At 40.7% G+C, this 57284-nt stretch carries 62 protein-coding genes and 1 pseudogene (1 of these 63 running past the window's edge); 13 read left to right on the forward strand and 50 right to left on the reverse strand.

Annotated features, from left to right (window positions below):
• The first annotated feature begins 111 nt into the window (after positions 1-111).
• Positions 112-357 carry a hypothetical protein gene (locus FT12353_RS03665; RefSeq protein WP_059393256.1) on the forward strand — a complete coding sequence of 82 codons (246 nt, stop codon included), beginning with the start codon at positions 112-114 and terminating at the stop codon, positions 355-357.
• A 75-nt stretch (positions 358-432) separates the two neighbouring features.
• On the opposite strand, the gene FT12353_RS03670 is transcribed toward FT12353_RS03665, so the two are convergent.
• Positions 433-879: an ASCH domain-containing protein gene (locus FT12353_RS03670; protein ID WP_203618482.1), complete on the reverse strand. Its 447-nt coding sequence runs from the start codon at positions 877-879 to the stop codon at positions 433-435.
• 167 nt (positions 880-1046) lie between these two features.
• Between FT12353_RS03670 and FT12353_RS03675 the strand changes: the two genes are divergently transcribed.
• Entirely contained in the window at positions 1047-1658 is a 612-nt protein-coding gene (locus FT12353_RS03675; protein WP_059393258.1) for an ImmA/IrrE family metallo-endopeptidase, read from the forward strand.
• Positions 1655-2062, forward strand: a complete 408-nt coding sequence (locus FT12353_RS03680) for a hypothetical protein (RefSeq protein ID WP_059393259.1) — start codon at positions 1655-1657, stop codon at positions 2060-2062. Before FT12353_RS03675 ends, FT12353_RS03680 begins: the two co-directional genes overlap by 4 nt.
• A gap of 602 nt (positions 2063-2664) precedes the next feature.
• Here FT12353_RS03680 and FT12353_RS03685 read toward each other — a convergent pair.
• The 14 genes from FT12353_RS03685 to pepV form a co-directional block, all read right to left on the reverse strand.
• Positions 2665-3036, reverse strand: coding sequence for a hypothetical protein (locus tag FT12353_RS03685; RefSeq protein ID WP_203618484.1), 372 nt, complete (start codon positions 3034-3036; stop codon positions 2665-2667).
• A gap of 216 nt (positions 3037-3252) precedes the next feature.
• Positions 3253-3429 (reverse strand): hypothetical protein, encoded by a 177-nt coding sequence (locus FT12353_RS03690; RefSeq protein WP_158531853.1) that lies wholly within the window; start codon positions 3427-3429, stop codon positions 3253-3255.
• A gap of 281 nt (positions 3430-3710) precedes the next feature.
• On the reverse strand, positions 3711-4502 hold the full coding sequence (locus FT12353_RS03695) for a PhzF family phenazine biosynthesis protein (protein ID WP_203618486.1): 792 nt from the start codon (positions 4500-4502) through the stop codon (positions 3711-3713).
• Positions 4503-4670: 168 nt separating this feature from the next.
• Positions 4671-5462 (reverse strand): PhzF family phenazine biosynthesis protein, encoded by a 792-nt coding sequence (locus FT12353_RS03700; protein WP_203618488.1) that lies wholly within the window; start codon positions 5460-5462, stop codon positions 4671-4673.
• Positions 5463-5695: 233 nt separating this feature from the next.
• Positions 5696-6106 (reverse strand): helix-turn-helix transcriptional regulator, encoded by a 411-nt coding sequence (locus tag FT12353_RS03705; RefSeq protein ID WP_059393262.1) that lies wholly within the window; start codon positions 6104-6106, stop codon positions 5696-5698.
• Positions 6107-6357: 251 nt separating this feature from the next.
• Positions 6358-7020, reverse strand: a complete 663-nt coding sequence (locus FT12353_RS03710; protein WP_059393263.1) for an ATP-binding cassette domain-containing protein — start codon at positions 7018-7020, stop codon at positions 6358-6360.
• Between the two features lie 10 nt (positions 7021-7030).
• Positions 7031-7777, reverse strand: a complete 747-nt coding sequence (locus FT12353_RS03715) for a hypothetical protein (protein ID WP_059393264.1) — start codon at positions 7775-7777, stop codon at positions 7031-7033.
• Positions 7778-7919: 142 nt separating this feature from the next.
• Complete coding sequence (gene msrB, locus FT12353_RS03720) at positions 7920-8357, reverse strand: peptide-methionine (R)-S-oxide reductase MsrB (protein ID WP_047975548.1); 438 nt, start codon at positions 8355-8357, stop codon at positions 7920-7922.
• Between the two features lie 2 nt (positions 8358-8359).
• The gene (gene msrA, locus FT12353_RS03725; RefSeq protein WP_059393265.1) at positions 8360-8881 is read right to left on the reverse strand and encodes a peptide-methionine (S)-S-oxide reductase MsrA; all 522 of its coding nucleotides are present in this window, start codon (positions 8879-8881) and stop codon (positions 8360-8362) included.
• Between the two features lie 73 nt (positions 8882-8954).
• Entirely contained in the window at positions 8955-9539 is a 585-nt protein-coding gene (yihA, locus tag FT12353_RS03730) for a ribosome biogenesis GTP-binding protein YihA/YsxC (protein WP_203618490.1), read from the reverse strand.
• 2 nt (positions 9540-9541) lie between these two features.
• Positions 9542-10795: an ATP-dependent Clp protease ATP-binding subunit ClpX gene (gene clpX / locus FT12353_RS03735; protein ID WP_059393267.1), complete on the reverse strand. Its 1254-nt coding sequence runs from the start codon at positions 10793-10795 to the stop codon at positions 9542-9544.
• Between the two features lie 125 nt (positions 10796-10920).
• Positions 10921-12213, reverse strand: a complete 1293-nt coding sequence (tig, locus tag FT12353_RS03740; RefSeq protein ID WP_059393268.1) for a trigger factor — start codon at positions 12211-12213, stop codon at positions 10921-10923.
• A 322-nt stretch (positions 12214-12535) separates the two neighbouring features.
• Positions 12536-13234: a hypothetical protein gene (locus FT12353_RS03745; protein WP_059393269.1), complete on the reverse strand. Its 699-nt coding sequence runs from the start codon at positions 13232-13234 to the stop codon at positions 12536-12538.
• Positions 13235-13445: 211 nt separating this feature from the next.
• Positions 13446-14864 carry a dipeptidase PepV gene (pepV, locus tag FT12353_RS03750; RefSeq protein ID WP_059393270.1) on the reverse strand — a complete coding sequence of 473 codons (1419 nt, stop codon included), beginning with the start codon at positions 14862-14864 and terminating at the stop codon, positions 13446-13448.
• 114 nt (positions 14865-14978) lie between these two features.
• On the opposite strand from pepV, the gene FT12353_RS03755 reads away from it, so the two are divergent.
• Positions 14979-15812 (forward strand): NAD(P)H-hydrate dehydratase, encoded by an 834-nt coding sequence (locus FT12353_RS03755; protein ID WP_059393271.1) that lies wholly within the window; start codon positions 14979-14981, stop codon positions 15810-15812.
• Between the two features lie 60 nt (positions 15813-15872).
• A complete protein-coding gene (locus FT12353_RS03760; protein ID WP_203618492.1) occupies positions 15873-16691 on the forward strand; it encodes an exodeoxyribonuclease III in 819 nt (272 codons plus the stop codon).
• Between the two features lie 169 nt (positions 16692-16860).
• On the opposite strand, the gene FT12353_RS03765 is transcribed toward FT12353_RS03760, so the two are convergent.
• The 3 genes from FT12353_RS03765 to FT12353_RS03775 form a co-directional block, all read right to left on the reverse strand.
• On the reverse strand, positions 16861-17610 hold the full coding sequence (locus FT12353_RS03765; RefSeq protein WP_203618494.1) for a helix-turn-helix transcriptional regulator: 750 nt from the start codon (positions 17608-17610) through the stop codon (positions 16861-16863).
• A gap of 669 nt (positions 17611-18279) precedes the next feature.
• Entirely contained in the window at positions 18280-18774 is a 495-nt protein-coding gene (locus FT12353_RS03770) for a GNAT family N-acetyltransferase (protein WP_203618496.1), read from the reverse strand.
• A 110-nt stretch (positions 18775-18884) separates the two neighbouring features.
• Positions 18885-20084 (reverse strand): MFS transporter, encoded by a 1200-nt coding sequence (locus FT12353_RS03775; RefSeq protein WP_203618498.1) that lies wholly within the window; start codon positions 20082-20084, stop codon positions 18885-18887.
• An 82-nt stretch (positions 20085-20166) separates the two neighbouring features.
• On the opposite strand from FT12353_RS03775, the gene FT12353_RS03780 reads away from it, so the two are divergent.
• Positions 20167-21081 carry a helix-turn-helix domain-containing protein gene (locus FT12353_RS03780; protein WP_059393327.1) on the forward strand — a complete coding sequence of 305 codons (915 nt, stop codon included), beginning with the start codon at positions 20167-20169 and terminating at the stop codon, positions 21079-21081.
• A 142-nt stretch (positions 21082-21223) separates the two neighbouring features.
• Here the strand turns inward: FT12353_RS03780 and FT12353_RS03785 are convergent, their stop codons facing one another.
• The 3 genes and pseudogenes from FT12353_RS03785 to FT12353_RS08640 form a co-directional block, all read right to left on the reverse strand.
• On the reverse strand, positions 21224-21835 hold the full coding sequence (locus FT12353_RS03785; RefSeq protein WP_203618500.1) for a hypothetical protein: 612 nt from the start codon (positions 21833-21835) through the stop codon (positions 21224-21226).
• A gap of 49 nt (positions 21836-21884) precedes the next feature.
• A complete protein-coding gene (locus tag FT12353_RS03790; RefSeq protein ID WP_059393277.1) occupies positions 21885-22499 on the reverse strand; it encodes a hypothetical protein in 615 nt (204 codons plus the stop codon).
• Positions 22500-22550: 51 nt separating this feature from the next.
• Positions 22551-22649 (reverse strand): annotated as a pseudogene (locus tag FT12353_RS08640) (DMT family transporter); the annotation flags it as partial.
• 296 nt (positions 22650-22945) lie between these two features.
• Here FT12353_RS08640 and FT12353_RS03795 point away from each other — a divergent pair.
• Both FT12353_RS03795 and FT12353_RS03800 read left to right on the forward strand, forming a co-directional pair.
• Positions 22946-23473, forward strand: a complete 528-nt coding sequence (locus tag FT12353_RS03795; protein ID WP_203618502.1) for a PadR family transcriptional regulator — start codon at positions 22946-22948, stop codon at positions 23471-23473.
• A 158-nt stretch (positions 23474-23631) separates the two neighbouring features.
• The gene (locus FT12353_RS03800) at positions 23632-25197 is read left to right on the forward strand and encodes a DHA2 family efflux MFS transporter permease subunit (RefSeq protein ID WP_203618511.1); all 1566 of its coding nucleotides are present in this window, start codon (positions 23632-23634) and stop codon (positions 25195-25197) included.
• 313 nt (positions 25198-25510) lie between these two features.
• Here FT12353_RS03800 and FT12353_RS03805 read toward each other — a convergent pair whose 3' ends face one another.
• The 8 genes from FT12353_RS03805 to tsaE all read right to left on the reverse strand — a co-directional run bounded on the left by FT12353_RS03805 (position 25511) and on the right by tsaE (position 32025).
• A complete protein-coding gene (locus FT12353_RS03805) occupies positions 25511-26116 on the reverse strand; it encodes a hypothetical protein (protein WP_059393279.1) in 606 nt (201 codons plus the stop codon).
• A 56-nt stretch (positions 26117-26172) separates the two neighbouring features.
• Entirely contained in the window at positions 26173-26760 is a 588-nt protein-coding gene (locus FT12353_RS03810; RefSeq protein ID WP_059393280.1) for a hypothetical protein, read from the reverse strand.
• A gap of 59 nt (positions 26761-26819) precedes the next feature.
• A complete protein-coding gene (locus FT12353_RS03815; protein WP_203618520.1) occupies positions 26820-27389 on the reverse strand; it encodes a hypothetical protein in 570 nt (189 codons plus the stop codon).
• A gap of 1323 nt (positions 27390-28712) precedes the next feature.
• Positions 28713-29261 carry a hypothetical protein gene (locus tag FT12353_RS03820; protein ID WP_059393284.1) on the reverse strand — a complete coding sequence of 183 codons (549 nt, stop codon included), beginning with the start codon at positions 29259-29261 and terminating at the stop codon, positions 28713-28715.
• Positions 29262-30164: 903 nt separating this feature from the next.
• Positions 30165-30269 (reverse strand): putative holin-like toxin, encoded by a 105-nt coding sequence (locus FT12353_RS08645; protein ID WP_083994338.1) that lies wholly within the window; start codon positions 30267-30269, stop codon positions 30165-30167.
• 231 nt (positions 30270-30500) lie between these two features.
• Positions 30501-31034, reverse strand: coding sequence for a 3'-5' exonuclease (locus tag FT12353_RS03830; RefSeq protein ID WP_059393285.1), 534 nt, complete (start codon positions 31032-31034; stop codon positions 30501-30503).
• The gene (locus FT12353_RS03835) at positions 31034-31570 is read right to left on the reverse strand and encodes a GNAT family N-acetyltransferase (RefSeq protein WP_203618522.1); all 537 of its coding nucleotides are present in this window, start codon (positions 31568-31570) and stop codon (positions 31034-31036) included. Before FT12353_RS03835 ends, FT12353_RS03830 begins: the two co-directional genes overlap by 1 nt.
• Positions 31567-32025, reverse strand: a complete 459-nt coding sequence (gene tsaE / locus FT12353_RS03840) for a tRNA (adenosine(37)-N6)-threonylcarbamoyltransferase complex ATPase subunit type 1 TsaE (RefSeq protein ID WP_059393287.1) — start codon at positions 32023-32025, stop codon at positions 31567-31569. The genes FT12353_RS03835 and tsaE overlap by 4 nt, the downstream gene beginning before the upstream one ends.
• Positions 32026-32168: 143 nt before the next feature.
• Between tsaE and budA the strand changes: the two genes are divergently transcribed.
• Positions 32169-32879, forward strand: a complete 711-nt coding sequence (budA, locus tag FT12353_RS03845; protein WP_059393288.1) for an acetolactate decarboxylase — start codon at positions 32169-32171, stop codon at positions 32877-32879.
• Between the two features lie 60 nt (positions 32880-32939).
• Here the strand turns inward: budA and queA are convergent, their stop codons facing one another.
• From queA to murI, 4 genes are all read right to left on the reverse strand, one after another.
• Positions 32940-34001 carry a tRNA preQ1(34) S-adenosylmethionine ribosyltransferase-isomerase QueA gene (gene queA, locus FT12353_RS03850; RefSeq protein WP_203618524.1) on the reverse strand — a complete coding sequence of 354 codons (1062 nt, stop codon included), beginning with the start codon at positions 33999-34001 and terminating at the stop codon, positions 32940-32942.
• A gap of 148 nt (positions 34002-34149) precedes the next feature.
• Positions 34150-35208 (reverse strand): Holliday junction branch migration DNA helicase RuvB, encoded by a 1059-nt coding sequence (gene ruvB, locus FT12353_RS03855; protein ID WP_203618577.1) that lies wholly within the window; start codon positions 35206-35208, stop codon positions 34150-34152.
• 96 nt (positions 35209-35304) lie between these two features.
• Positions 35305-35910, reverse strand: coding sequence for an XTP/dITP diphosphatase (locus FT12353_RS03860; RefSeq protein ID WP_059393290.1), 606 nt, complete (start codon positions 35908-35910; stop codon positions 35305-35307).
• Between the two features lie 82 nt (positions 35911-35992).
• Entirely contained in the window at positions 35993-36826 is an 834-nt protein-coding gene (murI, locus tag FT12353_RS03865; protein ID WP_059393291.1) for a glutamate racemase, read from the reverse strand.
• A 97-nt stretch (positions 36827-36923) separates the two neighbouring features.
• Between murI and FT12353_RS03870 the strand changes: the two genes are divergently transcribed.
• On the forward strand, positions 36924-38051 hold the full coding sequence (locus FT12353_RS03870) for a YslB family protein (RefSeq protein WP_203618526.1): 1128 nt from the start codon (positions 36924-36926) through the stop codon (positions 38049-38051).
• A gap of 86 nt (positions 38052-38137) precedes the next feature.
• On the opposite strand, the gene FT12353_RS03875 is transcribed toward FT12353_RS03870, so the two are convergent.
• The 6 genes from FT12353_RS03875 to FT12353_RS03900 form a co-directional block, all read right to left on the reverse strand.
• A complete protein-coding gene (locus FT12353_RS03875; RefSeq protein ID WP_047974887.1) occupies positions 38138-39496 on the reverse strand; it encodes a DEAD/DEAH box helicase in 1359 nt (452 codons plus the stop codon).
• A gap of 16 nt (positions 39497-39512) precedes the next feature.
• Positions 39513-40481 carry a DHH family phosphoesterase gene (locus tag FT12353_RS03880; protein ID WP_203618528.1) on the reverse strand — a complete coding sequence of 323 codons (969 nt, stop codon included), beginning with the start codon at positions 40479-40481 and terminating at the stop codon, positions 39513-39515.
• Between the two features lie 100 nt (positions 40482-40581).
• Positions 40582-41676 carry a DNA polymerase IV gene (dinB, locus tag FT12353_RS03885; protein WP_059393294.1) on the reverse strand — a complete coding sequence of 365 codons (1095 nt, stop codon included), beginning with the start codon at positions 41674-41676 and terminating at the stop codon, positions 40582-40584.
• Between the two features lie 78 nt (positions 41677-41754).
• Positions 41755-42117, reverse strand: coding sequence for a 50S ribosomal protein L19 (rplS, locus tag FT12353_RS03890; protein WP_047974884.1), 363 nt, complete (start codon positions 42115-42117; stop codon positions 41755-41757).
• A gap of 236 nt (positions 42118-42353) precedes the next feature.
• The gene (locus tag FT12353_RS03895) at positions 42354-44057 is read right to left on the reverse strand and encodes a phospho-sugar mutase (protein WP_203618529.1); all 1704 of its coding nucleotides are present in this window, start codon (positions 44055-44057) and stop codon (positions 42354-42356) included.
• A 4-nt stretch (positions 44058-44061) separates the two neighbouring features.
• Positions 44062-44742 (reverse strand): DedA family protein, encoded by a 681-nt coding sequence (locus tag FT12353_RS03900; protein ID WP_059393296.1) that lies wholly within the window; start codon positions 44740-44742, stop codon positions 44062-44064.
• A 579-nt stretch (positions 44743-45321) separates the two neighbouring features.
• Here FT12353_RS03900 and FT12353_RS03905 point away from each other — a divergent pair.
• From FT12353_RS03905 to FT12353_RS03915, 3 genes are read left to right on the forward strand one after another with little or no spacing between them, the layout of a single operon-like run.
• Positions 45322-46338, forward strand: a complete 1017-nt coding sequence (locus FT12353_RS03905; protein WP_059393297.1) for a zinc-dependent alcohol dehydrogenase family protein — start codon at positions 45322-45324, stop codon at positions 46336-46338.
• 5 nt (positions 46339-46343) lie between these two features.
• Positions 46344-47054 carry a DUF6198 family protein gene (locus tag FT12353_RS03910; RefSeq protein ID WP_059393298.1) on the forward strand — a complete coding sequence of 237 codons (711 nt, stop codon included), beginning with the start codon at positions 46344-46346 and terminating at the stop codon, positions 47052-47054.
• Between the two features lie 35 nt (positions 47055-47089).
• Positions 47090-47479: a VOC family protein gene (locus FT12353_RS03915; protein WP_059393299.1), complete on the forward strand. Its 390-nt coding sequence runs from the start codon at positions 47090-47092 to the stop codon at positions 47477-47479.
• 290 nt (positions 47480-47769) lie between these two features.
• Here the strand turns inward: FT12353_RS03915 and trxB are convergent, their stop codons facing one another.
• From trxB to FT12353_RS03970, 11 genes are all read right to left on the reverse strand, one after another.
• The gene (trxB, locus tag FT12353_RS03920; protein ID WP_059393300.1) at positions 47770-48711 is read right to left on the reverse strand and encodes a thioredoxin-disulfide reductase; all 942 of its coding nucleotides are present in this window, start codon (positions 48709-48711) and stop codon (positions 47770-47772) included.
• A 114-nt stretch (positions 48712-48825) separates the two neighbouring features.
• Positions 48826-49701: a UTP--glucose-1-phosphate uridylyltransferase GalU gene (gene galU / locus FT12353_RS03925; RefSeq protein WP_059393301.1), complete on the reverse strand. Its 876-nt coding sequence runs from the start codon at positions 49699-49701 to the stop codon at positions 48826-48828.
• 69 nt (positions 49702-49770) lie between these two features.
• On the reverse strand, positions 49771-50781 hold the full coding sequence (locus FT12353_RS03930) for an NAD(P)H-dependent glycerol-3-phosphate dehydrogenase (RefSeq protein ID WP_203618531.1): 1011 nt from the start codon (positions 50779-50781) through the stop codon (positions 49771-49773).
• Positions 50774-51739 (reverse strand): HPr(Ser) kinase/phosphatase, encoded by a 966-nt coding sequence (hprK, locus tag FT12353_RS03935; protein WP_047974875.1) that lies wholly within the window; start codon positions 51737-51739, stop codon positions 50774-50776. The genes FT12353_RS03930 and hprK overlap by 8 nt, the downstream gene beginning before the upstream one ends.
• Before the next feature lie 3 nt (positions 51740-51742).
• Positions 51743-52096, reverse strand: coding sequence for a phage holin family protein (locus tag FT12353_RS03940; protein ID WP_059393303.1), 354 nt, complete (start codon positions 52094-52096; stop codon positions 51743-51745).
• 96 nt (positions 52097-52192) lie between these two features.
• Positions 52193-52867: a phosphate signaling complex protein PhoU gene (phoU, locus tag FT12353_RS03945; RefSeq protein ID WP_047974873.1), complete on the reverse strand. Its 675-nt coding sequence runs from the start codon at positions 52865-52867 to the stop codon at positions 52193-52195.
• 118 nt (positions 52868-52985) lie between these two features.
• Complete coding sequence (gene pstB / locus FT12353_RS03950) at positions 52986-53753, reverse strand: phosphate ABC transporter ATP-binding protein PstB (protein ID WP_203618533.1); 768 nt, start codon at positions 53751-53753, stop codon at positions 52986-52988.
• On the reverse strand, positions 53750-54514 hold the full coding sequence (gene pstB / locus FT12353_RS03955) for a phosphate ABC transporter ATP-binding protein PstB (RefSeq protein ID WP_373299326.1): 765 nt from the start codon (positions 54512-54514) through the stop codon (positions 53750-53752). Before pstB (FT12353_RS03955) ends, pstB (FT12353_RS03950) begins: the two co-directional genes overlap by 4 nt.
• Positions 54515-54599: 85 nt before the next feature.
• Positions 54600-55484, reverse strand: a complete 885-nt coding sequence (gene pstA, locus FT12353_RS03960; RefSeq protein WP_168778569.1) for a phosphate ABC transporter permease PstA — start codon at positions 55482-55484, stop codon at positions 54600-54602.
• Positions 55484-56407: a phosphate ABC transporter permease subunit PstC gene (gene pstC / locus FT12353_RS03965; RefSeq protein ID WP_059393307.1), complete on the reverse strand. Its 924-nt coding sequence runs from the start codon at positions 56405-56407 to the stop codon at positions 55484-55486. Before pstC ends, pstA begins: the two co-directional genes overlap by 1 nt.
• A gap of 8 nt (positions 56408-56415) precedes the next feature.
• Positions 56416-57284 carry the 3' portion of a phosphate ABC transporter substrate-binding protein PstS family protein gene (locus FT12353_RS03970; protein ID WP_203618538.1) on the reverse strand. Its footprint extends 22 nt past the window's final position, so the window shows 869 of its 891 coding nt (coding positions 23-891); its start codon lies off the right edge, out of view — the gene reads right to left on this strand; the stop codon is at positions 56416-56418.

Here is a 57284-nt window from a genome sequence, read left to right on the forward strand (position 1 = left end):
TAAACAAATGCCTTTTAATTGCTTTTTATTAGAAAAATATGAAATTAAATGATACAATTACCTCTAGAGAAGTATAGAATAGTGTCTTATGACAATTAGGAGAGGATTAAAATGGCAAGTGAAAAGTCCGCATTTATCTTTGTTTCAATGCTCGTAATTTTAGCACAGGCGATTATCGTCAAATTTAGTTTGAATACCTGGGTGCAATTTGTCATCCCCTTTGCCTACTCCATAATTTTTGTAATCTGCTTTTTCTTTGTCTTCAAAAGCGATAACTTAATTGCATTTGTCACACTTTTGTTAGCAGGCAACATTACTCTTATGGCGACTGCCAACCACACAACATCAATTTATTAAATATTCCAAATCAGAATAATCTTAATTCTGCCAAATAGCAGACAAAAAGGTCGAAACAATCTTGTTTCGGCCTTTTTATTGTGGATAAACTAAGTGAAATTTTTCCAGGACAATTTGCGCCTGATTTTCTCGAAACACCTTGCCCTCTTCGTGGTAGGCGGCAGTAAAAAACTCATGGTGCACCTGGCGCCAATAGGCTAATGAGCGGTCCCCTTCGCCCTCTTCATAGGCATGTTGGGCATTAATATTTAGGTACTGTTCAATTGTGACAGCATCGTTTTTAATAATGCCAACAGGTTGATTTTGCCCATCCAAAATAACATCGTAGGCACCAAAAGCAGGTAATGGCTCCTCTGTTTCGTACAAATCATAAGCGCTCGCAGTGGCAGTCTTAACGCCTTTAAGGACTAACTGGGCAAGTTCGTCAGCCGCCACACCAAATTGAAAACTGGATTGCAATTGAGCCCCCAATGGAATCACACCCTCGTCTTTAGCCTGTTGAAAAAATGCTGCTGGCATCATTTGCTGTCCCTCTTCTAATCTTAAAATTTAAACACTCTTGTCCTCATTGTACCAGTAAAATACCTGCCAGTTGTCCCCAAAAGATTGATGCTGAAGTCCGTGACTAGCGCAAAAGTATCCCTTCCCTCAATGCTACAATAATGACGAAAAATTAGCGGAGGATACCAATGATCAGTAACAAGCGCCAAATCGAAATCAAAAAACGTGCCGATAAAGCCCATCAAGCAATCATGGGCCAAAACATCGACAACGAAAATCTTGCCACTTACTTTAAATCAGTCGGCTTGGCTGTGGTCAATGCTGATTTATCGGATTTAGCGGCCACTGCTTACACCCTGTATAACATGGACAAAGATCAGCCACAGATTGTCGTTGAAAATGCCTTGAACCATCGCGACTGGATTTACATGCTTGCAAAGAAACTCGGCCAACTCATTTTAGGATGGGATTATCAGGTTAGCCAAAACAATCCCCAGGTGGTCGAACGTCTCTGTCAAGAGGTCAATCAGGTCGACGACATTGCTATTTTAGATTATCCCTTTTCGGATGGTTCCGGCCAATGCCCGACAAACAATCCAATCGAAGCGGAAGCTAATTTATTCGCAGAACAATTTTTAGTTCCCGATGCCACGGCCCGACCAATCTTGCAGGGCCTTGATTGGCAAACTTTATCCACGGCCCAATTAATCCAAAAATTCTCATTAATCTACTTTATCGATGACCAAATTGCTCGCAATCGTCTAACAACTTTAATCCAGGAGGTTTCCCAAAGCAAATGACCCAAAGTAAAAAAAATAAATTGAAGGAACAAATTATTACCCCAGTAGTCGTCCCTTTTGACAACCAGACTCTGCTTGCACAAGATCAAGCGGAATCTTTGCGCAGCCACATTATTAACAATGACACCGCTTCGGCCATCCAGGGCCAGTTAGTGAAGGAACTTAAATCAAAAGCCGCCATTCGTCGTTGGCTAATCATTTCCATTAGTCTTTACTTCGCACTAGTGACGGTCGCCATTTTAGGCATTACCATCTTTTTAGCGGACATCGTCGCCATTAAGGTGCAAAGTTACCTTATTACTGGCCTCTTTACCAACCTCATCGGCCTCCTGGTCATTATTTACCGCTATGCTTTCGCCGATACTTCAAAACTCATTCATGACCTGTGGACATTAACCAGGTAAGCCAATGATAGATCAGAAGCTTTAACGTGGTTAAAAATTGTTGAAACGCTACTTTTACATCTAAATAAAAGACAAGTTCCTTAAAGAATTCCTTACTTCCTATGGGGTGTTGTCGAGTCAAAAAATCAATACTGCATTATTTTCGTCAATTTTTCAAAAGGAAATCAATTAATTGTTTTAAAAGTTAACAAACAAGAACTTACTCAATATCCTGAAATGAATACAGTTAAAAAAATTATTTTAAAAAGTAAAGTAAAGGCAAAAAGATTAGAATTTCCTATTCAAAAACAGCTATATTCATCATTTGGTTTTTACATCAAGTATTAATAGTACCTTTATATTTTTCTAAAATCTAAACCAACAAAAATCCCTCCTGATTTCATCAGTGAGGGATTTTTATTAACTCACATTTTACGTTAGCTATTTTTTATTTTTAAACACATACTGAATAATTAATACCTCAATCGGGATTAATATCAAAACTAAGATGTCATAAACCAATTCTTGCACATCTAAATGATTTAGTATGATGACAGTGAATGCCACCAAGACCGCATATGAAATAACTTGTTTAAATCGAGTACTCATCTTCTCTCCGTTATTTATACTATATTTTTTGAAATGGCATAAGCAATTGGGGAAACATTCAAACCGATCCAAGTTAAAATGTAAATTATCATATTTTTACTAGTCTTTGATTCTAAAAATAAATCAGATATTTGTGAATATTCTTTACTAAAATCTTGTTCAGTTAACTCAAGAGGATTATCTGATTCTATAATCAGTTTAAACGTTGACTGAATAATTTTATCTTTAGCCAGAGGATCTTGAATCCCCATTTTCCAAAGATATAGAGATAAAGATACCGGATTATCTTGATCATCCTTCAAGTGGTTAGTAATTTCCTCAATGGCATTGAAAAGGATAATTTCGTTATCAGTTAGTTGAGCATACTGTTTGCTATTGATATCCATTTTTATTATTTTCTCCTTTCTTGGCAGCAGACCATCCGACGGCTAAAAAGTTAATAGCAAATAGAAAAATTTTGGCATTATAAATCCAAGAAAGAGCAAACATGGCTATTTCTAAAACAATGAATAGCAATACAATTATCATTTTTCCATAAGTATATTTTTGAGAAATATTAATATTAACAGATAAACAACGAATAAATTTTTGCTAAAGTGTAATTAATTTTTTTTAATATCTTTAATAAAATAATAAACAATAAAGCCGCCTATCAGTGCAGAAATAAGGTTGATAATATGCCAATATTTTGGAAGAAACATTTCTGCTATGATAGAAATTCCGACAACTACACCACCATTTATTGCACCAATGATGCCCGCTTTTGTTGATTTTTTCATAATTACTACCAATTCTCCCTTTCCCGTATTAAATAATCAAACTAGAAAAAAACTTACTCCTTCTACATTAACAAAGACTTAGGCGATTTTTGAATAGAACGGTCATAACAAAATATTAACTATTGCTTTTTCTTCGGTAACAAATATTTAATTGCATATAAAGCTGTTTGTGAGCCAATAGTTCCTGATATCATACTTTCGACTTAATCATATCCACTAAAAAAGGTGCACAGAATATTTTTCCCGTACACCTAATAAAATTGGCTTCAATGAGCTATTTTTCAAATCGCCAAATTAACTTCATTTTCAGAATAAAGCACAGCTTCACCACTCAATTTGGTACGGCCACCTTCACTATCACAATAAAGAACACCAGTTCGCGGTGAGGCCTGGTAAGCAGTTATTTGCTGCTTGCCTAGACGTTTTGACCAGTATGGTGCAATATGACAGTGACCGCTGCCACAGACAGGATCTTCTGCAATTCCTAGCTTAGGGGCAAATGACCGTGAAATGCAATCATATTGACCGTCGCCAATGGCCGTAGCATGTTGCAGCGTCCCGTCTAATTTCTTCAGCTCTTCCATATCAGGGGCCATTTCAGCAATTGCCGTGCCCTCTGGAAAGACACAAAGCAAATCACGGCCTAGATAGGCAGCTTCTGGCTGAACGCCATACGCTTTTACCATGGCATCTGTTACGGGAACCTCCTTCAAATCGTAGGCTGGGAAGTCCATTTCATAAAGGTTCCCTTTCTTTGTCACCGTCAAATCACCACTCATCGTATGAAATACAACGGTTTGTCCATTTTTCGGCGTTGCCTTTTGAAAGACCAAGAAACCGGTGGCCAAAGTAGCGTGGCCACAAAGATCAATTTCGCCTGCTGGTGTAAACCACCGCAAATCATAATGATTGTCATCTTTTTCAATGGCAAAGGCCGTTTCAGACAGTTTATTTTCCATGGCAATATTTTGCATCATTTCATCACTGGGAAAGTCGTCAACAAAGAGAACGGCCGCAGGATTCCCCCTAAAAATTTCGTTTGTAAACGCATCAACAACATAACTTTTGACCATGGTCATTTCCTTCCTAAACACAACTATTATCCCTTTTGATTTGAACCATTCTACCATGATTTAAATTGTTTTACTATATATTAAATTAGTGATTCCCAACATTCGAAGCGTTATGCCATACAAAAGGCCATCCAGAAACTGATTTCCGGGTGGCCTTTTTCACTGCTTTTAAATTGCTAAGTTCACTTCATTTTCAGAATAAAGAACTGCCTCGCCGCTTAGCTTAGTCCGCTTACCCTCATAATCACAGTGAAGGACACCTGACCGTGGTGACGCCTGGTAAGCAGTCAATTGGTGCTTACCTAGTCGTTCTGACCAGTATGGGGCGATATGACAGTGACCGCTACCACAGACAGGATCTTCGTTAATCCCTAACTTAGGCGCAAATGACCGTGATACACAATCATATTCATCATCCACGATGGCTGTAACATGTTGGGCCATCCCATCTAATTTTTTCAGCTTTTCCATATCAGGATCCATCTCAGCAATCGCTGTTCCTTGTGGGAAGACACAGACCAAATCACGGCCAAGATAGGCAGCATCTGGTCGGGCACCGTAGGCTTCCGTCATGGCTTCCGTTACAGGGATTGCCTTCAAATCGTAAGTTGGGAAGTCCATTTCATACAAGTCACCCTTCTTTGTGACCGTCAAATCACCACTCATGGTGTTGAAAACCACTGACTGCCCATCTTTTGGAGCCGCCTTTTGAAAGACTAAGAAACCGGTAGCCAAGGTAGCGTGACCACAAAGGTCAATCTCACCGGCTGGTGAGAACCACCGTAAGTCATAGTGGTTGTCATCTTTTTTGACAGCAAAAGCTGTTTCAGAAAGCTTATTTTCCATTGCAATATTTTGCATCATTTCATCACTTGGGAAATGATCAACGAAGAGGACTGCCGCCGGATTACCCTTAAAAATCTCACTTGCAAACGCGTCGACAACATAACTTTTTACCATGGTTGCTTCCTTTCCAAACACAATTCGAATTTCTTTAATTTGCACCATTCTACCACGGCCAAACTGATTTAACAGACATCACCTCAGCTTTCCTGACATCAATTAATTGTGTGTTCGAACTCCTGACATCCAAGCCTTTCTGTCACTTAACCTAAAAAGTGGACCGCATATTTGATATGCGGTCCACCTTTATTTTGAAAATCATTTTACCTAAAAACAGATATCCATATCTCTTATTTTTTGCTTACAAACCAGCCAATCATCCCAATTAGGGCAAATAAAATCCAATAATAGCGTGCCAAAAACTCCCAACCATTATTAATCGGTCGATATTGCCACTCGCGCCAGCGGTGATTTTCGTGCCAGTCTTTGTCAGCCTCATCTTCCTCAAAAAACTTTTTGGCACGGTCTTTCACTACACCAGTTAACGTTGATGATTGTTGCTGGCCAAATAGAACCTCTTCAACCGGAACCTGAAAGTAATCAGCAACTGATTGAATCTTAGCCAAATCAGGTGTGACCTCGCCAGTTTCCCACTTTGAAATTGTTTGTCTGGTGACATACAATTCGTTTGCTAAGCTTTCTTGAGATAAATTATGTTCTTTTCTTAAAGATAGTAAGTTCTCGTTAAAGGTAAATTCCATTGCGCCTCTCTCTTTCATTTCCATTAACTTCAGTATACTAATTTACCAAGAAAGCACTAGCAAAAGCGATTAGGATTTGCGCAATTTTAACGGGCATTTCGTCAATTACCAAGCGCAACCCTTCATATGAAAGGCTTTTGCCGTTAATTGAGCACAAAAGGTTCTCCATGTTCATCAAAAAAACGCCGCCCCTCAGGGCAGCGTTTTTCTGTCAAACGAGTAAGAACGTTGTGATCAACTTTGATTAATTTTTATGATGCAATTTCTTTCAAAACATTCTGTAGATCGTCTCCATGATGCATCATAAAGTCTGTCATTGTGCCATCAAAGTCAACTTTTTGATGGGCAATATGCGTTATGTGCGTTCGATCCGGAATTAACTCTTCAAATTGATGAGTTGTTAATAAAATCGTTTTCCCAGTTGCTAATTCTGAATAAAATAATTTCATTAATTGAGATACGTGATAGGGGTCTAAATTAGCGAATGGTTCATCAAACAAATAGAGTTTTCGTGGTACCTGTAACGAAGCCCAAATGATAATAAATCGCCGTTCGCCTCCCGACAAATTGCCAAATCGTGCTTCCATATTTTTAGAAATGATTTCAGGTAAATTCAAATGATTTACCAGGTCAACGCCAGCCATTTCTCCAAATAATTTTAACGTTGTTAAAACAGTCACTTCATCAATAAAGCTTGCACCTTGAGTTTGATAGATAATATCTTTTGCATCCGGAAAGCCAATAAATTCCGCCGGTCGATTTCTATCCAAATTAGATATTTTGTCCAGAATAACTGTTTTGCCAACGCCATTATTACCTATTAATAAATTTAACCGATTCGAATCAACTACAAAGGATCCCTGCCTAATTAATAATCGTTCACCCGCATAAATATCACATTTTTCTACTTTCATTATCTCCCCCTTAACCTCGCACATGAATTGAGGATACTGGAACTTTTTTAACCAAAATCAGACCCACAATAGCGATAACAATTATTGGTAACAAAACAGGCATCACAGTAGCCATGGATACATTGCCTTGATGATAAATTAGACTACCAACATCAATTGTTAGTGTGTACATACTAACCATGTTTAATAAGATATGAAGGAGAAAATTGTTGGTCTGCAGGCCTGATAAAGCCAAACCAACAATAATATAAGTTGTTAAAATCATTGGAATACTAGAAAGCTTCATCCGACTAATTAAAATAATTGTTGAAGCTAAAGAAACAATGATATCCATTACGACAGCAGTGGTCAGTAAAATCAGAATAACCAAACTATTAATTGAATGAGTGATTCCTTGATAAATAGCCACAATAGCTAAAACTTGCAAGAGGTTAGAAAATAAATTGACTACAAAATTAGCAGCAAAAATATATAATTTATTACCAACAATTGAAGTAAAAGTTTTTAAGAAATTTCGCTCTCTACTGATGAGCGTATTCATTACCCAACCATTAAGTACTCCGGTAACAACCATATAACCGACAAACGGTAATAAATCAGATAACTGATTTGCCGAACTAATTTGTCGATGGCTGTTCGACATAGTGTTTACTAATAAATACGCCAGTGGCATAAAAAATGAATAAACTAAGTCCATCTTGTTATCAAGCGCAACTTTAATTTGAAAGAAAATCAAAGCCTTTATTTTCTTTATCATCCCTTTTCTCCCAATAATTATAATGATAATCATCTAATATTAATATCATTATATTATCATATAATATTTGAAAGGGAAATTATTAATATTCATTCTAAAAAAAACGCCGCCCCTAAGGGCAGCGTTTTTCTGTCAAACTGATTTAATTAAACAGGTAAGAATACTTACCATAGCCTTCTTTTTCCAAGTCTTCCTTGGGAACAAAGCGCAAGGCTGCGGAGTTGATGCAGTAACGCAATCCGCCTTGTTCAGCTGGTCCGTCATTAAAGACGTGGCCAAGGTGTGAGTCGGCTTCCCCTGAGCGAACTTCCGTCCGCGTCATGCCCAAGGAATTATCAGTTGATTCTTTCAAATCAACATCATCAATTCCCTTGGTAAAGGATGGCCAACCACAACCAGAATCATACTTGTCAGTTGATGAAAAAAGCGGTTCACCGGAAACGACATCAACAAAGATGCCGTCGTTCCACCATTGGTCATACTTACCAGTAAAAGCACGTTCAGTAGCCGCATTTTGCGTCACATCGTACTGTTCAGGTGTTAAGCGTTGCTTTAATTCTTCTTGATCATACTTTGCCATGACTACTTGTCCCCCCAATACTTTGCTTGATAATCGTGTCGAGGGGCCATCATTGCTGCTTCACGCAATGGGTCCTTCTTATAGAAGTCTTGGTGGTATTCCTCGGCCTCATAAAATGGCTTGGCATCCTCGATTGACGTCAAGATTGGCTTGTCGAATCGACCTGATTCGTTCAATTCCTTCTTTGACTCCTCGGCAATTTGGCGCTGCTCAGGTGAGTTAACAAAAATTACTGGGCGGTATGAATCACCACGATCAGCAAATTGTCCAGTTGCATCGGTTGGGTCAGCTACTTGCCAATAAAGTTCAACCAAATCCTTGTAAGAGAACTTGTCAGGGTCAAACCAAATCTTTACTGCTTCGGTATGTCCGGTAGTATGGGAGCAAACTTCCTCGTAGGTTGGGTTTGCCACGTGGCCACCGGTGTAGCCGGAACGAACCTTTTCGATTCCTGGCAACGAGTCAAATGGCTCGACCATGCACCAAAAACATCCTCCAGCAAAAATTGCTGTATCTTGTGACATTGCAATTACCTCCTACATAACATTGTAAACAGTAACGAAAAATAGTCAATGGTATAGTTGTATTTTTATAAGTTTAAAGCCGGTCTTCAATCCATTGCCAAACTTCATCTTTTCCTGATTTAGTAACGGAAGAGAAAAATTGGAAATCAGAATTTTCAGCATCAAAATCAACTGCCTTTTTGATAATTGATTCAGATTGGTTTAATTTTCCGCGGGCAATCTTATCAGACTTAGTTGCGACCAAGAGGACCGGAATATTGTAATATGCCAGCCAATTGTACATCATGATGTCCTCTTCGCTTGGCTTATGGCGCGCATCAACCAAAGAAATCACACCACGAAGCTGCTTCCGAGAACTAATGTAGGTCTCAATCATCTGACCAAAGGCTTCACGCTTCTTTTTGGAAACCTTCGCATAACCATAACCAGGAACATCAACGAAGTAGAGCTTTCCCTCCACATCATAAAAGTTCAATGTTTGAGTTTTTCCAGGCTGACCGGAAGTCCGGGCAAAATTTTTACGATTAATCAGGGTATTCGTCAATGATGACTTGCCAACATTTGACCGACCGACCAAGGCAAATTCCGCCCGACCGTCCGTAGGATATTGGCTTGGTGAGACCGCTGACATCACCATTTCAACGTTATGAACGTCCATACTTAGTCCTTTTTATCTTTCTTCAAAACCAGCTCGGGTTCCTTACCAGACGTTACAGACGCCTTAGTGATTACAACCTTTTCAACATCATCACGACTTGGGATATCAAACATCGTATCCTTCATGACGTTTTCAATGATTGAGCGCAAACCACGGGCACCAGTGCCTCGTTCAATAGCCAAATCAGCCATAGCAGACAAGGCAGCAGGCTGGAATTCCAACTCAACGCCATCCAAGCCAAGCAATGCCTGGTACTGCTTAACCAAGGCGTTCTTTGGTTGCGTCAAAATGTGGGTCAAATCCTCCACGGTTAACTCATCCAAAACCGTGATAATTGGCAAACGCCCAATAAATTCTGGAATCAAACCAAACTTCGTCAAATCTTCCGGTTCAACATTCTTCAAAACATTTGGCTTATCCAAGGCCTTGGCCTGGTCTGATGTGCTTGAACCAAAACCGATTACTCGACTTCCCAAACGTTCCTTAATCAACGTATCGAGGCCAGCAAAGGCACCACCAACGATAAAGAGGATGTTGGTGGTATCAACTTGGATTAACTCCTGTTGTGGGTGCTTACGACCACCTTGTGGTGGCACGGAAGCAATCGTTCCTTCCAACATCTTCAGCAAAGCCTGTTGGACTCCTTCACCCGAAACATCACGGGTAATCGAAACGTTTTCTGATTTTTTAGCAATCTTGTCAATTTCATCGACATAGATAATACCACGTTGAGCAGATTCCACATCAAAATCAGCGGCCTGCAAAAGCTTGAGCAAGATGTTTTCAACGTCTTCACCGACATAGCCAGCTTCTGTCAACGTTGTTGCATCCGCAATGGCGAATGGAACTTGCAAAATCTTTGCTAATGATTGGGCCAAGTAAGTCTTTCCTGATCCAGTTGGCCCTAGCAAAGCGATGTTTGACTTTTGCAATTCAACATCCGTCGTCTTCAAAGCATTTTCATTCACGCGCTTGTAGTGGTTATAGACCGCCACCGCCAAGGTCTTCTTGGCATCTTCTTGGCCAATCACGTAATCGTTCAGATTCTCAACGATTTCCTTTGGCGTTGGCAAAGTCAACTGCTCAGACTGCTGGTCAACTCGCATCTCTTCTTGGATGATTTGATCAGCCAATGCGATACACTCGTTACAAATATATAATCCATCAGGACCAGCGACTAGCTTCTTGACTTCATCAGCATCCTTACCACAAAAAGAGCAGTGGACTGGAGTGGTTTCATTCGGTGTTTGGACCATAATATCCCCCTCTATATCGTCTTTCTCCGGCATTAGCACTCGCCTGCCGGCTTGTTCAACAAGAACAGCTGCCTAAATCAGTAGGCTATGTAAGAAAAAAAGCCCGACCGGGCTTTTTCACTGGCTTACTTCGCCTTGGCAGATGAAACAATCTTGTCAACGACTGCCTTCATAGCAATGTCGTGCTTCAACAAATCATCTGACAATGATTGCTTAACTTGTTCTTCTGAAATATTGTATTGATCAGCCAATGACTTAACTTCGGCAGCAACTTCATCAGCGCTTGGATCAATCTTTTCGGCCTTAACAATCGCTTCCAAAACCAAGTTTGTCTTAACGCGGTTGTCAGCACCTTCTTCAAATTGCTTGTGGAATGATTCCTGAGTTTGACCAGAAATCTGGAAGAACATTTCTGGTGAAATGCCTTGTTGTTGCAATTGAGCCAAGTATTGTTGCATTTGACGATCAACGTCTTCGTGGATCATCTCTTCTGGCAAGTTGCCACCAACAACTTCAGCATTGTCAACTGCGGCTTGCACAGCAGCATCTTCGAAAGCATCCTTAGCTGCTTCGTCACGTGCTTCTTGCAAGTTCTTCTTTGTCTTTTCCTTCAATTCAGCCAAAGTTTCAACGTCTTCATCAACGTCCTTGGCAAATTCATCATCCAAATCAGGCAATGACTTACGCTTGATTTCGTGAAGCTTTACTTCAAACAAAGCTTCCTTACCAGCCAAGTCCTTAGCTTGATATTCTTCAGGGAAAGTAACCTTAACGTCAACATCGTCACCGGCTACATGACCAACCAATTGGTCTTCAAATCCTGGGATAAATGAGCCTGAGCCCAATTCCAAAGAATAATCCTTAGCTTGTCCACCATCGAAGTGGTCGCCGTCAACAGAACCATCAAAGTCAATGACAACCGTGTCGCCATTTTCAGCCTTTGTGCCGTCTTCTTGCAAAACCAATTCAGCTTGGTTTTCTTGTTGGCGCTTGATTTCAGCATCAACTTCTTCGTCTGATACAGTGGCGTCTTGCTTTTCAACAGACAAACCAGTGTAATCACCCAACTTGATTTCAGGGGCAACGGCTACTTCGGCCTTCATTTGCCAGTCAGCACCCTTGTCCATTGAAACTGGAACGATGTCAGGGCGACCAACAACTGTGATGCCTTGTTCAGCAACAGCTGCGTCATAAGCGGCTGGCAAAACGATATCCATGACGTCTTGGTACAATGCTTCTTCACCAAACTTTTGCATGAACAATGACATTGGTACCTTACCCTTACGGAAACCTGGTACGGCAATTTGGTTCTTGTTCTTGTCAAATGCTGGCTTCAAGGCCTTTTGTACATCAGCTTGAGCAATTGAAAATTCTAGTGTACCGCGGTTTGCGTCCGCAGCAGCTGTCCATTTAGACATGTTAAATCCTCCAAAAATAAGTTCTATATAATTTTAGACCAAATGACTGATTTTATCAAGGCCAGCGACCAATATGCTCATGGCGATTAGCAAGTAATAGCAATGATTGATTGCCCTTCAACCAACTTTTGCTCAAAAACTAGACCAAAAAGACTATCCATCCATATTTTTTCATCCCCGTTGAACTAGCAAGCACCTACCCTCTGGCAGATTCTTCTAAATTGTTTCACATAAAAACCGCTATGTCCCTCTCACAAAGTCTAGCATAGCGGTCCTTTCCCATTCTTTACACCTTTCTAACTAGCCATTGATCTTCTGGCCATCATAATTCGACAAATTCACCTTCATCGTCCACACCCGCATCGTCAAATACGTTCAAATCAAAGACACGATTGAATTCTTCCATGTTGTCTGGATAATCGTTGCTACCCTCGATGGTCAAGACCTCCAATCCGTGATTGAAATAAATGCGCACACTCCACTGAGTCGCATCCATGACACTTTCATCCACGTACTTTCTCTCCCAGCTACCAACTCGAAGATCTTTCAAGGCCCGGAAGAAATCAGTCTTAGCCATCAATCGCTCACTTTTAAAGTTTAAATCATCCGTTTCTTCCGTCCCCATTTTGACAAAATAACTAGAAGCGATGAGGTCATCCCCAACTACAGTAAAGGTATTATTCTGCTGTCCCCACATGTAGTCACCAGTTATAACCTCCATCTTGTCGATCGTCTCAATTTTATGATTAAAGCCGGCTTCACGCAGGTCAGTTTCCATTAAAGGATAGGATCCGCCATGAGAAATCAGTTCCGCCTTTTTCTCAATCAATTGTTCATAAACCTGGTCTGATTCCATTATTTGCCCGTCAGTCCGTAATAGCTCCTCTGGTGCAAAGCCCACAAGACTCCGGCGTGATTGGCGCATTTTTTGCCAGTAATCTTGAATTTCTTCAATTTCACCGACCAGGTCATCGTTTTCATGGCGATGGTTATATTCATGAAAAAAGTCTTCTATTCTCATCTCTCTAACTCCCCTAACTCTCGCTAACTCGAATTAGGTTCATTATATGAGAATCAAAAAACGACTCTTTTATTTTTTACATGCAAAGCGGTTACATTTTAAAGACAATTATTATTGGCCAAAATAAAAAGCCAGACAAAAGTCTGACTTTGATGAGTGCACTCCCTAAAAGATGTTTTAGCTTTCAGAGTGTGCATCGCTTTACTGATTTTTATTCGGGCAAATTAGCTAAGTCCACAATGGCTTGACCGTAGATTCCCATTGAACGAACAAGGTCATCAACCAAGGCAAATTCGCCAACCTGGTGCATCGTATCTGGTGAGTCAGGGAATAAAGCCCCAAAGGCAACCCCGCGGTCCATCAAGCGGCCGTAAGTCCCACCACCAATCACTTGGTCATGTGCTTCTAGGCCAGTTTGGTCGTGGTAAATGTTCAACAAAGTCTTAACAACTGGATCCTCAGGTGAAACGTAGTGTGGCACCTGAGCATGGCCACCAATCTTGGCTGAGTAATCCCAGGCTGGCATTGCCTTTGCTAACTTTTCCTCGATAAATGCTGGTTCGATACCCTTTGGATAACGGAAGTTAAAGTTGATGTAAACGCCCTTTTCCAAATCGAACTTTTGGATTCCAACGTTCATTGACAAGGCACCCATCACGTCGTCAACATGGTTGACACCTAATTTTTGACCAGTTGGATCATCGTGTGACAAATCACCCAAGTAAGCTAGGAAGTGAGTAGCTGTGCCACCAAAGTCATATTGCTTCAAGAACTTTGCCAAGTAAGTTCCGGCGTTTTCACCCGTTTCAGGCAAAGAACCGTGGACCTGCTTACCAAAGACTTCAAAGGACAATTGGTCCCCATCTGTTGTCACCGTTCCAGACACCTGAGGGTTATCAGTCAAGAAGGCTGCAAAATCAGCTTCCACCTGGTCAGCGGCAAGGCCCGATACCGCAGCGCGGGCAACACCCGGCACCATGTTCGTCCGAATTCCTGATTCAAATGAAAGCAACTGGGCATCATCCCCGTTCGTTGCTGGTGAAGTGATGTTCACCTGCAAGTTTCCCTTTTCACCGTTAATAATTGGATATTCGGCATCAGGGGAGAAACCAAAGGCTGGTGCTGGTTCAACTTCGAAGTAGCGCGTCATGCCAGTCCAATCGTTTTCTTCATCAGTACCGAAAATCAAGCGGACACGACGCTTCAATGGCAAGTCCAAATCACGAATCATCTTAAAGCCGTAATAGGCAGCCAAACCAGGTCCCTTATCATCAGATGCCCCACGGGCAATCACCTTACCGTCTTCAATGACGGGATCAAACGGATCTGTTTCCCAACCTTCACCAGCGGGCATAACGTCCACGTGAGAAAGCAAGGCGACATATTCATCAGCATCCTTGGGACCAATTTCAATGTAACCAACCAAGTTATCAATGTTCTTAGTTGTAAAGCCATCTCGGTCGGCCAAGGCCAAAATATGAACCAACGCATCCTTAGGACCAGGTCCCAACGGTGCATCCGCCGTCTTCTTGCTATCGTCACGAACAGAAGGGATTTTCAAAAACTCCTTCAAATCAGCCAAGTAAGCCTGTTCTTCTTCCTTAGCTTTTGCCTGCCAATCAATCATCAAAGACCTCCTTGTGGGAAGTGACCAAAGTCGCTCTCACCTTTTTCATTATTTTCTCATTAAGTTATTTTCATTATACACATCTTAGGCGTAAAATGCTTAGCAGAGAGGTGAAAAATGATTAAATTAACTGAGAAAATCGTGCAAGAAGTCATTCAAGTTCGACCACGCCAATCGCATAAGGGCACTTTCGGCAAAATTTTAATCGTCGCGGGTAACCAAAACCTAGGCGGGGCAGCCATCATGAATGCCCAAGCCGCCATTTACGGTGGTGCTGGTTTAGTCACGGTGGCCACCGACCCCGTTAATAAAACCGCCCTCCACGCCCGCTTACCAGAGGCCATGGTCGTTGACTATCATCAAGACCTATCGGATTTAATTGCCGGCGTGGACGTCGTCCTCATTGGTTCTGGTTTAGGAAATGAATTAACCATTTTAAAGCAAGCCCTAAAAGAACTCACCGACAAGCATAAGGTGATTTTGGATGGATCAGCCTTGACCATGATGGCACAGGAAAATCTGCCCCTACCAAAGGGCCAAATTATCTTAACGCCCCATCAAATGGAGTGGCAACGTTTTGGTCAAGTCGCCATCGCTGACCAAGCAAAAGAAGACAATAATTGGGAGGCCCTTGTTGCCATGAATCCTGAACCAATTTTGGTTTTGAAGTCTGACCAGACTCAGGTATACTTGGAAAATGAGCTTTACCAACTGACGGTTGGTGGCCCCTACCAGGCAACTGGCGGCATGGGCGATACGCTAGCTGGCGTCATTGCGGCCTTTGTAGCTCAATTTCAAGACACAAATAGAGCCGTTTTGGCAGCCGTCTACAGTCATTCAGCAATTGCAGAGCGTTTAGCGGACACGGCCTACGTCACCTTACCAACCGAAATTGCTAAGGCCCTCCCGGCCTTCATGAAGGAAATGGCGGACCAAACCCCAACGCTCTAACCAACATTTACCAAAGTGGGTTCACTCTCAACTAAAATCAGCAAAGGATACTGAGACATAATGAAATTTATTTCGTGGAATATTGACTCCATTAACGCCGCTGTCGAACACAGTTCAGATCGTGGCAAGATGACCTGGGGCGTTTTATCTGATTTGGCTGCGCAAAAGCCAGACGTCCTCGCCATCCAGGAAACGAAACTCAAGGACTCTGGCTTAACTAAAAAGCACCTCGCCGCCTTGACTGAACTCTTCCCGGATTATCACTTTTACACCAACTCATCAACAGCCAGAAAGTCTTACGCTGGTACCATGATGATTGCTAAAGAAGAACCAGTTGCCGTTGACTACCCAACGATTGGCGCCCCTGGTGAAATGGATCAAGAAGGACGGATTGTCACCCTTGAATACAAAGATTTCTTTGTTTCCACGGTCTACACCCCCAATGCCGGTTCAAAATTAGACCGGCTTGAGGACCGTCAGGCATGGGATGATGCCTACCGGGCCTATATTGATGGTTTGAATGAAAAAAAGCCCGTCATCTTTTCCGGTGACTTTAACGTTGCCCACGAAGAAATTGACCTGAAGCATCCAAGCACCAACCACCATTCCGCTGGCTTTACAGATGAGGAACGCGAAAAGTTTACCTTGTTGCTGGATGACGGTTACACCGATACCCTGCGCGCCAAGAACCCTGGACAAGCAGATATCTATACATGGTGGGCACAGCGAGTTAAAACTTCTAAGATTAATAACTCTGGTTGGCGGATTGACTATTACTTAGTTTCAAACCGGATTGCCGATCAGGTTCAAGATATCAAGGTTGTTGATACCGGTGCCAGACAGGACCATGCTCCAATTGAATTGACTATCGACCTATAACAAATAAAGCCCTCATCGGTGATTGCTCACTGGTGAGGGCTTTTATCAAAAAATAAGTTATTCTTTTAAAAATGGACAAGATGCACTTTGATGAAGAACAACTGTATCGCTTAGAAAAATTTAAAAGGGGCCGCTACTGTGTATTCGAATAACGGCCCCTTTTGTAATGCTAATTGTTATTTATTGTTCGAATTGTATCGGTGAGATGCACTTTCTTTTTCAAATCCTTTTGAAAATTAGAATCATCGCTCGCACCTATTTTGGATGTTTCTTGTTGATATTTTTCAAAAGTCTCCAGGTCTCCTCGAACAAGCGTGCTAACTTCGCTTGCAGGAACAATTCGGCTTGTTTTGACATAACTGCCCTTATGATAAGCCATCACATAGGGTTCTACAACGCCAGGATTTTCACCAGTTGATAGCGTTAACTTTGTCCAAGAGGTGCCCATTTCATTATCAGAATACCAAGCTGTCCATTCACGTTGGCTATCTTTCTTTGTTAAAGCTGGCATTTTTGTATAAGAAACTTGATACGTCAAAAACGGGTTCCAACGATCAATTGTCGCAACACCTTTTGAATAACCAAAAACCAGCACGCTAATCCAAGCACCAAAGAAGACAAAAATCGTTGCCAATATAATCGTTAATTTTTTATAGCGTGTTTTTAATTTCACCTCCCGATCAATTGCCGTCGCCATATCTTGCTTATTTTTCATTGTGTTTTCTTCTCCAAACATAATTTGTTCGAAAGACACATCAAACAAAACACAAATGCTTCTCAAAATTTCCAAACTAGGATAATTCTTCCCATTTTCCCAGGTCGACACAGTTTGACGACTGACGTGTAGAATATCAGCTAATTCTTGCTGGGTCATTTTCTTACTTTGACGAAGCCTTTTAATGTCTTGCTCAAAACTCATGTCTTTCACCTTTAATTTAGAGAATTTACTCTTATAAGACTAGCAAGAAAGACTATCATTCGTAAAGCAAGTTATACTTGCACCATGGCTATTAGTGTCCTTCTGTTATATTCGTCAGCAAATATAGTGACCTCTTTTTTGATATAATTAAAAAAAGAAAATAAGGGAGAAAAGTATTGACTCAACATAAATTCGCTAAAATTATCATGATACTTATACTAATTGCTGAACTCTATTGGCTATTTTTTGATTTCGTATCAGAAGGTTTTTGGGGTGCTGTTATTCCATTTTCAGCAGTCATTTCGAACTGTTTTTTACTTCCAGCGGTCTTTGGAAAAAAATCTAATGATAATTCTCAAAGATAATTTTTATTCAGAGAGTGTAAACTGGAGAGAATTTTGAAACAATATTTGAAGAAAAACTTTTTATTTTATTTGATGAGTACAACTGTGTACTATGTGCTTACTTTTTTTGTGCTTAAGATAATTAATTTTGGATTGATCAAGAGTATTTTAGCGATAGTAGTGTATTTTTTTGTTTCATTATTAATGGGTTATTATTTAGATAAACGCGTTCATAAAGATTCTCATCAAAGATAATTTCACAAAAAGCCCACAATCCTGATATTCACCAGGTTGTGGGCTTTTACTTTTTATAAGACGTGTTATATCAACTAGTTATATTGATTAGGTAACGTTCTTTTACCTGGTCCTCAATAGTGTATCTAGCGTCCAAAACACCATGGTTTTTTAAAATGATTTTTTTAGAATTTTCATTAGAACTATTACAAGTCAATACAGCTTGACGAATACCTTTTTCCCTTAATTTTTCAAGGCCTAATCCCAGTAACTGATTACCATACCCTAACCCTCTAAAATCAGGACTAACTCCGTAGCCAATATGACCACCTTCAATCATTAAATTTTTAGTCAAATCGTATCTAATTTGAACACCACCAACAATTACATCATTAGCAAATAAAAAAAGAGTTTCTGCTGGAACAAACTTACCGTCCTTATTCAACTTGTCTTTTTTTAGTTTTTGAACAAAGTCGGGGAAAGTTTGATTAGTAAATGAAGATGTTGGCACCATCTTTTCCTTCCAAGAGTTTTTATAATTTTTGTAGGCAATTTCATCACGCATTGTTAATTTTCTCAGCTGCATAAGTCTCCCCTAATTCATGTTTAGCTTATTCTATCAAACAGTCACTGTAAATAAACTAATCTATAACCACTATAAAAAAACATATTATCTATTTATTTAAAGAAAATAAATTATTTTTCATGAGCCAACGGCGATACCGCTGCTCCTACCCCAGCACTTGCCCTTAATACTCCTGCTATTAAGATGACCCAAGCCATCGAAACACCTTGATTTAACAGTAAACCACCAAACCAAGATCCAACCGGAATGGAAGCATAAGAAACCATTCTAGTAACAGAAACAACTCGACCTAGTTGGTCACTCGGAACGGTACGTTGTCGCAGTGTGAAATAAGTGATAACGTTGATTGTGCCAAAGAAACTAACCAATCCTAAAATAACGCCAATATAAATGTAATTGGTATTGATCAACAATAAAAGTGTACTTAATCCCGCTAACACTGTGCTGATGGATAGTAGCACCCCAGATCGAAATCGCTCAACAATTAATGAACTGACTGGTCCAGCTATTAATGCGCCGACGCCACCTATAGATAAGGCAATTGTTGCATCTATCAGCGGGTATCCTAATGCCTTCGTCATATAAAAAATATAGTTGGCCTCAAACATATTAAGAGCAAAATTTGTCATAAAGAACATCAAAGATCCGCTAAAAATAACCTTTTGTTGAAAACTATATTTAACACCATCTAAAATGTCCTTTTTAATAGTGTTAAGCGTCATTTTTTTCGTGTGCCCTTTTTCAGTCTTTGGTAAAGCATATAAAATGCAAGCCGAAAGGATAAAAGAAAAAGTATCAAACCAAAGCGCATTGATACCCCCTATTAGCATGATAACACTGCCACCTGCTAATGGGCCTACAATGGTTAATGTATTATCAATTGTTTGAATCAATGCATTCGCTTTTACATAATCGTCTCGTTTTATAATTTCTGGAATAATACTTTGAAAGCTTGGGTGAATTAACGGATCAACAGAAGCTAACAAAAATACAACTAGGTATAAAAAGGTAAAATTAATGTTCTTTATACTTAAAGTAAATAAAAGAAAGCAACTAAAAATTGATGCAAAGATATTACCAACAACTAATATTTTTCTTTTAGAATAGCTATCTGCCAATACACCCCCTATCAATGAGAATAAAACCCAGGGTATAAATGATATGCCAAATGCAGTCGCCGCGTGGTAAGCCGAACCAGTTTTTGACAAAACAATGATTGGTAAGGCAAGGCGATACATCCAATCCCCTAAAGTAGAAACTAAGAAGCTCAACCACAACAGGTGAAAACTTTTTTTCTGAAAACTAAGCATTCATCAACCTCTTTCTAAAAGTATGCCCTAATGATAGAATACGCATATCAGAAAGAGACAAAATGTGCATATAGGTAAAATTATGGCTGAAATCGGTGAAGTTTTTAAGACATTTCGAAAAGGAAAAAATATCACTTTAAAAGAAGCAAGCAGTGGCATTGTTTCATATACTTTTTTGTCTAAATTTGAAAGAGGATTGACCGATATTTCCTTCATGCACTTACTAGAATTGTTGGATAGGATTAATGTTCAACTTTCAGAATTTGAATTCTCTTATCAAAAATCAAATAACTATCTAAATGATTTTCTACCCTCCCTACAAAAAGCCTACCAATCATCCGATATTGATTCCTTAAATGATCACCTACGACGATGGCAAAATAAGTCTGATAAATTCTCCAAGCTACAAGCAATCCAGATCAAAATGATGTTAACGACTCTTGGTAAAGCTACCATTACTGGAGATGAAATTAATACTCTACAAAATTATTTTCAAAGTATCACCAACTGGACATTCTTTGAACTTTATCTTTTTGGGCATGCAATCCCTTTTCTCGAAGAAAGATTCATGTTAAATTTATTTTTAGAACTGCAAAAAAAGGCCATATTATATGACCTTTTCAGATATGACAGTTTCTCAATGCTCTTTTATATTTACAATAATATGATTTTACATATGCTTGAACAGAAAAATGCGGTTGTTGCCCAACAGCTCTTGGATAATCTAATTTCTTACTTTCAAAATCAGGAGAGAGACTATTACCATCGGGCACGGTTATTGAATTTAAAAGGACTGACTCTATACACTGGTGACAATAAAGAAAGCGGATTAATGCTTATTAAAAAGTCCAATGTCATTACTTTTTTAATACATGATGATGCTCAATTTGTGCTGAATGAAAAAAATTATTTATCGAAATTTTTAAGTAAAGATGAATTAGAGGATGTTTTCAAATTTAAAAATGTAGACTTAACTCATTTAAATAGTTTTGATTGAATTAACGTAGAAAAATTAGTTAGATAACTACTTTTGATAATTTGGACATAATAAAACTCCGAAATCTGTCTAAATTTCGAGGTTAATATCAATTCTGGAGACAATTTCTTACTTTTTTGAAATACTTTCTGTGAGCTAATTATTAAAAAAAACGAGAAGAGGTATAGAATTGTTTTCGTATTGGCTTCTGTAATTCCCTAGCCTTTTTTTGAATTGTATCAATTAGGTTTTCAATGGTGTTTTCTTCGTCGTATTGATGGACTTCTGATTTTTGAATAGTCAATATGACCAAGGTATTCTTCTTTGAAAGGTCAATAAAAACAATCTGATAATAGTCGTCTTGATTGATGACACCCCAAGAATAGTAGGAATTTTTTTTAATAAATAAAGTCGACGATAAAATAGAATTAGCGATTAATTTTTTATTTTGAGACAGCCATTCATCTACCTGAGTTTTAGTTGCTATGTCAATGATTTCATTTTCTGTCTTTGTTATCCGATCAATGCGGTGAAAAAAAAGAAATATAAAGAAAAAGAAAGCATCTTCCATTAAAATCGCAATCAAAAGTAAATCTACAATCAAAAACAGGTTCGGATTGATAACATCATTTAATTGGAGAGAATTGACTAAATAAATCGAATGAATGAGCCAAATGCTCCCACAAATAAGAGGAATGTATAGTGCAAAACGCCATTTTTTACTATGACGTTGTTTTTTTCGAAGATCTGATTTAATTGCTAAAAAGCTCTGCATTGCTTGTCTCCTTTATAGTCACCATTCTAATTGTTTATGATTATTGTTATTAGTTTTTGATGTAAAAAATGAACGATACATGCGAATAACTAAATAATGGTTTGTTATACTTTTTTGCTCTGATTTTAGCTTTTGTAATGGTTTTTTCTATTTTATCTTTTTCTGGGCATTGATTTAGTTGTTCTTTATCAATCTCGCAAACAATTAACTGATTATTCTTATAAAAGTCGATAAAGACCATATAGTATGTGGTTTTTAATTCAAGAACACCCCAAAAAAAGTAAGGTTTTTGTGAGGAAGGATAAAAAATGTGCTTCATTATGCGAAGTGCTTTATTTTTAGTCCAGTCATTGATTTGGCTAATCTTGTTAATTTCATTAATATCATGGAGATGAACTATGTTCCTCTGGAATGATAATTTAATGGTTTTTCGAATCCTAAAAATGTTCTTAGTTGAAAATATCAGCAGAATGTATAAAAAGCTAATTAAAACGAGATCCCTAAATATTTCAATGTTCATTTTATTCTGAATAACTAATGATAGATCCAAATATAGAAGTGGCATACACCAAATAATTGCAACCAGAGCAACTAATATTTGCCATTTTAAATTTTTCTTTGCTCTTATCTTGAGTATCTTATTAACTTCTATTAATTCATCCATGAGTAGTTATCCTTCTGTTAATTTTTTAGAGACTTGCCAAAGATCCAACTGAATAAGTAATAATGGCTGAAAAAGAGCGTTTAAAAAACTCGCCTGCAAAGGAGTCAAAGTAGACATAGAAAACTTATTCAGGATAGGAGTTAATGACATAACTGCAACGGAACTTAAATTAAGCCATATCTCATTATTAATAGTTGCTGTCTTGACCACCTTCTCATTTTATACCCCAATAATTTAACTTTTCAAAAGTATCCGAATATATCTATCTTACCAAAAAAGCATTTTTCAAGAAAAGATTATCTTTCATGAGCTAACGGTGAGATTCCAGCTCCCACCCTAACCCCGCTCTGAACATTCTTGCTATTAAAATTGCTCGAATATAAATATAAAAGAATATAATATATACTATGATAATATGATTCAAAATAATATAAGGAGTTCTATGCATGAAGGGACAAGATGTTATTCTAGGTTTGCTGATGAAAAAAAGCTTATCTGGATATGAAATTAGGGATTTTATTGAAAATAGATTAAGCCATTTTTTTGATAGCAGTTTTGGCATGATTTATCCAACATTGACAAAACTCGAACAAAATAACTTAGTGACAAAGAAAACCATATTGCAAAATGACCGACCTAATAAAAATATTTTTTCAATCACACAAAAAGGAAAAGATAGCTTTTTAGCTTCTCTTCAAAATGAGCCTAAACCCGATCAACTAAAATCAGATTATTTAATTCACTTTTATTTTGGGGAATACCTTGATAAAGAAGCACTATATGTACTTACGCAAAAGCAAATTAAACAAGTGAAGGAAAAGCTGAGTTCGCTAAACTATAATCTAAAGCATTGGCAAGAAAGTGGTATGACTGAAGAACAAAAAATGACATACGACTACGGTATAAAGTTTTACACCGGTTCTTTAGAAATCCTAGAAAATGAGGCAGAAAAATTAGAAAAAAACTTGTCTTGATTTATACAAAAAACAAACAATACAGTGTCGGATTCCATTAAAGTAATGGAATCCGACTTTTTGTTATGAACTTGTAAATCATTTTAGACTAATGGCCACTTCCAATTTATATTAATAATGTTAATATAAACATTATTAATATAAATGGAGAAGTTACTATGTTTAAAAAATATTCCCTTTCACTAGTATTTATCCTAGGTATTTTTATTTGTATGTTAGATACCACAGTGATGAATGTTGCACTCCCTCAAATTAGTAAAACAATTCATACGGATTTAGACACTTTATCTTGGGCGCTAAATGCTTATACAATAATTTTTGCATCTTTCACAATTCCTTTAACGAGAGTTGCTGAGTTTTTTAATAAAAAATATTTTTTCTTTTTTGGAGCTTTATTATTTGGAATTGGATCGTTAGTTTCCGGGTTCTCGACAACTTTTGTGATTTTGTTATTTGGTAGAATCTTGCAAAGTTTTGGTGCCGCAATACTCTTCCCACTATCGATGTCCATGGGAATTGAATTAATACCTGGTAAAAATCGTACGAATGTTATCGCTATTTTAGGTGTGACACAAGGATTAGCATCCGCAATGGGTCCAACTTTTGGAGGCGTAATTACAGAATACTTGAATTGGCATTGGATTTTTTTCATTAATGTTCCGTTGGCTTTGCTAATTATCTTGTTGGGCGCCCTCACTTTGAACGATGATGACATTATTCAAGAAGATCTACAAAGCATCGATTTTCTTGGTTCATTGTTAGGTATTATCATGTTGTCTTCTTTTACCTCAGTACTAATTGAAGGTAGAACTTGGGGGTGGTCATCAATCACGACACTTGCTGTTATCGGTTTATCAATCGTATCCTTCATCATTTTTATGATTACGGAATCTAAGTCGCGTAACCCAATTGTTCCATTATCGCTATTCAAAGACCGCAATTTTTCAGGAGCATCCTTAGTTATTATTTTAAGCAATCTATTTTTAGTTGCAGTAACGGTTCTTTTGCCCAATTATTTTGTTAATGTGGAAAATCTAAGCACATTAAATGCTTCGTACATGATTACCCCTATCACCTTCAGTATCTTTATTGCCTCCCCTTTTGCTGGTTTCTTGTTAAAAAAGGTCGGTACAAGATGGTTAATTTTTAGTGGATTTATGTTTATGGCAATCGGTTATATTTTTTATGCCGACTTCAATGCTTTAAAGAGTGTTTTATTCTCTTGCATTAGTGGTGCCTTTGTAGGTATTGGCTATGGTCTAATTACTGGTCCAATAACTGTTATAGCCGCCTCTGACTTTAAGGGGGCACAATTAAGTAATGCACAAAGTGTAGTCAGTGTCTTACGACAAGTTGGAATTTCAATGTCAGTAGCTATTTTTGTCAGTGGACTTTATGTCAATTTATCATCAGCAGAAAAGAACACTATTAAATACTCCGATAATGCTATTCTAGCAATGAATTTACCAAGTAACATTACTCAGAAAATTCAAGAACAAACGACTCGATCAATTGCTTCTCAAAACCTAAATTCTAAAAGTACTCCTAATCTTCCTGCTAATAGTATGATTAGTACTCAAATAAGCGAAAACAAGAAAAAAATAGAAAAGTATGCGAAAAATGCATATACATTTGCCTTTAGCAACTTATATCAAAAAGCAGTTCCCTTCATCTTCTTAGGAACTACTACCATCCTTTTCTTTTCAAGAAGAAAAAAGTATTGAAATAACATTCAACAAAAAGCTTATGATAGGAGCTCCGCAATTTGGACAAAAAATTCGGGAGTTCTTATCGATTTTAATAGAAGATATAGACTCTATAAAGGTAAAATTGATAGATTATCAATAAACAGACTCTTAACTTGTTTTTTTGCATAAAGAGAAAATATTATGCTAGAAAGTAATTTTAACTAAAACGCTTTATTTTCATCAAACGAATCCATTCTCAAGTCTAAAAAATAAAATTTCGATAAAGACAAAACCGTCTCCAATTTCTGGAGACGGCTTTTTACTCTTATTGAAAGATTTTGTGAGCTAACTATTTAAAAAAACGGACAGATCCATATAGATGCTTAGATATTGGTCTTTCCATTCTCTTAGCCCTTTTTTGAACTGTATAAATTAACTTTTTAATGGTTTCTGCTTCGTCGTATTGATTTATTTCGGATTTTTGAATAGTCAAGATGACTAAGGTATTCTTTTTTGAAAAATCAATAAAAATAATCTGATAATAATCGTCTTGATTGATGACACCCCAAGGATAGTTCGGCCTTTTTTTAGGGGGGAATGGTGGCGATAAAATAAAATTAGCGATTAATTTTTTATTTCTAGAAAGCCACTCATCTACCAGTATGTTAGTTGTTATGTCTATGATTTCATTTTTTGTTTTTGTAATCCAATCAATGCGGTGGAAAAAACTAACTATAAAGAAATTTTGAACATCGAGCATTAAAATTAAAATCAAAAGTAAATCCACAGGAAAAGTCAAATTTTTATCAATAGTAGGCGACGCCTGGAGAGTTCTTACTAAATAAATGGCCCTAATAGTTAAATAAATAGAAGCAGCGTATAGTACGAAACGCCATTTTTTACTATTACGTTGTTTTTTTCGAAGATCAGATTTAATTGCTAAAAAGCTTTGCATTACCTGTTTCCTTCCTGGAGATGGTTTCTTATTTTTGTTGAGATATTTTCTGTGAGCTAATTGTTGAAAAAACGATCAGCTGCCATTAATTGCTTCGCTATTGGCATCTGCGTTATCTTAGCCCATTTTTTAATTTTGTAAATTAGCTTTTCAATGGTGTCTGCTTCATCGTATTGTTTAATTTCTAATTTTTGAACAGTCAATATGACTAAGGCATTCTTTTTGGAAAAATCAATAAAAATAATTTGATAATGATCGTCTTTGTTAATTACGCCCCAAGGATACTTAGTTATTTTTTTAGATACTAGAGTCACCAACAAACTAAAATTAATTAACTTTTTATTTTTAGAAAACCATTCATCCACTTGATTTTTAGTTGCCACTTCTATTATTTCATTTTCTTCTCTTATTATTCGATCAATACGATAAGCAAAAATAAAAACAGAGAGCACTACTAAAACATCTACAATCAAAACCTCACTAATACCAAGAATATCAACTAACTGAATACCCTTAGGTGAATAAAGAATAGGGATAAATGTACTATTCCAAAAAATCATAAATATATATAGTACGATACGCCATTTTTTACTCTTGCGTTGTTTTTTTTGAATATCCTTTTTTATCGCTAAAAAGCTTTGCACGACCTGTTTCCTTCCTGGAGACGGTTTTTATTTTTGTTGAGATATTTTCTGTGAGCTAATTATTTAAGAAAAGAAGTAGATGCATAGAATTGTTTCCGTACTGGTTGTTGTAACCTTTGAACCTTTTTTTGGATTGTATAAATTAAATTTTCAATGGTATTTGCTTCGTCATATTGAGTGATTTCTGATTTTTGAATAGTCAATATTAATAAGACGTTTTTCTTTGAAAAATTGATAAAAATAATATGATAGCAATCATCTTTATTGATGATACCCCAAGGATAGTAGGCCTTTCTTTTGGGAAATAGGATTGGCGATAAAATATAATTAGCGATTAATTTTTTATTTTGAGAAAACCATTCATCTACCTGGATTTTATTTGGTATGTCTATAATTTCATTTTCTTTTTTTATTATCTGATCAATGCGATGAAAAAAAAGAAACATAAAGAAAGCTAAAACATCTTCTACTAAAAGTACAGGGAAAATCCAGTTAATATTGATAATACCATATGAAGGAATGGACAAAATACTCAGAAAAAGAAGAGGAATGTATAGTGAAAAAAACCATTTTTTACTATTCCGTTGTTTTTTTTGAATATCAGATTTAACTTCTAAAAAGCTTTGCATTATCTATTTCCTTTATAATCGCCATTTGACTATTTATTTTCATTCGTATAATAACAATGACGCTGCTTTCATTGCGGCTAAGACTACAGCTACATTTTTATTAGTAGCGTCATCATTTTTTTCAATTCTTTATCGAAAATCCCGAAGGGATAACATTTCATAAAAGAGGAATTTTTTCTGCTCGACGTCTATTGTAGCATAACCAGACTTAAGCTCCGTAAAGTTCACAGTAGTCGATTTCACAAAAAAAACACACCCCGTGTCTCTCAATCCATAGGTGTTTGCTTGGCATAATCGAACATTGTGTTAACTTGCTGTTTATCTCTTCTTGTGATAATTATTATCAAAAAAGGTAGTGAAAAGGTTGAAAGCTAACATAGTGCCTCCAGTAAATCTTATGATAGTAGCAGTATCATTATTATATTGCGTTAAAAGATAAAGTGCTAATAGCGTAAATAATAGACGTATTAAGATATCTATTATTAAAAACATAGTTTTCATTATTGGAACCCTACTTTCCTTTTTGCGAATATTGAATAACATACATAAATTCAACACTTCATAGCGTAACAAGCGAATATTGGCCTTTTAATTAATAGTTCCATATATTAGTTGTTTTTTAGTAGATAAATTCCTACTGGTAATATTGTAAAAATCGGATAAAAATCAAAAAAATTATATCTGTTACTAATTATGTTATTACCTACAACTAGAACAACAATAATGAGTAGCAACGTGCCATATAAATGATTCATTTTGGCAGAAGGGTTTTCACTATTTTTATATAAAACTTTCTTACCAATTAGATTGATTACTAATGTCAGTAAAACAAAAATAATGAAACTGTATATAATCATGTCTCATCCTTTTCCATCTCAAATATTTATTTTAAACTCCTCCTACGGTAACAAACAAATATTGACTTTGTGAATAACAACGTAATAACAAAATATTAGTTTTCATTTGTCATTTAGTAACAAATATTCGATAATAAGATTTTTTATATTTTTTTCATTATTTTAAAAGGGCTATAATTCTCTAGGCATCACTACTATTATTTTTATAGCTTTTAAATAGTAAAATTAATTGAACTTATTTTTAACAAAAAAGCTTACGATTTTAGATTGTAAGCTTTTTCTGTTGCGTATTAATAATTCTCAGCTCCGTTTTTCACTTTACGTTACAAAAAATGGAGGATATCCCACTATCACCAGTTTTTATCGAAGTCTTACTTATTTATCATCACTATACAAACGGGGTATTCTTTTATTATTAAATAAAAGAAACATGTGAAACCAGGGATACATTTTTATACATGGAATACTAATTAACCAGAGTATAGTGTCCCGAAGGTTCCACACTGTAAGTATCTGCTGTCCCCGAACCTCCATCTGACCGATAAGATTTAACAATCGACTGTACAATAAAATTATTTGGGTGACTATTATCATTAAATACTTCAAATCCAAAAGTATTTAAATCTACTCCAGCAGACTTATAAGCATCTTTAATAACATCAATAGCTTCCTGTCCATTATGAACTGTGTGCCCCTGACCCTCTGTTGGTGTGGTTGGTTCATTGGAGGAATTGGATTTACTAATACTCGTTGTTTGTTCAAAAGCGTTTGAATTAACAGCAGAGGATGTTGAAGATTCACCACTATTGTGTCCCAGATTACTTGTGTTAGTAGTAGAGAATGTTGAATCTGAACTAACACTCATATGCCCAGTATTACTTGAATTAACAGCAGAAGAGACAACTGACTTCTGTTGAGACCCATGATAGTCTTGTGAAGAACTAGCTTTAAAAACTAGGAAGGTTCCTGAAACAAGAACCAAAAAAATGACAACAACTGTAATTAACTTTTTCATCAAATCTCCATCTATCTTAAAATGATACTTATTCTACAAAACATCAATGATAGTCTATCTGATTGAGAATAGATATGCAAAAAAATCAATATCATTGCCTTCCAATCCGAGGTAAAGTCGTCTATCTTTTTCGTAATCATCGCAAATGGGTAATGTTGACTTCTATATTGATCACCATAGTTGATGAAATACATTGAATTAGCATCATATGACTTAACATAAAAAAGCAGATTCCTTTTCGAGAAATTTGCTTTTTTATCTTTTCATAAAGCATGTTATATCAACTAGCTATATTGATTAGATAACGTTCTTTTACTTTATCTTCACCGGTGTATCTAGCATCTAAAATACCATTGTTTTTTAAATTGAATTAGCATTAGCATATTAACTAATCAACCTATTAAAATACGATAAAATTTTTTTATTGTATAGTCTCTACTTATCAGTATGCTAATTCTTTCATGCTGTTTCAGAATAACTTAAAAACTGCTATATCGTAATTTATATCATTTTTTCTATATATCACCGAATGTACTAATAGTTCATTAGCCTTTTTTCTACAAGTGATATAATAGAGGCATAAGAAAAGCGGTGCTGTTTGAGCAACACCGCTTTACTAGCAAACCCGTTAAACGGTGGCTAGCCTTTATGATCATTAAATAACCGTCGGCTCGCGAAAGATTAGATGGTTATTTTTTTGACCTAATTTAATGAGATCAATATTTTTTCTAATTATTCAAACTGCGTTAGTAATTCATTAGTGTTTTTTTATATAAGTGATATAATAAAGACATAAGAAAAGCGGTGTTGTTCGAGCAACACCGCTTCACTAGCAAACCCGTTAAACGGTGGCTAGCCTTTATGATTATTAAATAACCATCAGCCGGTCAAAGCTTAAGATGGTTATTTTTTTTGACCTAATTTAACGAGATCAATAACAATGCCGATGAGCGTTAGAACAAACATTCCAAACGCCCACAACAATGTTAAGACATCCACTACGGACATCAGGCTTCTCCTTTCCTAGGATGCTGGGGGTTATGATTTTAAAACCATAGGCACCACCACCTTTCCAGGATAGCCACCATCTTCACTTGTTTGCATACCGATATTATAGCATAAACACCTCAACCATGCGGTTTACAGCAGTACCGACTAGTTAAACGATTCATTGAAAAATGTATTTAAAGAACAATATTGCGCCGTTAATAATCCCTTAAAAAGCACAATCAACACACTTTATTTATTACGAACATACTCTTTTAAGACCTGATTTCCAAAAAGTTCACTTTGATAAATCAGAATCTCCGCACAGGCCAAAGAATCCTCCAGCGCATTATGGTGGTGATCCAAACGAATGTTCAAAGCGGCAGAAACCGTGTTGAGCTTATGGTTTTGCAAATCAGGCAAGAGCCGGCGCGAGGTTTGCACAGTATCCAACAGTTGGTAATGAGCTTCCGGCAGACCATAATAGTCTAAGCAAGCCCGTAAAACTGAAGCATCAAAATTAGCGTTATGCGCCACCACGAGTTTTTCCTCGGTAAATAATGGCGCAATCGTTGGCCAAATTTCTGCAAATGTGGGCGCATTGACAACGTCCTTTGGATAAATGCCATGAATTTGCGAATTCCGCGCTGAAAACGGTGTTGGTGGCTTAATCAAGGAATAAAATTGATCCACCACCTGGCTGGCACGCACGACAACCAAGGCAAGTGAAACAGCCGAATGACGCTGGTTATTGGCTGTTTCAAAATCAAAAGCGACAAAATTCATTAGAACAGTAACTCCATTTTTACGAGGTTTGCTTGGCGGCCGGACCGTAGTTCAATTGGCTCCGGTTCTTCACCGACTTCCGTGAAACCAAGCTTTTTGTATAGATGACGAGCAACCTGATTTTCCAGGTCAACATCGAGCCAAAGACGATCATAACCGGCTTCTTCGGCCCAAACAACCATTGCTGCCAGCGTTGATTGACCCAGTCCATGGCCCTGAAAGGCGGCCAAAATCGCCAAGCCGACTTCGCCATCGGCAATCGAGGCAATGCCAACAGCAACCGCGTCACTGTCTTCTTCATGCCCCAATGGCTTGGCCCAAATCAACCAAGTCTTGTTGGGCAGGTCATCGTTTTTCAAATCAGCTTCTACAACTGACGATTGGTTAGACGCTGCCAGTGAATCACGGACTTCCACTAATTCAAAAGTATCCGATTCCTGTTTAAGCTGCGTCAGCAAATCTTGGGCAGCCTGAGCCTGCTGGAGGTCCAAGCCAAGCATTGAGTACTCATAGTGGTCAAATTGTGCTGCAATCATCCGTGTAAGTCCTCCTCAATTTGAGCGGCTTGGCCCAACCCCCGAACCACAATTTCACGGTCAGAGTCTGCGCCCGCCATGCGGGTAAAGGTCATTTCTAAGCGATCATTTGGCAAAAGATCCGCCATGTACTGAGGCCACTCAATCAAAGTGACGCCATCAGTGCCCAGATAGTCTTCGAACCCTTGGTCGGCTGCACCCATATTTTCAAGACGATAAGCGTCGAAATGGTAAAGTGGAATTCGCCCTTCCTCATAAGTGTTCAGGATATTAAAAGTCGGGCTTTTAACCCGGCTCGTAATTCCCAAGGCTTTCGCCAATCCCTGAGTAAAGGTCGTCTTACCGGCGCCCAAGTCTCCTTGGAGGGTCACCACCAGGCCGGGGTAAACGAGCTTGGCTAATTGCTCAGCCAACGCCTGGGTTTCTTTTGGATTGTTCGTCTGATAGCTTTTCATATTCCATATTATAACACTGTCATTTGACTGAGCACTGGGCACTTTGGTGGTTTTTTTGTCCTGATTTTAAAAATTTCTTGTCAGTCCCCCAGTCGATAGGAGTACAATAAAAATAATCAAAAGAATTGAGAGGATTTTTACGAATGTCAAAAACAACTTTATTCCAAGTTGGCACGATGCAGCTACTCGCTAACAGCCTCTTAGACGGGACAATGTCCATCCACGACCTCCTGCAACACGGCGATTTTGGAATCGGCACAGGCCAAGGTCTAGATGGCGAACTGATTATCTTAGATGGTAAAGCCTACCATACCTTGGTTTCTGGCGAATCTGAAGTACCGGACGAAAACTTCAGTTCCCCATTTGCCGCTGCTCACCATGGTGATTTTAAAGATTTTGGAACAGCGGAAAATGCTGATTTGGAAGTCGTTTTACAAGACACCATCGACAAGTTACAGGCGCAAAATCAGTTTGCAGCTTTCTTGGTTGAAGGCGAATTCGAAACCATGACTACTCGCTCAGCTGCTGGTAGCCAAAAACCTTATCCTTCCTTAACCGAAGCCGCCGAAAAGCAACAGGTCTTTCACGGTTCAAAAGTTAAGGGCCGTCTCCTTTCCTATTACGCACCAGCTATTTACCAGGGCGTCACCGTAGCCGGCTTCCATTCTCACTTCCTTTCCGATGATCATGACCTTTCTGGTCACGTTTTGACCGGAAAAGTTTTGTCAGCTACTGTTAAGGTGCAAAAGTTCGATACCATCGAACAGGTCTTGCCAACCGAAAACCCTGATTTTAAGGCTGCTGATTTAACTGACTTATCGATGGTCCACAAAGCCATTGAAGCGGCTGAATAAACCTCTCAAAGCAATTAAATCAACAAGAAAAGCAGTTGCCGTGGCAACTGCTTTTTTGTTTTACTTATGAATAAACATTGCATCCCCAAAGGAGAAGAACCGGTACTTGGCTTCAACCGCATGGTGATAAGCATTCAAAATGTTTTCGCGACCGGTAAAGGCTGCGACTAACATGACCAAAGTTGACTTTGGTAAATGGAAGTTAGTGATAAAGGCATCAACAACCTGCCACTTGTAACCGGGCTTAATAAAGATATCCGTCCAACCAGAATCGGCCTGAAGTTGACCATCAAATTTCGAACCAATTGTCTCCAACGTTCGAATGGACGTCGTTCCGGTAGCAACGATTCGACCACCCTGCTCACGGACCTTATTCAATGTGTCCGCTGCTTCTGCACTCAATTGATAAAACTCAGAATGCATCTGGTGGTCTTCAATATTTTCCTCTTCCACTGGTCGGAAAGTTCCCAAGCCAACATGCAAAGTTAATTCCACCAGTTCAACACCCTTATCGGCAACTTTTTGCAGCAATTCTGGTGTCCAATGCAGTCCGGCAGTTGGTGCAGCAGCTGAACCATCCACCTTAGAGTAAACCGTTTGGTACCGCTCTTGGTCCGCCAACTTTTCCTTAATGTATGGTGGCAAAGGCATTTCACCCAACTGGTTCAAGCGTTCCATAAAGATGCCGTCATAAGAAAATTCAACGTAACGACCACCGTGTTCCAATTCACCAACAATCGTCGCCGTCATCACGGGGTTTTCTGGATCATCACCAAAAAGAATCGTTGAACCAATTGGTGACTTCTTAGCTGGCTTCACCAAAGTTTCCCAAACATCCCCGTGGTCTTGGCGCAATAGTAGAACTTCGGCATGGCCGCCAGTCTCTGGACGAATTCCGTGTAACCGGGCTGGCAATACTCGCGAATTATTCATTACCAAGGCATCGCCTGGGTTCAAATAGTCCAAAATGTCATAAAAATGCCGGTCCTCATAGGCCCCAGTTTCGGCATTCAGCACTAAGAGACGAGAAGTATCGCGTTCCTTTAATGGCGTTTGCGCAATTAATTCTTGGGGCAAGTCATAGTCAAAATCTGATAATTGGTAGTGTTTTTCTTCTGTCATAAATCTCTTTTAAATTCTTCTATTCAACAACCAACAGGCTGTTAGTGTTTATGCTTTCGAGCAAATATACTCTAGTCCGGATACTTAGTCCATCAAAGATGAGCAAATACACTCTAGTCCGGACCTTAATTCATCAAAAACGAGCAAATCAGTCCTTTGGTTCAGGCACCGGCCGGCCCAAATGTTGGTAGGCCGCTTCCGTCACCACCCGACCTCTTGGGGTCCGGCGAATAAAGCCTAATTGCAACAGGTAAGGCTCCACCATCGACTCCAACGTATCGGCTTCTTCCCCGATATTAGCAGCAATGGTCGCAAGACCAACCGGTCCACCATGATAAAAATCAATCATAGCGTTTAGCAGCTTATGATCGGTATCATCCAGGCCCTTTTGATCAACGCGCAACTTATCTAAGGCCGTTTCCACCAAGTCGGTATCAATCGCTTCTTTTCCAGCAACTTGGGCAAAGTCGCGCACCCGCTTCAACAGCCGGTTGGCAATTCGCGGTGTTCCTCGTGACCGGGAGGCCACGGCATAGGCGCCGTCCTTTGTGATGGGGGCTTCAAAAATATCGGCAGTCCGGACCACAATCTGCTGTAAGTCTTCCGGCTGATAGTATTCAAGGGAATTAATAATCCCAAAACGGTCACGCAATGGCTTGGACAGCATGCCCGGCCGAGTCGTTGCACCCACTAGGGTAAAGGGTGGCAAAGGAAAATGAACGGCTCTGGCAGTCGGTCCCTGCCCGACCATGATATCGATAAAATAATCTTCCATGGCGGAATACAACATTTCCTCAATCGCCGTTGGCAGGCGGTGAATTTCATCAATAAAAAGTACATCCCCTGGCTCCAGACCATTGAGTAAGGCGACCAAATCGCCACCTTTTTCAATTGCCGGACCAGAGGCTGTCTTCAAATGCACGCCTAGTTCATTAGCAATAATCATCGCTAACGTCGTCTTTCCTAACCCCGGCGGTCCGAAAAGCAAAACGTGGTCAAGGGCTTCTTCACGCATTTTGGCGGCTTGGAGATAAACCGCCAGCTCCTCTTTTAATGGCTGTTGACCAATATATTCGCGCAAGTACTTAGGTCGCAAGGAAAGCTCATCTTGCTGGTCTCTAGCATTTTCAGCTGCATCACGCAGCAATTCATCCGTTTCATTTTGGCCTTCAAACCAAGTATTAAATTGTGGGTTTTCATCAGTCATATCATTACTATTATAGCGCATTTGTCCGCCTCCTTTCCTGCTTGCTTGGCAAAATAAAAGACGACCAATTCCGGTCGTCTTGTGTAGCCAAAAGCCTTACTGATTTAACCACGCTGGGAGTGCATCGACTAGCTTTTCTAGAGCCCGTCCCCGGTGTGAAATCAGGTTCTTCTCAGCCACCGTTAATTGGGCAAATGTCTTTTGCAGTGGTTCGTAATAAAAGATTGGGTCGTAGCCAAACTTGTTGTCGCCAATCTCTGTCTCGGTAATTTGCCCGTCGACATGCCCGCTAACAACTAAAGGTTCTTTACCAGGGCCAACTAGTTCAAGTACGGTTGTGAATTGCGCCTGCCGGTCCTGTCCTGATTTTCCAGCTAACTTAGCCAAAACTTTGGCATTATTGGCATCATCATCGTGGTCGCCTGCATAGCGAGCCGAATAAACTCCAGGCTCGCCGTTTAAAGCCGCAATCGTTAGCCCAGAGTCATCAGCCATGATTAAGTCTTCTGAATAAACAGCCGCCAAAGCAGTCGTCTTTTTATGAACATTTTCTGCAAAGGTTGTGCCATCTTCAATAATTTCAGGAACTTCATCCAAGTCTTTTAAAGACAAAATATCCCAGCCCAAATCGAGCTTGGCCAATGCCTCCTTTATTTCTTGAACTTTATGGGCGTTACCAGTTGCGATAATTAAGCGCGTCATCGTTGCTCCTTCTTTTACAAAATCTGAGTTACTTTCTTTAACAGGTGGGGCCACCTGACTGCTGGTCACTAATCCACCGCAATCAATCTGTTGCCGGTAAATTTAGGTGAGTAAAATGCCAATCGTGTTCTATTCCCAGCCATTGCTTTGCAATGGTTGAAAAAGTTGAGACCGGCCCAGTTGTATACAGTTGGTACTGCTTGTTTTCTGGATAAACAGCTCCGTCATCCTCAGCCAACAAGTCCTGTTCCTTCAGGATAGTCGCTAATTTTTGCGCCGTGGCAACTCCCGGATCAACTAGGGTTACCTCTGGCAAGGCCTGTTGAATGACGTCCGCCAACAGCGGAAAGTGCGTGCAACCAAGCACCAACGTATCGATACCTGCCTCTTTAAGGGGCTGCAAATGGTCTTTAACAATTTCAGCCACCTCAGCGTCCTGATAGCGGTTTTGCTCAACGAATTGGACAAAATCAGGCTCTGCTTGTGCAAAAACCTGACTACCCGGCGCCGCCGCCTGAATCTCAGCCTGGTACTGACCTGAATCCACGGTTCCCTCAGTTGCTATGACACCAATTTTCTTCGTCTTACTTGCCAAAACGGCCGATTGGACACCGGAATCAATCACACCGATAACCGGAATGGCCAAGTCTTCTTGTAAGCCAGGTAAGGCGCAGGCAGTTGCCGTATTGCAGGCAATCACCAGCGCCTTAATGTCATGGTTTTCAATTAAATAGTCGGCAATTTGTCTGGTAAAATCAGCGACTTCCTCTGGCTCGCGAGGGCCATAAGGCATTCGTGCTGTATCGCCAACATAAACGATGGCTTCTGCCGGCAATGATTGAACGGCGGCTTTTAAGACGGTCAAACCGCCAATGCCAGAGTCCATCATGCCAATTGTTTTTGTATTTTTCTTCATAATAGTCTTATTATCTTCCCTTCAAAACAAATTGCAAGCCTTTGCCCCCGTTTAATCTCTCTTTTGCTATAATAACGGAAGAAAGGAATCTTTACTTATGTCAAATGCTCATTCTCAATCAAATAACGGTACCAATCAGACCGTTAGTGCCTTTGCACCACTACTCTTACGTGATGCTCTTTTGGCCAATATCTTAACGGATGATTATGCCAACATTACCTACTGGGCCGGAAAAGAGTTGGCTCGCCAGTTCCCTGTGGAAACGAGTGCTCATTTGCCTGCCTTCTTTGAAAAGGCTGCTTTTGGTGATTTAACAATCAAATACCAAAGCGGTGATCAGCAGCAATGGCTTCTTTCTGGTGCCATGGTAGAAGACCGGTTAGCAACAAACCACCAAGCTGATTTTTCATTAGAAACTGGCTTCTTAGCGCAACAGCTGGAATTGCAAGAAGAAGTTGTGGCGGAAGGAACCTTCCAAGTTTCTGCTCGACAACAGACAGTAACGGTAACGATTTTGACTGATATGTCTCATAAGATAAGCTCTTTAACCTCTTCTGAACAGGTTGCGCTTCGTGATCGCTTCTTAGACCAGGGCGAAGAAATCGCCACTGAAGACATTGATAACCCTGAAGCACTCATCGTTAATCGCCAAAGCGTACCGGTTGATGAACCAGCAATCCAAATTAGTGAAGTCGACCAGGCCACATCAGAAGCGCCCGTAGAAGTTGAGCCAGCAGAATCTGCGGCGCCAATTGAGGCGGAACCAACAACATCCGCGGCTTCAGTAGAAACTAACTCAGCAGTATCCACAGCCCCAATTGAGGCGGAACCAACAACATCGGCGGCTTCCTCAAACACCGAACCAACATCTTCCACAGCTTCAACGGAAGCTGAACCAGCAGCATCTACCAGCACGACTGACTCTGAACCGGTCATTAACCAAAGTCAGAGCAAAAAAAGCGCCTTTTCCTTCTTCCGACCAAAGAAGAACCAAGCAGAATCAACTGCCCCTGTTTCAACAGACCAAGAACAGCAAGAAGCAATCGTTCCTGCACCTGAAAGCGAAAGCGCGACAGTGGTCGCAGAACCAACTAGCGAACTAACAGACAGCCAGGTAGCCGATACTCTTTCAATCGAGCAATCGATTACAAATTCGTTGTTAGCCTTTGGCCAAGAGCGACGCCAAAAGTTTAGTCAAAAAGACGATTCAAGCTTGAACGAATAAAGCACTAATCGAGACAAAGAAAAGAACAGCAGCCCCACAATTTTGCGGGTTGCTGTTCTTTTTTAGTAATCAAAAGTCGGTCAGCCTTAGCCTTCCTTATTTTGACGACGCGTGTTACGACGATCCTGACGAAGTTCAATTCGACGATCCATTTGACGCTTACGCTTAATCTTATTCTTAATTTGACGCTTATAGCCAGGCTTGATGTTCTTCTTCTTTTTCTTGACCATCCCAACCATTTCAGGATCCAACTTATTAGTTGTTGCGTGGCGCTGTGTCCGGGCCTTACGATCCTTGACCGCCACGATTTCATCCCCACGAATCTGCTTATGAGCAAATTCGATACCGATTTTTTCCAGTTCAGCAATCCGGTCTTCTTCATCAGGTCCGTAAAGAGTTACGGCCGTTCCAGCCATGCCATTCCGTCCCGTTCGACCAACACGGTGAACGAAAAACTCCAATTCGTCTGGCACACCATCGTTAATGACGTGCGAAACCCCTTCGATATCGATACCACGAGCAGCTAAATCAGTAGCAACTACATATTGGTAATCGAGGTGCAAGACACCCTTCATTGTTCGACGACGTTCACGTGGCGGAATGTCGCCATGAATTTCAGCAACCTTGAGGCCTTGACCACGTAAATGCGCAGCCAATTCCTTAGCTCGTTCCTTGGTATTGGCAAAAATCAGCGCTAAATAAGGATTGAAAATCGTCAACAACTTATCGATGACCTCTTCCTTATCCTTGGACTTCGTTGGTACCAACCAGTTATCAATCGTATCGGCAATCGTCGCTTCCGTTGGAATCGTTTGGAAATCAGGATTGTCCAAATACTTCTTTAAGAACGGCTTCAACTTTTCCGGCATCGTTGCTGAAAAGACCAACGTTTGCAGGTCCTTTGGCATCGCACCAGCCAAGAAATCAACTTCGTTCAAGAAGCCCATGTCAAGCGTCATATCTGCTTCATCGACAACCAAAGTCCGCACTTGGTTAACCACCAAGGCACCACTTTGAACCAAGTCCTTTAATCGTCCTGGCGTTCCAACAACGATTTGTGCTTGGTGCTTCTCTAACTGACGAATCTGGCGGGCCTTATCAGTTCCACCGACATATTCGGCAATCGAAACCTTCACCAATTCCATCTTTTCCGCAAATTCGCGGGCAGCCTTAGCAATCTGAGCAGCCAATTCCCGTGATGGTGTTGTAATCACCACCTGGGTTTGGTTCAATTCTGGTTGCAAAGCGTTAAAAATTGGTACCAAGAAAGTGTGCGTCTTTCCAGACCCTGTCTGTGACTGACCGACAACATCCCCACCACGCAAGATTGTTGGAATCAAGCGCGCCTGGATGGGCGTTGGCTGGTCAAAACCAATCGCCTTTAAAGCTGAAAGTACTTCCGGCTTTAAATTGTATTCACCAAATTGTTGGTTTGTGTTTTTCATGTAAAATCCTTTAAATTTAATCGGCTTGGTTTGCCTTTAAAGCGCTATCCACCCGGTCAATCACCTTTTGGATATCCGCTTCGTTATAAGCCCAGGCACCTGAAGCCAGTGGGTGCCCCCCACCATCAAAGTCTTGGGCAATGGTATTGATGACGACCGACCGTGACCGCAAGCGGACCCGATAATCGCCATTTTCTTGTTCTTCAAAGATTGCCCAGGCCTTGACCTTGTCAATCCGTGATGGAATCGAAACCACAAAAGAAGTGCCCGCATTGCCGAGATCAAAGCTGTCAATCACATCCCGCTTTAAAATCACATAGCCAAAGCCAGATGGCAACAGGTTAATATGTTGCATCACGTAACCTGAGAATTTAACCGCATTTTCCGACAAAGTCGTCATCGCATTATAAATCTTTTGGTAGTCAAAGCCATAAGTAATCAACTCACCGGATACATCAAAAGTTTCTTTATCCAATGAATACATAAAGCGACCGGTATCACCGATGATTCCAATATAAAGGTACCGTGCGGCCTTTTCCGTCATCTTCAAGCCCTTGTCGGCCAAGGCTTGATAGAACTGATAAATCAGAACGGAAGTGGCTGAGGCTTCATCCTCCACCCACTGCCAATCACCGTAAGGTTCCACGTTGGGATGGTGGTCAATTTTGACGATTTCCAAGCCATTCCGCCAGCGTTGGTCATCAATGCGGGGGTCATTGGCTGTATCGCAAACAATGACCAGGGCCTTCTTATAGGCCGAATCAGGAATCTCATCAGCCAAAGGTTGGCCATCCCCAATCCAAGCTAAACCGGGAATTTCCTTCCCAACGGCATAAATCTTCTTTTCAGGAAAAGATGCCTGCAAAATCGCTTGCAATCCCAATTGTGATCCGTAAGCATCCGGATCAGGTCGTTGGTGACGGTGAATAATAATGGTATCGTAACGTTTAATCTGTTCTAAAATATCTTCGTGAATTTTGGCCATATGCGCCCTTTCAACTCTTATTACTATTCTTTATTATACCGTAAATTCGAAATTCGTTGTCAGGGCATTTCGAATCAGTTTAGCTCGCTGATTTGACCAATCAATCATAATCAAAGAGCGATAACGCTTGAAAGGCTTGTGGACTGACATTGGAAAAGGTTAGCCCCAGCAGGCGAATGGCGAAGTCATCTGGATACAGGTCATCAAAGATTGATTGCGCCTTTCTCGCCAAAAAATCAGGGTCAAGCTGAAACGGGTTTGCCTGTGTAATCGACCTGGTCAGCGTATTAAAGTCATCATCACGGACCTTAATATTGAGTGTCCGTCCCACTAGGTGCTTAGTCTCCATATTCGTCACGACCTTTGTCGCCAAATCCTTGAAAGTCGCCAAGACAGCCGACCGGTCGTGGAGGGGAAATTCAAAAGTCCCCTCTTTTCCAACCGACTGCCGAATGCGATGATCTTTCACCTGGCCAAAGTGCGTTGCCCGCGCTTGCCAATAAAGTTGGTCCCCGAAGGAGCCAAAGTGGACCCGCAGTTCGTCTTGGCTCAAAGCCCGTAAATCCGCACCTGTTTTAATCCCTAATTTTTCAAACTTTTCCTGTGATTTCTTACCAACACCACGAAAGTCCTTAATGGGCAATGCCGCCACGAAATCCAGCGCCACGTCGGCACCAATGACCGTTACTCCGTTTGGTTTGTGGTGTTCGGACCCAAGCTTTGCTAACACCTTATTATAGGAAACCCCCACCGAACAAGTTAGTTTCGTTTCCTGCCAGATTCTATGCCGTAACTCGGCTGCCAGCGTTGCCCCCGCCATTGGGCTTTGACTAACGTCTAAGTAAGCCTCATCAAGAGCAACCGGCTCAACCTTATCGGTGAATTCGGCAAAGACTTCATGAATCTGGGCTGACACTGATCGGTATTTATCAAAATCAGGAGCGACAAAAACAGCATTCGGGCAAAGCCTTTTCGCTTCACTTGACCCCATGGCCGAATGAACGCCGGCCTTTCTGGCAATGTAGTTGGCAGTTGCCACGACCCCATGACCATGGTGTAAATCAGGATCACGACCAATGATTAGAGGTACCTTCTTTAAGGCAGGGTTATCGCGCATTTCGACTTGAGCATAAAAAGCATCCAAATCGACGTGCAAAATTTTTCGGTCATCAACCGCTTGCAAAAATTCAGCCATGCCAGGCACCCCCTTCTTTTCAAAACTGATTTTTTTAAAAAGAAAAAGCCTCCACTATGTGGAAGCTTTTTGCCGTAATCACTTGACGTCGAGACGACGTTCCTTGATACGAGCGGCCTTTCCTTGCAATGCACGCAAGTAGTACAACTTTGCGCGACGCACGCGGCCCAAACGAGTTACTTCAATCTTGTCAACCCGTGGTGAGTGCAATGGGAACGTACGTTCCACACCAACACCAGAAGAAATCTTACGAACAGTATAAGTTGCCTGGATACCAGCACCCTTACGCTTGATAACAACTCCTTCAAAGAGCTGAACACGTTCGCGAGTTCCTTCGACAATTCGTGCGTGGACACGAACTGAATCACCAGCGCGGAATTCAGGAATATCTGTCCGCAATTGGGTTGAAGTCAACTTTTCTAAAATGTTATTTTGACGCATAGTCATTCTCCTAATCGCTAATCTTACACTCGTCCTTAGACTAACGCACAGCGGATTACCGTTAATTACGGCTTATAGCCAAAGATTAGTATAACAAAAAAGGAGGGATCCTGTAAAGGGTAATCCGAAAAATTGCCCTAACAGGATTCCTCCATGGCTTAGCCAACCTGATTTAGTCCGATAATCTATAGAAGATAACTTTATCTTTGTTTACCAGCTAAAAATCTCCATTAAAATTAAGCCTTAATCTTTTCTTCCATTACAGCTTCAAAGCTTTGCAACTTTGCATCCGCTTCAGCCTGTGAATCGGCAACAACGCCAATATAAAGCTTCAACTTTGGTTCCGTACCAGATGGACGGAGCGCAATCCATGAACCATCAGCTAACCAGTACTTCAACACATTAGCCTTTGGCTGTGGCAACTTCTTCTCTGCTCCAGCTCGATCAATTTGCGTCTGACTCGCAAAGTCTTGGGTTGCCAGAACTAATTGATCACCAACCATTTCCAACTTTTGGTTGCGGAACTTAGTCATCAAAGCAGCCATTTCTTCATGACCATTGACACCAGGGAAATCAAAGGCAACGGTCTTTTCCTCAAAGTAACCGTGTTGCTCGTACAGTTCCTTCAAACCATCAGCAAAGCTCTGGCCCTTTTCCTTGTAGTAGGCAGCCATTTCGGCAAACAAAACCAAAGCCTGGATAGCGTCCTTATCATGAGCAAATGGCTTTACTAAGTAACCAAATGATTCTTCAAAGCCGAAGAGGTACGTATAATCCTTCTTCTCTTCAAAGCGGTCAATCATGGCCGCAATATACTTAAATCCAGTCAACACGTCTAAGGTAGCAACGCCATAGCTCTTAGCAATCTCGCTAGCAAAGCGCGATGAAACAATCGACGTTACAATGGCACCATTTTCAGGCAATGTCTGATTTTTCTTCTTAGCGGCCAACAAGTAATTGACCATCAAACCGGCGATTTGGTTACCGGATAAGACTTGGTATGAGCCATCGGCCAAACGCACAGCAGCACCCATCCGGTCGGCATCAGGGTCCGTTGCCACGACCAAATCAGCTTCTTCCTTCTTGGCGTATTCAATGGCCAATGACAAAGCGGCTGGATCTTCCGGGTTGGGCTTTTTCACTGTTGGAAAGTCCCCATCGAGTTCCGCCTGTTCCTTCACGATTGTGTAGTTAGTAAAGCCTGCTTGTTGCAACGCTTTTTCACCAATATACTGACCAGTTCCATGCAAAGGAGTGTAGACAAACTTCAAGTCTGCCCCTTCTTTTTGAATCAAATCCTGGTCAACAGAAATTGTTTTAACCTCTGCCAAATAAGCATTATCCAAGTCATCATCGACTACTTGAACGTTAGCTTCTGTTTCGTCTTGTGCAATAGCAAACTCATTTTCCACCGCTGCCATTCCATCGATAACGGCCTGAACGGCTTCAGGAACCATCTGTCCACCATCAGCACCATAAACCTTATAGCCGTTATCCTGCTTAGGATTGTGTGAGGCCGTAATCATAATTCCAGCAAAGGCCTTTAAATGGCGGACTGAAAATGATAGTTCAGGTGTTGGGCGTAATGATGAGAAGCGGTAAACCTTAATCCCGTGTGCTGATAGCACGCGACTAGCCACCTGAGCAAATTCTTTTGAGTGGTGACGAGAGTCAAAGGCGATGACTACTCCCGCTTTTTTAGCAGCATCCCCACTTTGATCAATGTAAGCAGCCAATGCTTCTGTTACTAAGGCCACCATCACGACATTAATGCGGTTAGTTCCAACACCCATTTGGCCACGCATACCAGCGGTTCCAAATGGTAAGTTTTGATAGAAAGCATCTTCTTGTTCAGCTGGACTCAATTGCTTTAATTCAGCTGCTAAATCAGCAGGTAAGTCTGCCTGTTGCCAACGGGCTAAGGTATCTTGATAAGTCATTTTCTTAAAATTCCTCTTCCTTTTCTCGACTAGGTTTTGTAATTAAGCTAATAATAATTTGCCGAAACTTAGGCGACCGAATCACTGCCAGTACAAACACGACAGCAATCACGATCACAGTAATCGTCACTTCTCTTGGCAACTGTAAGTGGCCAAAATAATAACCAATTGTCACCATGGTTATTGCCCAGAGGCAAGACGCCAAAACAGACATCCGGAAGTAAGTCGCAAACCGTAACTTCAAACGGTGAGCAGATAGCGGAACGATTGTCCTGACAAAGGGAACAAAGCGGCCCAAAATAATAAAAAGCAACCAACGCTTCGGATTTAAATTAGCCGAAATCTTTTCGGCAAAATCACCGTTCACGTGGCGGGCAACCCAGGGGATTTTATCAATTTGCTTAATCACCCAAGCACCAAACCAATAATTAATTGAATCACCCATCATGGAGGCAACCGCAAAGATCACCACCAACAAGGCAAATTCAACCAACGAGTGATGACGACCCGCAAAACCCGCAGCCGTCATGACTAAAGCATCAGCCGGAATAAACCCTGTAACAATTCCCCCTGTTTCAATCAAAATCAAAAAAAACAGAATTGACAATTCAATTACGGAAAAATTGGCATTCGCAGAACTAATATGCGTCAACCAATCCGACACAGCAGCAAAAGCTAGAACCATACAGTCAGGGTACTCCTTTAGGAAAAAAGTCTGTCTGAGCATCGCTACTAGTTAACGCTTTGGGTACATGAATCTGCCCTGCCAGCTAGCAAGATACTCATGAGTCAGCAAATAATAATCAGTAGAAGTTAATCCTGATATTATCTCGATAAAATTAAGGCTAGATAAAAAACAGCCTATGTCTATCATACGCTATTTCCCCTGCTAAGTCTGCTTTCAAAGCGTAAAAATGCTAGGAATATCAAGGTAAAAGCAGGCTGATTTTTTAAACGTTCATTCGCTCAATCGCCTACTTTTTCTATCATACACAACTTTTTTAACAAATCTTATGCCAAATCAGCATAAAAATTTTTATCAAGATGTACTACAATGGTGGCGGGAAGTGGCAGAATGCAAAACCAGGCGGCCGACTGGGAGACGTTTTCTTTGCTCACTTCTTATAGTAATTAATTGTCTTTGAAAGGTACTGTTATCAATGTTTTGAAAAAGTTTTCTTTTTCACTTGACAAAAGTTTGTGCAAATATTATTATGTATGTGTAAGTTGTTACAAGGAATTATTCATTGGAGGATAACAGAACATGGAAGCCCTAGTATTAACTGGATTAAAGAAGCTTGAAAAGCAAGACATCGAAAAGCCAACATTGAAGCCTGACGAAGTTTTGATTCACACAGCCTTTGCTGGTGTTTGTGGAACTGACCACGCATTGTATGCTGGTGAACCAGGATCAGCTGATGCTGTCCCACCAATCGTTTTGGGACACGAAAACTCAGGTGTTGTTAAGGAAATCGGTTCAGCCGTTACCAACGTTAAAGTTGGCGACCGTGTTTCAGTAGACCCTAACATCTACTGTGGACAATGCAAGTTCTGCCACACTGGTCGTCCTGAATTGTGCGAACACTTGGATGCCGTTGGTGTTACTCGTGATGGTGGCTTTGAAGAATACTTCACTGCTCCTGCATCAGTTGTTTACCCTATCCCTGACAACGTTGACTTGAAGTCAGCTGCAATTGTTGAACCAATTTCATGTGCTATTCACGGTATGAAGTTGTTGAAGCCATCACCATACCAAAAGGCTTTGGTTATCGGTGACGGATTCATGGGTGAATTGTTCGTTCAAATCTTGCAGGCATACGGTATCCACCAAGTTGACTTGGCCGGAATCGTTGACGAAAAGTTGAAGATGAACAAGGACTTGTTCAACGTTAAGAACACATATAACACTGCTAAGGGTGACAAGATTCCTGCCGGTGAATATGATGTTGTTATCGAAGCTGTTGGTCGTCCAGAAACTCAAGAATCAGCTATCGAAGCTTCAGCCCGTGGTGGTCAAGTTTTGATGTTCGGTGTTGGTGGACCTGACGCTAAGTTTGAAATGAACACTTATGAAGTCTTCCAAAAGCAGTTGACTATCCAAGGTTCATTCATTAACCCTAACGCATTCGAAGACTCATTGGCATTGCTTTCATCTGGTAAGTTGAACGTTAAGCCATTAATGTCACACGAATTGACTCTAGATCAAGTTGACGATTTTGTTAACGGTCGCTTAGGTGTTGTTTCTAAGGCCGTTGTTAAAATCGGTGGTGAAGAGGCCTAAATTTTATGAATAATGCAAAGCGGACAATTTCTTGGACCGCTGCCCTCAGTTACTTTGCCTTCTCATTGGTAATTAACTCAATGGGTAACGTGCTAACAATTGTTACCAGTCAAAAAATTCATCCGTCAATTTTGGGTTCTGCCTATTGGACAGCTGCTCAAAACGGATTAAACCACTCATTGCATGGCAATAGTGCAACGCTATCCATCGTGTTCTTTGTGGTCGGTATGTTAATCGCTGTTTTGAACATGGTTTTGGAGCACCGCATTGATATCAAGCGCTTCCTTGGAAACTTAGCTTTCATGGTTCCTTTCTCGGCCTTGATTTCAGTCTTTGCAAGTGCCTTTTCAAAGCTCTTGCCAGAAGCTCATAGTTGGCCAATGGTTGCCTTCTACATTTTCTTGAACTTCTTTGGTGTTTCCTTAATTGCGATTGCCATTTCAATTTATCAGCGGACCAACATCGTTTTGCACCCTGCTGATGATTTGATGCAGGTTCTTCGATTCAAGTACTTCAAGGGTAATGCCGGTATCGCCATGTGGGTTTCTTATATCCCACCTACCATTATTGGTGTTATCGCCTTGATTATGGTTCCTGATTTTACCAACTATGGTATCGGGACTATCTTCGCCTTCCTCTTCCAGGGAAGTATTACTGGATGGGCAGACACACGTATCTTTAGCAAATTAAAGCACCAGGGAATCGCTATCGACTAAGATAGTCTCCCTCAATTGAAAGGACGGGTTATATTATGGCCTTTACTGATTATTTTGATGACATTCAACACGTTGGAATTCCAACAACCGACTTGGACCGCGCTGAAAAGTTCTGGACAAGCATCGGTTTTGAAAAGACCGGTGACTTTAAGGAAGGTGGCCCAGTTAAGTTCTTTAAGTACGGTCACCTCGTTATTGAAACGTGGTTGTCTGATGAAGGAACTGGCAAGCCCGGTTCAATCAACCACATCTCAATGAACACTTCTGATGCTGATGCAGCCTTTGTAGCAGCAAAGGAACAAGGATTGGATTTGATTGATTCAGAAGTACAATACCTTCCCTTCTGGGATAACGGTATCAAGTTCTTCAATGTTCGCACCCCAGATGGTGTAACCTTGGAATTCTGTGAAATCGTCAAGGGTTAATTCATAATTTATTCGGGAGCCTCAACTACTATTCGGTAGTTGAGGCTTTTTTGTATCTTCTATTTATGATTAACTGGCAGTTGAAAAATATCCATTACTTTTATCAAGCTTTTAACCCCCTTTCAACGCCTTTACTTTCATACCAAGTAAAAGTACCAGTCCATCATTTATAACGCTATATATAGCGTAAATAGGACTATTAATTGCTGCCATATGAGAGAAGCACCGGGCAAAGAAAAAAGCCTGCTACCATTCGGTAACAGACTTCTTGTCATCATTTTATTTATTATTTATGCTTCTGACTTTAATTCAGCAACGTACTGGTAGGCTTCTTGACCTGCCAAGCCACCATCGCCAACAGCAGTCGTGATTTGACGTAAGTTCTTAGCACGAACGTCTCCAGCAGCAAAGATACCTGGAACGGCGGTTGCCATCTTGTCATCCGTCTTAATCCAACCACGTTCATCAGTAATTCCCAAATTTTCAAATACCTGAGTATTTGGCTTGAGGCCAACGTAGATGAAAATTCCACTTTGATCAACAACCTGATCTTCACCAGTTTGGTTGTTATGCAGCTTCAACTGTGAAACAGCCTCGCCATCACCTTCAATAGCGGTGACTTCAGTATTCCAGACAAAGTGCATGTTTTCCTGCTTCTTTGCGCGCTGCTGCAAGATTGGCTGTGCCTTTAACTTGTTATCGCGAACATAAACCGTGACGTCCTTAACCACATCAGCCAAGTAAAGTCCTTCTTCGACAGCAGAATCACCACCACCGACAACCGCAACGCTTTCACCCTTAAAGAAGGCACCATCGCAGACAGCACAGTATGAGACACCCTTGCCTTGGTATTCTTCCTCACCGTCAACACCCAAGTGGATATGTTCAGATCCAGTCGCAATAATCAAAGCAGGTGCTTGAAAATCACCCATATCAGTGTGGACCAATTTTTCATTTTTAGCTAAAACTTCCACACCAGTAATCATGCCAAATGAGTATTCAGCGCCAAACTGCGTTGACGAAGCATACATTTTTTCGGCCAAATCAGGACCCATAATGCTATTATAACCAGGATAATTTTCAACTTCGGCAGTATTATTCATCTGCCCACCATAAATCCCCTGATCAAGCATTACAGTCTTTAAGTCCGCCCGTGAGGCATAAGTAGCGGCCGTCATTCCGGCTGGGCCAGCACCAATGATGATAACATCATATTGCTTGACTTCTGTCATGATAAACGGAACCTCCTTTTTTATTATGACGTCTATTGTACCGTGAATTTGTTCTTTTGTCTAATTTTAACCAACAAAAAAGAGGTATACCACCTCTTTTGTTTTTGCTGAATTTTACAATTTAGCTGCAAGCTCTTTAATATAAGCGCGGAGCTGATCCTTTGTTTGTGGATGCTTCAAACCAAATTCAATATTGGTTTCCAAGAAACCAATCTTAGAACCAATATCATAACGGTCACCCTTGAATTCATGGGCATAAACGTGTTGACGATTATTTAATGAATCAATGGCATCCGTCAATTGAATTTCGCCACCCTTACCAGGCTTTGTTTGTTCCAATTCTTCGAAAATTTCAGGTGTCAACAAGTAACGACCAATGATTGCCAAATCAGAAGGGGCGTCTTCAGGCTGAGGCTTTTCAACGAATGACTTAACCCGATACAAACCATCTTCTTTCACCTTAGCGGCAGGATCAATCACACCGTATTCAGATACTTGATCGTGGGGAACTTCCAAAACTGCCAAAGTTGATTCACCAGTCTCGTGATAGCGTTCAATCAATTGCTTTGTCAATGGCACTTCATCTTGCATTAAGTCGTCACCCAAGAGCACAACGAATGGTTCGTCACCAATGAAATCCTTGGCTGTTAAGATGGCATCACCCAAGCCCTTTGGATGTGACTGGCGAATGAAGTACATGTTGATATCGGTCGTCTCTTCGACAACCTTCAACAATTCCAACTTGTTCTTTTCGCGCAAGTTGTTTTCCAATTCTGGGTTTGAATCAAAGTGGTCTTCGATTGAACGCTTTGACTTTCCATCGACAACAACAATGTCTTCGATTCCAGAAGCAATGGCTTCACGAACGATATATTCAATCGTTGGTGTGTCAACAATTGGTAGCATTTCCTTAGCCAAGGCCTTTGTGGCTGGCAAGAAACGAGTTCCCAAACCAGCGGCCGGGATAATGGCTTTACGTACAGGTTTCATACTTTCCTACTTTCATTAATGACGCCAAAGGCGTCGAAGTATTCTATTGCTATTATAACAAATATATGATCAATCTTCAGCTTTTAATGGACGAGTCATCAGTAATTTAATTTGCTCTTCAATCTGAGCCCCTTCATACAAGACCTGATACAAAGCAGTTGTAATGGGTAAGTCAAGCTGATGAGCCTGCTGGTATTCATAAACCGCCTTCACGGTATTCACCCCTTCAATTACCATGCCCATCTCTTCTTGGACCTGATTTAACGACTGACCCTGCCCCATGGCAAAACCAGCACGGTAATTACGTGAGTTTGGCGACATACCAGTCACAATTAAATCACCAATGCCGGCTAGTCCTAAGAAGGTCTCGGGCTGAGCCCCCATTTTTTGACCTACCGCACGCATTTCGACCAAGCCACGTGTCAGGAGGGCTGCCTGGGCATTGACGCCGTAGCCTAAACCAACGAGCATTCCAGAACCCAAAGCAATAATATTCTTTAGCGCCCCACCTAACTCTGATCCCAATAAATCATGGTTGGTATATGGTCGGAAGTTTTCACTAGCCAACGCTTCCTGCAAAACAGCCGTAGCGGCTTCGTCAGTGCCGCCAATAGAAACTGCAGTCAAATCACCCTTAATCACATCTTCAGCGTGTGATGGGCCAGAAATAACGGCTAAGGATGAATAATTTTGACTAGGAACGACCTCTTCAATCATTTGAGAAATCCGTAAGTGCGTTCCCTGTTCCAACCCCTTTGTAGCATGAGCCAAAATCACTTGTTGATCCAAATTTTGCAAAACCTCTGCTAGTTGGGTTCCAACGGAACGAATCGCCTTCGTTGGTACCACCATTAAAACAACATCGGCATCCGCTACCGCAACCTGCATATCAGCAACTGCTAATAAGTTCTCTGACAAAGTTGCGCCAGGTAAATAATGGTCATTTTGGTGGTGTTGGTTAATTTCGTCAACCTGGTCTGCACGGTGTGACCAGATATTAACAACTACGTTGTTTTCCGCCATTGTGTTGGCAAGAGCGGTTCCCCAGGAGCCAGCCCCTAAAACAGCGACTTTAGTCATGCTTCTTTGCCTCTTCGTCTTCTTTTTCATTGACTTGCATTGCGGCACTCATCCGCTTCTCAAGTGTTTCTAAGGCATCATAGCCCATGTTTTGTGTCCGGAACTTAACGGCCGCTGCATCGATAACAGAGGCAGTATTTCGTCCTGGTGTCACCGGTACAACCATCTTCTTAATTTTGACTCCGAGAATATCTAGGGTGTCATCCTCATTTCCCAAACGATCAAAATTTTCTTCGCCAATTTTACCGTTTGATAGATGAATATTAAGCATGATTGAAGCATGGGAACGGACGGAAACAGCACCATAAACCTGCTGAACATCAATAATACCAACACCACGAACTTCCATCAAGTTACGCAAAACTTCCGATGGTTGCCCAATCAAGCGTTGCTCATCTTCTTGGTGAATATCAACACGGTCATCAGCAACCAAACGCGCTTTACCCTGTTGAATCAGTTCCAAAGCGGATTCGGTCTTGCCAATTCCAGCATCACCGGTGATTAAGACTCCTAATCCGTGCACATCAATCAAAACGCCATGGACAGACTGCCGTGGTGCTAACTCGCCTCCAAGGTAGTAGGTCATGTTTGACAAAATTTGCGATGAAGTCAGGCGAGTGTTTAAAATTGGAATCTGAGCTTCTTCTGCCGCTTGCTTCAATTCATCAGCAATTGGCAAGTTAGTTGAAACCACAAAGGCCGGTGTTTGCTTGGAAGCCATTTTCCGATAAACCATCAACAACTCGTCATGGCTCATTCGGTCTGAAAAAGAAGTCTCCGTGATTCCCAACAACTGCACCCGCTCAGGAGCATAATATGTAAAGTACCCCGTCATCTCCAAGCCTGGCCTAGAAATATCTGCAGTAGTAATCACTCGATTTAAATAATCGTGACCAGCTACAATTGTTAAACGAGTGTTATCAACTAAGTCTTTAACTGTTACGGTTGCTTGCGCCATTTTTTACCTCCGCACCGAAATCTTCGTTTGACCCATGAATAAGAAATTAGCCACGGTCAACAATATTGCGACCAGCATTGCCCAACCAAAAGAGGCAAAAGCAAAGCCATGAATAATATGTGCTGTTAATTCTAGCAGCACTGTATTAATAATTAATAAAAAGAATCCCAACGAGATGATGACTAATGGTAGTGAAACAAAGACCAAGATGGGCTTGATCAAGCGATTCAATAAGGCGAGCAGCACTGCTGCCACCAAGGCGGTCGTCATATTCGCTAAAACAAAACCGTTTGGAAACAGTAACGCACAGGCCAGAAAGACAGCCATATTAATCGCCGCTTGCATGATAAAACGCATAGGCCCTCCTTTAGTAAATTTATTTCCTACCCCCTATTATAACAAAGTTCCTCATAACAAAAAAAGGAACCCGAAGGGTCCCTTTTGCTTTATCAATTAGATAAAGTAGTTATAACCTGGGTTTAATTCGATAATCTTACCCGTACGCTTATAAACAATCCATTCAGCGATGTCGGTTGTATAGTCACCAATACGCTTGATGTAACCGGCAATCACCAAATAGTCAGCTGCTGAATCAACCAATTCAGAATCTTCCTTCATTCCATTGACAGAATCAGTTCGAATCTGAGCTGCTGCATTCGACAACTGGTGGTTCTTAGTCGCGATGTTTTCAGCACCCAAGGCATCGTTCTTCACGTAGTAGCCCATGACTTCTGAAACCATTGAAGCGACCAATTCGCCCATTTCACCCAACTGCTTTTCAACAGCCTTCATGTGCTTCGTTCCCTTAACACGAATGGTTGACGTAGCAATGTTTCGTGCCTGGTCTCCCATTCGTTCCAAAACGGAAACGGCCTTCAAAATCGTCACGATTTCACGCAAATCAGTTGTTACCGGTTGGTACAAAGCAATCATTTCAAATGACTTCTTTTCCAAAGCGGCTTCCCGTTCATTGATCTTGTAATCATGATCAATAATCTTGTGGGCACCATCACGATCGTGCTTAATAAAGGATTGAACAGATTCCTGAATGGTCTTGGCAACCTGTTCACCCATTTCCGTAAAAGAAGTATCCAAATCAGCTAATTCTTCATCAAATAATCGACGCATGACAAATTCCTTTCATGTAACCTGTTTCTCTCTAATAACAGTAGGGCATTTTAAAAGCAAAGATATTTTTTGAACAGCCTGAACGATGGGCTTCACCAACCAATCATCCAGTCACTTTTTATCCAAAGCGACCAGAAATATAATCGGCAGTTTCCTTTTTCTCGGGCTCCAAGAAAATCTTACGAGTGTCCCCAAATTCGACCAAGTTTCCACTAAGGAAGAAAGCCGTCTTATCAGAAATTCGTGAAGCTTGTGATAAGGAATGAGTCACAATAATCATGGCATATTGGTCACGGAGTGACAGCAGAGTTTCTTCGATGTTATGAGAAGAAACGGGATCCAAAGCTGATGTTGGTTCATCGAGCAACAATACGTCCGGCTTTGTAGCTAAAACACGGGCAATTGAAACACGCTGTTGTTGTCCACCAGAAAGACCAAGAGCTGATTTATTCAATTCATCCTTGACTTCGTCCCAGATAGAAGCAGCCTTTAATGACTCCTCTACGGCCTGGTCCAAAGTCTTCTTATCCTTTACTCCAGCTAAACGTAAGCCAAAGGCAACGTTATCGTAGATAGAGAATGGAAACGGATTTGGCTGTTGGAAAACCATTCCAACGCGCTTACGCAAATCAACGGTATCCGTTGTTGGCGCATAGATATCCTTCCCAAGAAGGTTGAAAGACCCCGTCACAGTGACATTTTCTTCCAAATCATGCATCCGGTTTAAGGCCCGCAAGTAAGTTGTCTTACCCGATCCAGAAGGTCCAATCAAGGCAGTAATACCCTTGTTGGCAAAATCCAAATCAATCCCATGTAAGGCTTCCTTGTCTCCATACCAGAGCTTGACGTTACGAGTTTCTAAGATTGTTTCGCTTTGTTTTGTCATCCAAAATTACCTGAAATATAATCGTTGGTCAATTCCACCTTAGGACGGGTAAAGATTTTACGAGTCAAATCGTATTCAATTACCTTACCTTGGTGCATAAAGGCCGTGTAGTCAGAAATCCGGGCTGCTTGCTGCATATTGTGCGTCACGATAATAATCGTGTAGTTTTTCTTCAATTCCAGCAAAGTATCTTCAAACTGAGCAGAAGAAATTGGATCCAAGGCTGATGACGGCTCATCGAGCAACAAGATATCAGGCTTCAAGGCCAATGCACGAGCAATCACCAATCGTTGGGCTTGCCCACCTGACAATGAAAGCGCTGATTTGTTCAATTCATCTTTAACTTGATCCCACAAAGCAGCTTGCTTTAACGTTGTTTCCACAATCTCATCGAGCTGGGCCTTGGTATACTTACCACGGCGAGTCAATGGGAAGGTAATGTTGTCATAAATTGACTTAGCAAATGGGTTTGGTCGTTGGAAAACCATTCCAATGTGACGACGCATTTCATAAACATCAATATCTTGTGAGTTGATGTCCAATCCACGGTACCATATATGACCGGTAACATTGGCAACGCCATCGTTCATTCGGTTCAATGACCGCAAGAACGTTGACTTACCTGATCCAGATGCTCCAATCAAAGAGGTAATCTTGTAGCGTTCAAAACGCAAGTCCCCTTCGCTTAAGGAAAGGTTATCGCCATAACTCACTTGCAAGTTTTCGGTTGAAAGGGCAATTTCATGCTTATCATCTTCCATTGGAATGATATAGCGTTCCGGTGCCTTTTCAGGAATAAAATCTGATACTGGCTTTAATTCTTGACTCTTATCTGTCATGCTAACCTCACGATTTTGTCAACTTCTTGTAGAGAAGTGTTCCCAAGCGACGTGCACTAAAGTTAAAGAGCAATACCACGATAATCAAAACCGCTGATGCTCCCGCTGACACGAGTGACAAATCCGGCATGATTCCTTCCGAATTAATCTTCCAAATGTGCACGGCCAAAGTTTCGGCTGGTCGAAATGGTGACAATGGTGATGCCAAGTTGAATGGGTTCCAGTCACCAAAGTCCAATGAAGGTGCTGATTGACCAGCTGTAAAGATCAATGCAGCGGCTTCACCGAAGACACGTCCCGCAGAAATTACGACCCCAGTCACAACGGATGGTACCGCTGCTGGCAAGATTATGTGAATAACTGTTTCAAATCGTGAAAGACCCAAAGCCGCTCCAGCTTCACGTTGAAGATTTGGAATTTGGCTCAATGATGTTTCGATTGAACGAGTCAAGATTGGCAAGTTAAAGAATGTCAACGCGATTGCTCCAGAAATAATGGAGAAACCAAGCTTCAACTTCACAACGAAAATCAGGAATCCAAACAATCCAACAACAACAGATGGCAATGATGACATCACTTCGATTGCTGTACGAACCATTGATGTCCAAATCGTTGGCTTGGCATATTCATTCAAGTAAATAGCCGCCCCAAGAGCGATTGGGAATGAAATCAGCATGGCTAAAATCAAGAGGTAGAAGGAATTAAACAATTGAATGCCAATTCCACCACCAGCCTCAAATGACCGAGCTTGTGCAGTTAAGAAGTGCCATGACAAATGAGGCAATCCTCGAACCAAGATAAAGGCCAGCATTGCTGCCAGCACCAACGCTACTGCGCCAGCGATTGAGTAAATCACGGCTGTAGCAATTTTATCAGCAGTTTTTGCTTTCATTACTTCAGTTCTCCTTTTCGACCAATCCAGCGAATCAAGAGGTTAAAGACGAGAGACATCAGAAGTAAGATCATTGCTAATGACCACAAGACGTTGTTTTGCAACGTGCCCATGACCGTGTTTCCAATTCCCATCGTCAAAACGGAGGTCAAGGTTGCTGCTGGTGAGACCAGAGAACCTGGCATCTTGGCCGCATTTCCGATTACCATCTGAACAGCCAAAGCTTCACCAAAGGCACGCGCCATTCCGAAGACGATTGCTGTCAAGATTCCTGGTGTTGCTGCCCGCAAAATCACCTTATAAATCATTTGCCAACGTGTGGCACCAATGGCCAAGGCTGATTCACGGTAATAGCGAGGAACACCCTTTAAGGCATCGACAGTCATTGAAGTAATAGTTGGTAGAATCATGACAAACAAAACAATTGTTCCTGACAAGATTCCAAGACCCGTTCCGCCAAAAATTGAACGAACGGCTGGGACCACAACGGCCAAACCAATAACACCGTAAACAACGGAAGGAATTCCAACCAACAATTCGATGACTGGTTGCATGATGCGTGCACCACGCTTCTTAGCGATTTCAGTCATGAAGACCGCTGTTCCAATCGCAAATGGTGTTGCAATAATAGCGGCCAAAATCGTTACCGCCAGAGAACCAGTAATGAGCGGTAATGCTCCAATACCTGGCTGACCCGTCTTAGGGTCAACAACACTCGGATTCCAATTCGTTCCAAAGAGAAATTTACTAACTGAAACTTTATTGGTCGTGAAGGTGGCTAACCCCCGAGTGATAACAAAGCCGAAAATCAAGATAACCACCGCAGTGATTAGAATTAAGGCAAGAGCCGAGATGAACTTTCCAAACCGGTCTTGCTTGGTTGACAACGAAGTTTTTTTAATTTTTTCGGTAATAAGATCCATTGTCTGCCTTACCCCTTCTGCTTAGCGGTAATGTTACCGTGTAGATCACGTTCAATCTTCATATTTGAATTTGAGATGTAACCCAACTTTGGCACGTATGTTTTCTGTACACGATCTGAATTAAAGAAATCCAAGAACTTAGCAACTTCACCTGTTGGCTTGCCATGTGTGTAAATGTGTTCGTATGACCAGATAGGGTAGGCCCCGTCTTCAACATTGGCATCGGTAGGTGCAACGCCATTAATGCTTGCACGAACAACATCGTTTGACTTATAAGCAAAGGCAACGTAAGAGATAGCTCCCGGAGTGCTCTTAACAATTGACAAGACCATTCCTGATGAATCTTGTTCTTGTGCAGAAGCACTCTTTTTGCCACCCATGGCCCACTTTTCAAAAGCGGCCCGAGTTCCGGAACCGGCGGCACGGTTGACAAGCACGATTGGCATGTTCTTTCCGCCCAGTTCACTCCAATTTTTAATTTTACCGGTAAAGATATCGGTTAACTGTGCCAGTGTCAAATTATTAACACCAGCTTGCTTATTAATGATTGGCGCAATTCCAACGACTGCGACTCGATGATCAACTAAATTCTTTGTATCAATCCCCTTCTTTTCTTCAGCGAAGAGATCTGAGTTCCCGAGGGAAACAGCCCCTTGCGCTATTTGCGACAGACCCGTACCACTTCCGCCACCTTGAACGGTAATGGAGACACCAGAGTGAGAACGTTGATAGTCCTCTCCGGCAGCTTCAACCAAAGGCTGCAATGCAGTTGAACCAACTGCAGTAATGGGTGCGGTGTTGGCTTGCTTGTCTCGGTTTTGATAGGCAATTCCTAAGATGATAGCAAGTACAACGACGACAGAGGCCACTATCCATG

Source organism: Fructobacillus tropaeoli (genome assembly GCF_016860625.1).
GTDB lineage: Bacteria > Bacillota > Bacilli > Lactobacillales > Lactobacillaceae > Fructobacillus > Fructobacillus tropaeoli.

Coding starts and splice junctions, on each gene's coding strand:
- FT12353_RS03665 (WP_059393256.1), top strand. CDS start 112: ATGGCAAGTGAAAAGTCCGCATTTATCTTTGTTTCAATGCTCGTAATT.
- FT12353_RS03670 (WP_203618482.1), bottom strand. CDS start 879: ATGATGCCAGCAGCATTTTTTCAACAGGCTAAAGACGAGGGTGTGATT.
- FT12353_RS03675 (WP_059393258.1), top strand. CDS start 1,047: ATGATCAGTAACAAGCGCCAAATCGAAATCAAAAAACGTGCCGATAAA.
- FT12353_RS03680 (WP_059393259.1), top strand. CDS start 1,655: ATGACCCAAAGTAAAAAAAATAAATTGAAGGAACAAATTATTACCCCA.
- FT12353_RS03685 (WP_203618484.1), bottom strand. CDS start 3,036: ATGGATATCAATAGCAAACAGTATGCTCAACTAACTGATAACGAAATT.
- FT12353_RS03690 (WP_158531853.1), bottom strand. CDS start 3,429: ATGAAAAAATCAACAAAAGCGGGCATCATTGGTGCAATAAATGGTGGT.
- FT12353_RS03695 (WP_203618486.1), bottom strand. CDS start 4,502: ATGGTCAAAAGTTATGTTGTTGATGCGTTTACAAACGAAATTTTTAGG.
- FT12353_RS03700 (WP_203618488.1), bottom strand. CDS start 5,462: ATGGTAAAAAGTTATGTTGTCGACGCGTTTGCAAGTGAGATTTTTAAG.
- FT12353_RS03705 (WP_059393262.1), bottom strand. CDS start 6,106: ATGGAATTTACCTTTAACGAGAACTTACTATCTTTAAGAAAAGAACAT.
- FT12353_RS03710 (WP_059393263.1), bottom strand. CDS start 7,020: ATGAAAGTAGAAAAATGTGATATTTATGCGGGTGAACGATTATTAATT.
- FT12353_RS03715 (WP_059393264.1), bottom strand. CDS start 7,777: ATGATAAAGAAAATAAAGGCTTTGATTTTCTTTCAAATTAAAGTTGCG.
- msrB (WP_047975548.1), bottom strand. CDS start 8,357: ATGGCAAAGTATGATCAAGAAGAATTAAAGCAACGCTTAACACCTGAA.
- msrA (WP_059393265.1), bottom strand. CDS start 8,881: ATGTCACAAGATACAGCAATTTTTGCTGGAGGATGTTTTTGGTGCATG.
- yihA (WP_203618490.1), bottom strand. CDS start 9,539: ATGGACGTTCATAACGTTGAAATGGTGATGTCAGCGGTCTCACCAAGC.
- clpX (WP_059393267.1), bottom strand. CDS start 10,795: ATGGTCCAAACACCGAATGAAACCACTCCAGTCCACTGCTCTTTTTGT.
- tig (WP_059393268.1), bottom strand. CDS start 12,213: ATGTCTAAATGGACAGCTGCTGCGGACGCAAACCGCGGTACACTAGAA.
- FT12353_RS03745 (WP_059393269.1), bottom strand. CDS start 13,234: ATGAGAATAGAAGACTTTTTTCATGAATATAACCATCGCCATGAAAAC.
- FT12353_RS03755 (WP_059393271.1), top strand. CDS start 14,979: ATGATTAAATTAACTGAGAAAATCGTGCAAGAAGTCATTCAAGTTCGA.
- FT12353_RS03760 (WP_203618492.1), top strand. CDS start 15,873: ATGAAATTTATTTCGTGGAATATTGACTCCATTAACGCCGCTGTCGAA.
- FT12353_RS03765 (WP_203618494.1), bottom strand. CDS start 17,610: ATGAGTTTTGAGCAAGACATTAAAAGGCTTCGTCAAAGTAAGAAAATG.
- FT12353_RS03770 (WP_203618496.1), bottom strand. CDS start 18,774: ATGCAGCTGAGAAAATTAACAATGCGTGATGAAATTGCCTACAAAAAT.
- FT12353_RS03775 (WP_203618498.1), bottom strand. CDS start 20,084: ATGCTTAGTTTTCAGAAAAAAAGTTTTCACCTGTTGTGGTTGAGCTTC.
- FT12353_RS03780 (WP_059393327.1), top strand. CDS start 20,167: ATGGCTGAAATCGGTGAAGTTTTTAAGACATTTCGAAAAGGAAAAAAT.
- FT12353_RS03785 (WP_203618500.1), bottom strand. CDS start 21,835: ATGCAGAGCTTTTTAGCAATTAAATCAGATCTTCGAAAAAAACAACGT.
- FT12353_RS03790 (WP_059393277.1), bottom strand. CDS start 22,499: ATGGATGAATTAATAGAAGTTAATAAGATACTCAAGATAAGAGCAAAG.
- FT12353_RS03795 (WP_203618502.1), top strand. CDS start 22,946: ATGAAGGGACAAGATGTTATTCTAGGTTTGCTGATGAAAAAAAGCTTA.
- FT12353_RS03800 (WP_203618511.1), top strand. CDS start 23,632: ATGTTTAAAAAATATTCCCTTTCACTAGTATTTATCCTAGGTATTTTT.
- FT12353_RS03805 (WP_059393279.1), bottom strand. CDS start 26,116: ATGCAAAGCTTTTTAGCAATTAAATCTGATCTTCGAAAAAAACAACGT.
- FT12353_RS03815 (WP_203618520.1), bottom strand. CDS start 27,389: ATGCAAAGCTTTTTAGAAGTTAAATCTGATATTCAAAAAAAACAACGG.
- FT12353_RS03820 (WP_059393284.1), bottom strand. CDS start 29,261: ATGAAAAAGTTAATTACAGTTGTTGTCATTTTTTTGGTTCTTGTTTCA.
- FT12353_RS08645 (WP_083994338.1), bottom strand. CDS start 30,269: ATGTCCGTAGTGGATGTCTTAACATTGTTGTGGGCGTTTGGAATGTTT.
- FT12353_RS03830 (WP_059393285.1), bottom strand. CDS start 31,034: ATGAATTTTGTCGCTTTTGATTTTGAAACAGCCAATAACCAGCGTCAT.
- FT12353_RS03835 (WP_203618522.1), bottom strand. CDS start 31,570: ATGATTGCAGCACAATTTGACCACTATGAGTACTCAATGCTTGGCTTG.
- tsaE (WP_059393287.1), bottom strand. CDS start 32,025: ATGAAAAGCTATCAGACGAACAATCCAAAAGAAACCCAGGCGTTGGCT.
- budA (WP_059393288.1), top strand. CDS start 32,169: ATGTCAAAAACAACTTTATTCCAAGTTGGCACGATGCAGCTACTCGCT.
- queA (WP_203618524.1), bottom strand. CDS start 34,001: ATGACAGAAGAAAAACACTACCAATTATCAGATTTTGACTATGACTTG.
- ruvB (WP_203618577.1), bottom strand. CDS start 35,208: ATGACTGATGAAAACCCACAATTTAATACTTGGTTTGAAGGCCAAAAT.
- FT12353_RS03860 (WP_059393290.1), bottom strand. CDS start 35,910: ATGACGCGCTTAATTATCGCAACTGGTAACGCCCATAAAGTTCAAGAA.
- murI (WP_059393291.1), bottom strand. CDS start 36,826: ATGAAGAAAAATACAAAAACAATTGGCATGATGGACTCTGGCATTGGC.
- FT12353_RS03870 (WP_203618526.1), top strand. CDS start 36,924: ATGTCAAATGCTCATTCTCAATCAAATAACGGTACCAATCAGACCGTT.
- FT12353_RS03875 (WP_047974887.1), bottom strand. CDS start 39,496: ATGAAAAACACAAACCAACAATTTGGTGAATACAATTTAAAGCCGGAA.
- FT12353_RS03880 (WP_203618528.1), bottom strand. CDS start 40,481: ATGGCCAAAATTCACGAAGATATTTTAGAACAGATTAAACGTTACGAT.
- dinB (WP_059393294.1), bottom strand. CDS start 41,676: ATGGCTGAATTTTTGCAAGCGGTTGATGACCGAAAAATTTTGCACGTC.
- rplS (WP_047974884.1), bottom strand. CDS start 42,117: ATGCGTCAAAATAACATTTTAGAAAAGTTGACTTCAACCCAATTGCGG.
- FT12353_RS03895 (WP_203618529.1), bottom strand. CDS start 44,057: ATGACTTATCAAGATACCTTAGCCCGTTGGCAACAGGCAGACTTACCT.
- FT12353_RS03900 (WP_059393296.1), bottom strand. CDS start 44,742: ATGGTTCTAGCTTTTGCTGCTGTGTCGGATTGGTTGACGCATATTAGT.
- FT12353_RS03905 (WP_059393297.1), top strand. CDS start 45,322: ATGGAAGCCCTAGTATTAACTGGATTAAAGAAGCTTGAAAAGCAAGAC.
- FT12353_RS03910 (WP_059393298.1), top strand. CDS start 46,344: ATGAATAATGCAAAGCGGACAATTTCTTGGACCGCTGCCCTCAGTTAC.
- FT12353_RS03915 (WP_059393299.1), top strand. CDS start 47,090: ATGGCCTTTACTGATTATTTTGATGACATTCAACACGTTGGAATTCCA.
- trxB (WP_059393300.1), bottom strand. CDS start 48,711: ATGACAGAAGTCAAGCAATATGATGTTATCATCATTGGTGCTGGCCCA.
- galU (WP_059393301.1), bottom strand. CDS start 49,701: ATGAAACCTGTACGTAAAGCCATTATCCCGGCCGCTGGTTTGGGAACT.
- FT12353_RS03930 (WP_203618531.1), bottom strand. CDS start 50,781: ATGACTAAAGTCGCTGTTTTAGGGGCTGGCTCCTGGGGAACCGCTCTT.
- hprK (WP_047974875.1), bottom strand. CDS start 51,739: ATGGCGCAAGCAACCGTAACAGTTAAAGACTTAGTTGATAACACTCGT.
- FT12353_RS03940 (WP_059393303.1), bottom strand. CDS start 52,096: ATGCGTTTTATCATGCAAGCGGCGATTAATATGGCTGTCTTTCTGGCC.
- phoU (WP_047974873.1), bottom strand. CDS start 52,867: ATGCGTCGATTATTTGATGAAGAATTAGCTGATTTGGATACTTCTTTT.
- pstB (WP_203618533.1), bottom strand. CDS start 53,753: ATGACAAAACAAAGCGAAACAATCTTAGAAACTCGTAACGTCAAGCTC.
- pstB (WP_373299326.1), bottom strand. CDS start 54,514: ATGGAAGATGATAAGCATGAAATTGCCCTTTCAACCGAAAACTTGCAA.
- pstA (WP_168778569.1), bottom strand. CDS start 55,484: ATGAAAGCAAAAACTGCTGATAAAATTGCTACAGCCGTGATTTACTCA.
- pstC (WP_059393307.1), bottom strand. CDS start 56,407: ATGGATCTTATTACCGAAAAAATTAAAAAAACTTCGTTGTCAACCAAG.